The sequence below is a fragment of the Niveibacterium sp. genome, assembly GCF_041909475.1.
Classification (GTDB): Bacteria; Pseudomonadota; Gammaproteobacteria; order Burkholderiales; family Rhodocyclaceae; genus Niveibacterium.
Window position 1 is genome coordinate 1 of sequence record NZ_JAYRDJ010000008.1, and the last position, 56,982, is coordinate 56,982.

Below are 56,982 nucleotides of genomic sequence, written 5' to 3' on the forward strand. Positions count from 1 at the left end.
CCCTTTGCTGCTCGAAGCATCGGGTGGCTGCGCAACTCGCCCTCGCTGCGTTCGGTGCTCGGACAGTCCTCGGCCCCGCCGTGCTGCTCGGCGTTTCAGAGGGGGAGATAAAAGCGTCGCCGTTTCTCCGCTGTCGGAATTCCGTGGTCTGGATGCAGGCCGAAGGCCGGAATCCGGGAGATGCGGTTGAAGATTGGGATGCGCCCGTCCTGGATTTCGCTTCGCTCCATCCAGGCTACGAACATCACCCAAGCGCCGAGATCGAGATGGTTTGGACTTTCGGGTCCCGTCGAGAGCGCCGAGTAGCGGAGCGCGACCGGGAAGAAGGCCGAGGACTGTCTGAGCACCGAGCGCAGCGAGGGCGAGTTCCGCAGGCCCCCGGTCGCGCGAGCAACGCAGGGAAGTCAGGCACGCAGTGCCTGACCGCGAACGCCGGGTCGCCTTTTCTTGGTTACTTCTTTTGGCGAAGCAAAAGAAGTAACACGCCCGCCGGGGGCGGGACCCCGGCCAACGTTCCGTTGTGTCGTGACTCCGAGCATCGCAAGCCGCACTCGGTGGCCCAATTCGTTGGGCCTCGCAACGCTCAGCGTTGCGTGGCACGCATCGCGCGTCGTACAGAACTACGTCGCCCGGCAGATCGGGAGATCTGCCGCCGCCTCGCAATCCACACCAGAACGCCGCCCCAGCGGCGCCACCCAAACTTCATCGGGGGAGATGAATGTTCGACAAGATCCTGATCGCCAATCGCGGCGAAATCGCCTGCCGCGTGGTTCGCACCGCGCGGCGGCTCGGCGTTCGCAGCGTTGCGGTGTACTCGGACGCCGATGCAGGCGCGCGGCATGTGCGCCTGGCCGACGAGGCGCTGCGCATCGGGCCTGCGGCAGCGCGTGAGTCCTATCTGTCGATCGCAGCGATTCTGGATGCCGCGAAGCGCAGTGGCGCGCAGGCGATCCACCCGGGCTACGGTTTCCTGTCGGAGAACGACGACTTCGCTGAGGCGTGCGAGGCGGCGGGGCTGGTGTTTATCGGGCCGCCTGCGTCGGCGATCCGCGCGATGGGCTCGAAATCCGCAGCGAAGGCGCTGATGGAGAAAGCGGGTGTGCCGCTGGTGCCGGGCTATCACGGCGACGATCAGGATACGAACCTGCTTGCGGCGAAGGCGGCGGCGATCGGCTTCCCGGTGCTGATCAAGGCGAGCGCGGGTGGCGGTGGCAAGGGCATACGCATCGTGAATCAGGCGGACGATTTCATGGCCGCGCTGGCCTCGTGCAAACGCGAGTCGCTTGCCGCGTTCGGCGACGACAAGGTGCTGATCGAGCGCTATCTGCAGCGCCCGCGCCATATCGAGATCCAGGTATTCGCAGACCGCAACGGCAACGCCGTGCATCTGTTCGAGCGCGACTGTTCAGTGCAGCGTCGCCACCAGAAGGTGCTCGAAGAAGCACCCGCGCCGGGCATGACGGCTGAGCGCCGCGCGGCAATGGGCGCAGCGGCCTGCGAAGCGGCGCGCGCGATCGGCTATGTGGGCGCCGGCACGGTGGAATTCATCTGCGAGCCGGACGGGCGCTTCTACTTCATGGAGATGAACACCCGGCTGCAGGTGGAACACCCGGTGACCGAAATGATCACCGGGCTCGATCTGGTCGAGTGGCAGCTGCGCGTGGCGGCCGGCGAGGCACTGCCGCTGGCGCAGGAGCAGATCACGCTGCGTGGCCACGCGATCGAGGCCCGCATCTATGCCGAAGACCCCGCGCGCGGTTTCTTGCCCGCCATCGGCACGCTGAGTCATCTCGATACGCCGGCCGAAGGGGTGCATGTGCGAATCGATTCCGGCATCGAGGAGGGCGACGCGATCACGCCGCACTACGACCCTATGATCGCCAAGCTGATCGTGTGGGACGACAGCCGCGAGCGTGCGATCGCGCGCATGCTGCAGGCGCTGGGGGGATACCGCATCGTGGGGGTTGGCAACAACGTCGAGTTCCTGTCGCGGCTGGTTGCGTGCCCGGCCTTCACGTCTGCCGATCTCGACACCGGTTTGATCGAACGTGAGCACGACTACCTGTTTCCGGCGGCGGCTGATGCGCCGCTTGAGGTGTTCCTGCTGGCGGCGCTGTCGCGCCTGCTGCGCGAACGTCAGGAGGCGGTCTTCGACGCTTCGCCGTGGGCCGCGCGCGATGGTTGGCGCATCACCGGCGCGGCACACCGTGTGCTCGTCTACCGCCACGACGACCACGAGTTCAAGGTGACGGTGGGATATGAGGCGGGTGGCTATCGGCTCGAATGCGGCGGGCGCAGCGTGCATGCCAGCGGCGAACTCGGTGCCCGCGATGAACTGCATGCCGTGTTCGACGGGAGCCGCCTGAACGCCACCGTCGTGGTGGCACATGAGCGCCGGCATGTGTTCCTGCACGGGCGTTGCTGGGTGGTGGCAGCAGTCGATCCACTCGCGCGCAGTGCGCAGGGGCGCGAGGCTGGGGGTGGCCTTGCAGCGCCGATGCCGGGGAAGGTGGTTGCGTTGCTGGCGGAAGCGGGGGCGCGTGTCGAGCGCGGTGCGCCGCTGCTGGTGCTTGAGGCGATGAAGATGGAGCATACGATCACCGCGCCGGGCGCCGGCGTCGTGAAGGCCTATCGCTTTGCGGTCGGCGATCAGGTCAGCGATGGCGCTGCCCTGCTGGATTTCGAGGAAGCTGCCGCATGATCCGGCATCTGGTGTTGTTCCGGTTCCGGCCTGAGTTGTCAGCGGTTCAGGTGGATGAAGCGGTGGCCGCGTTTCGCGCGCTGCAGTGGGCGATCGATGCGGTGAAGGCCTTCGAAGATGGCACCAACGTCAGCCCGGAAGGGCTCACGCAGGGCTACACGCACGCCTTCCTGCTTGGCTTCGACACCGCAGATGCGCGCGACGCCTACCTCGATCATCCGGCGCACAAGGCCTTCGTGGCATACATCCAACCGTTGCTGCAAGAGGCACTGGTGTTCGACTGGAAACGCGCATGACGATCGACCTGATCGTCGCGGGGGGCTATACCGCCGCGGAATGGCAGGCAGGGTTCGATGCCTGCGCTGCAGCGGTCAAGGTGCATGAGGTGGCTGATGCACCCAAGTGCCGCTACGCGCTGGTGTGGGGTGCACAACCGGCCCTGTATGCGACGCAGCCGGACTTGCGGGCGGTGTTCTCGATGGGCGCGGGTGTCGAGCACTTGCTGCGTGATCCGTCTCTGCCCGCCGCTTTGCCGCTGATCCGGCTCGAAGATGCCGGCATGGCGGTGCAGATGGCGGGTTACGCCGTGTGGGGCGTGCTGCGCCACCTGCGGCGTTTCGACGACAGCGCGGCCGCAGCGCGGCGCGGCGAAGATTGGGGTGGCTGGCGCAGCCCGCCGGCCACCGGCGCGCGCGTTGGCGTGATGGGGTTGGGTGTAATGGGGCAGGCAACGCTGGCCGCACTGGCCCCGCTGGGCTTCGTGTTGCGCGGCTGGAGCCGCAGCCCGCGCGAGATCACGGGCGTCGAATGCCATGCTGGCACCGCGGCGCTGGATCGATTCCTCGACGGGTTGGATGCGCTGGTCTGCGTGCTGCCGCATACGCCTGACACCGAGAATCTGCTCGATGCCGCACGCTTTGCGCGGCTCGCGAAGGGGGCGTTGGTGCTCAACGCCGGGCGCGGCAGCCTCATCGTCGATGCCGACCTGCTTGCCGCGCTCGACCGCGGTCACCTCGGCGCAGCGGTGCTCGACGTGTTCCGCGAAGAGCCGCTACCGGCAGGGCACCCCTATCTGACGCATCCGCGCGTAACCGCCACGCCGCATATCGCTGCCCGCACGCAAATTCCGCTGACCTCGCGTCAGGTGGCCGACAAGATCGCGCAGCTTGAAGCGGGTCTGCCGGTCAGTGGCCTTGTCGGGCGCGAGCGCGGGTATTGAGCGCGTCGGCTTGAGACACCGATTCTTCGCTGTTTGCGGCGAGAATCGCACGATGCCATCTCCGGATATCGCAACATGAGTGAAGAGATCGAATGCCTCGCCTCCAGGGTGGTCTACCAGAACCGCTGGCTACGGGTGCGCGAGGACCAGGTGCGGCGCCCGAGCGGGCACACCGGCATCTACGGCGTGGTCGAGAAGCCGGACTTCGTCGTGATCGCGCCGATCCAGGACGGCATGGTTCATCTGGTCCAGCAGTACCGCTACCCGGTGGGTGGGCGCTACTGGGAGCTGCCGCAAGGGTCTTGGGAAGACGCGCCGGGTGTCGACCCGCGGGCGCTCGCGGCTGCCGAACTGCGCGAGGAGACCGGTCTCCTCGCCAGCGAAATCCAGCCGCTGGGTCATCTGTTTCTTGCCTACGGCTTCTGCGACCAGGGCTACCACCTCTTTCATGCAACCGGCCTGAGCTTTGCCGGCGCGCAGCGCGAAGCCGAAGAGGAAGGCCTCGTGGCGCGAGCCTTCCCGGTCGCGGACGTCGAGGCCATGATTTGCAGCGGCGAGATCAAGGATGCAACGACCGTCGCGGCTTGGGGCTTGCTGCGGATGAAGGGTCTGGTTTGATCTGCGCCGCGGTGACAGACGCGGCGCTGAGTGGTCGCTTGATTGGCAGCGGAGCCTTACTTGCAGCGGCCGGCGGCGCTGTAGCCCTGCACCGAGCTGTCGCAGCTACCGATATTCACGTCGATCAGGAACTCGGTGTCGGCGGGCTTTCTACCGCGGGTGCCGGGGTCGAATTTCACCTTCATGAAGGTGAGTGCGAGCGAATTGCGGATCTCGGCGCCTTCGGGCGCTTTGTAGAAGACGACATTCGAGACTTCGCCGGATGCACTGACGTTCAGCACGGCAAGCAGCGGGCCGGAGAAGGGCACCGCGGCGACCACGCTGTTGAGCTTGTCCAGCGTGCGCAGCAGCGGCGAATAGAGGCTGCCGAGCCCATTCGACGGGAACGGTGGTTCGTCGCCCGGCGCGAGTTCATAGTCGCTGCGAACGATCTCTTTCTGGCGTGCCGACAGAGCGCTGTAAGGCTTGTCGTAAGGGATGGGGCCGTGCAGCGTGCGTACGGTCGGGAAAGACGTGCCCATTGGCGTGTCGGTGCGGTAGCGGAATTCGAACACTTCGTCTTCATCGGCGAAGGCGGGCAGCATGTGGGCGACGGCGGCGGCAAGCAGGAGCGAGCGAAGTAGGCGCATGAGCAGGGTGTTGGTGAGCAGGATTGGCGACGGATTCTATCGGCACGATTGTTGGCTGGGCAGGAAAGAGTCGACGGTCAGTTGCGACAAAGCGGGTGGATGGCGATGACGAAATACGAAGGCAGGTCCGTACGTCTGGTCGAAGTTGGCCCGCGCGACGGGCTGCAGAACGAAAAGCACGCGGTGCCAACGGCGACCAAGCTGGCGCTGATCGCGAAGCTCGCGGATGCGGGGCTATCGGTGATCGAGGCAACGGCCTTCGTGTCGCCCAAGTGGGTGCCGCAGATGGCGGATGCGGCGGAGGTGATGGCCGGTCTGCCGCAGCGCGCGGGCATCCGCTACCCGGTGCTGGCGCCGAACCTCAAGGGCTTCGAAGCGGCGCTTGCTGCCGGCGCAAAAGAGGTGGCGATCTTCACCGCGGCGTCCGAAACCTTCTGCCGCAAGAACACGAACTGCTCGGTGGACGAAAGCTTCGAACGCTTCGCACCGATCATGGCTGCCGCGCGCGAAGCCGGGGTGGCCGTGCGGGGCTATGTGTCCTGCGTGCTGGGCTGCCCGTTCGAGGGCGAGATCGCGCCGGCGGCGGTGCTGTCGGTGACTGAGCGCCTGCTTGCAATCGGCTGTTACGAGGTGAGCCTGGGTGACACGATCGGGCGCGGCACGCCGGGTTCGACCGCACGTCTGTTCGAATTGCTGTGCGCGCATTTGCCTGCTGCGCGCCTGGCTGGGCATTTTCACGACACTTGGGGCCAGGCTCTGCCGAACGTGTTGACGGCGCTGGAGTTCGGCGTCGCCACCTTCGACAGTTCGGTGGCAGGCCTGGGTGGCTGCCCGTATTCACCGGGCGCAACCGGCAACGCCGCGACCGAGGATCTGGTCTACATGCTCGACGGTCTGGGCATTCAGACCGGCGTGTCGCTGGATGCGCTGGTGGACGCTGCGGCCTACATTTCCGAAGCGCTGGGCCGTGCGCCCGCAAGCCGGGTGGCGCGCGCGGCGTTGGCGCGGCGACAAGGTCTTGCAAACGCGGCGCAGGTGCAGTGCTAGGCTGATCGCATGAACACCGAAGACTTTACGCCCGAAGCCGCTGCGCGTTTCCGAGAGGCGGCGATCGCGCGCTACCAGGAAGGCGACATCGGCGGCGCCCGCAGCCTGTGCGCCGAGGGGGCGCTGCGCAGCCGTGAGGCTTATCTCACTCTGGCTGAAGCGCGTCTGCTGGTGCTGGAAGCGCGCTACGCCGCGATCCTGAACGAAGGCGAGCCGGCGCTCGAGTGCGCGGCGCGCGCCTGCAGCCTGGCGGATCAGGTGGGTGACGCTGCCCTGCGTGCCGCGGCGCGTCAGTCCATCGGCTTGGTGCTCGCCTTGCTCGGCGCGTCGAGCCCGGCGGAACGTGCCCTGCGCGGCGCCCAGGCTTTCTATGAGGCCAACGGCAGCGAGAATGAGGTGCTGGCTGTGCGCGCGGACCTGCAGTTTCTGTTCGCGATCTCCGGCAAGCACGAAGCTGCGGTGCTCACTGGCCGCCAGGTGGTCGAGGGCTGGCGCGCATGCGGTGAGCTGCAGCGTGAAGTCGGGGCGGCCAACAACCTCGGCTGCAGTCTGATCGAGCTGGGCCGTATCGACGAGGCCTACGACGTGTTGCGCCCTTACCTTGGCGATGCACGCCTGCCGCGCTACATCAAGGCCCGCGTGTCCGATACCCTGATCGATGTGCTGTTGGCTCGCGGCGATGCGGACGAGGCGGAATTCATGATTCGCCGTGCGACCGATCCGTTCGAGAGCCATCGCAGCGAATACTCCGAAGTCGCGGAGCTCTTCCATCGCGCCCGTGTGGCGCGCCTGCGTGGGCAGAACGCCACCGCGCTCGAACTGCTGACGCGGGTCGTTGCGACGCCCGATGCGATGCGCGAAGACTGGTTGCGCAAGGCGCACGAGTTGCTGATCGAAATGGCGATCGAGGCCGGCGACCTTGCACTGCAAGCACGTGCGTACCAACGGTTGCTGGAGATGGCGAGCACGCGTTCGGAGCGCGATCGCAGGCTGGTCGATATCGTGTTGAGCCATGCAATGCCGTGGGTCTTCGCCTGACATGCAGACGTCACCACCGGTTTCGCCCTGCGTCGGCGTGTGCCGCATCGACCCGCGCAGCGGATGCTGTGAAGGCTGCCAGCGCACGCTGGACGAAATCGCAGGCTGGTCGCAGGCAAGCGATGTGGACAAGCACCTGATCCTGCGTCGGGTGGCCGAGCGCCGTGCGTGCACCGACTGGTTCGACACTGACCTGCGGTCGGACTGCGATCGCTGAGACCGGTGATGACCGCGCCGCTTCCGCCATCGATCCGTGTGCTGGAGCGTGGCTGGCTTTCCGCCAACACGGTGTTGCTGATGGATGGTGCCGAGGCTGCCGCCGTCGATTCCGGTTACGTCACCGATGCTGCTGAAACGGTGCGCATGGTGCATGACGCGTTGGGCGCGCGGCGGCTGACGCGACTCATCAACACCCATTCACATGCGGACCACATCGGCGGCAACGCCGCGCTGGTGCGGGCGTTTGGCTGCACGGTTACGGTGCCGGCGGACATGGCCGGCACTATTGCCGCCTGGGACGAAGCTGCGCTCTTGCTGTCGACGGCCGACCAGCGGGGCGAGCGTTTCGCCGCGCATACGACACTTCAACCGGGCGATCACTTTGTTGCCGGTGGTCTGGCGTGGCAGGCGCTGGCCGCGCCGGGGCACGACATGGATGCGCTGGTCTTCTATGCCGCCGATCGGCGGCTGCTGATATCTGGCGATGCGTTGTGGCGGCACGGCTTCGGCATTCTGTTCGCCGATGTGATCGGCGCCGGAGGCGGGCTTGAAGCAGCGCGCGACACATTGGAGGCGCTGGCGCGCTTGCCGATCGACTGTGTCATTCCCGGCCACGGTGCGCCCTTTATCGAGATCGACCAGGCGTTTGAGTCTGCTTTTGCGCGTCTGCAGGCCTTCGAGCAGGACGGTAGCCGCATCGCCCGCAACGCGCTGCGGGCGTGCATCACCTTTACCTTGCTCGAACGCGGCCAACTCCCGCTCGAATCTTTGCCCGCTTACCTGGCGAGCGTGCCGCTCTACCGCGAAGCGAACGCGCGCTATCTGCAGCAGGCTCCGGATGCGCTGGCGGCATGGTTGATCGATGCACTGCTTCAGGCGGGTGTTGCCAGGCGCGATGGCGCATTCCTGCGGCCGCTTTCAGTGGCATGAGCACTTTGCCCAAATTGGCGCTGCGCGGCATCTGGGGCCGCTGCTAGACTGCGGGAAAATTCAAAATGACTGGGCGGGCCACGAGCCGGCCCGAGGATTGCCCCGATGCATGAGCTGCGCACCACGGTGGATATTCAGGCTCCGCCGAATCAGGTCTGGACGATCCTGACGGACTTTGCCGCCTATCCGGAGTGGAACCCCTTCATTCGAGAAGTGCGCGGTGAGCCGATTGCAGGGCGCTCGCTCAACATCAGTGTGTTCTGTGGCCCAGAGGCGCAGCGGCGGAACTTCTGGCCGCGCGTGCTGCTGTCCGAGGCGCCGCGCGAACTGCGCTGGCAAGGCCGCCTGCTGATGAGCGGCCTGCTCAATGGCGAACACCGGTTCAAACTTGTGCCGCGCTCTGACGGCACGACCCGCCTCGTCCACAGCGAATGCTTCACCGGCATGCTGGTGCCCTTCTTCCGCGCTCGTCTCGAACGGGAAGCCCGCCCGGGTTTCGAAGCGATGAACGCCGCCCTCAAGTCGCGCGCTGAACGCCGCCGCTGACGTTTTTCCCCTCCCTTGGCCCGTGCTCGCGGGCTGCCTGCTTGATGTCGATTGCTCGACCTGGGGTTAAATCAAAAAATATTTTGATGACCCCATTGGCAAGGCTCACATTCTGGATTAGGGTTCACCCCAATCAGGGATAACCCTAGTTTGGTTGTCCCGGCTGCATCCAGAGCCTTCACCCCCGCCCGCGTCGCGGACGGGCCAGAAGAGATGGCGGGCAGAAGCCCGCAAGCGCCACTACAAAGGAGACTTCAATGAAAACCAGCCCGATGCGTCGTGCCCTGTTGACCGCTTTTGCTGTTGGTACCGCCCTGATGGCCGCTCCGGCCTTTGCTGACAAGGCAAACCCGAAGATCGGTTTCTCCATCGACGACCTGCGCGTCGAACGTTGGGCGCGTGACCGCGACTACTTCGTCGAAGCGGCCAAGACCTTGGGTGCGACCGTCAGCGTTCAGTCGGCTGATGCCAACGAGCAGCGCCAGATCTCGCAGATCGAAAACCTGATCGCGCAGAAAGTCGACGTGATCGTGATCGTTCCCTTCAACTCGAAGGTGCTGACGAACGTCATCAAGGAAGCGAAGAAGGCCGGCATCAAGGTCGTGTCGTATGACCGCCTGATCCTGAACGCCGATGTCGATGCTTACATCTCGTTCGACAACGAGCGCGTTGGCCAGCTGCAAGCCGAAATGATCGTGAAGGCCCAGCCGAAGGGTTCGTTCTTCATGCTCGGCGGCTCGCCGACCGACAACAACGCCAAGCTGCTGCGCGAAGGCCAGATGAAGGTCCTCAAGCCTTATGTCGACAAGGGTGACATCAAGATCGTCGGCCAGCAGTGGGTGAAGGAGTGGAACCCGTCTGAAGCGCTGTCGATCATCGAGAACGCGCTGACCGCGAACAAGAACAAGATCGACGCAATCGTCGCCTCGAACGACGGTACTGCCGGCGGCGCAATCCAGGCCCTGGCTGCGCAAAACCTGGCTGGCAAGGTTGCCGTGTCGGGTCAGGATGCCGACCTCGCCGCTTGCAAGCGCGTGATCGCTGGCACCCAGACCGGTACGGTCTACAAGCCGCTGAAGCTGATCGCTTCGGAAGCCGCCAAGCTGTCGGTGCAACTCGCCAAGGGTGAGAAGCCGGCCTACAACAACGCGCTCGACAATGGTTCGGCCAAGAAGATCGATTCGCTGCTCCTGACGCCGACGATCATCACCAAGGCCAATATCGACACGCTGGTGAAGGACAACTTCTACACCGCCAAGCAGCTCGGCCTGTAAGTCAGCAGCACCGGCCCGCTTCCGCTCCGGTGCGGAAGCGACGCCGGCCCCGGTGGGCGCGCCACCTCCCCTTCCCGGCGCGCCTGCCTTCTTTACTCATTAGAAGGAAAAGCCATGTCCGAATACCTCCTGGACATGCGAGGCATCGTCAAGGAATTCAGCGGCGTCAAGGCGCTCGACGGGATCGACCTGAAGGTGCGCGCTGGCGAATGCGTTGGCCTGTGCGGCGAGAACGGTGCAGGCAAGTCTACGCTGATGAAGGTGCTCTCCGCGGTCTACCCGCACGGCACTTGGGAAGGCCAGATCTTCTGGGAAGGCCAGGAGCTCAAGGCCCGCACCATTCGTGAAACCGAAGAAGCCGGTATCGTCATCATCCACCAGGAATTGATGCTCGTGCCGCAGCTGTCGGTTGCCGAGAACATCTTCATGGGCAACGAGATCACGCTGCCGGGCGGCCGCATGAACTATGCGGCGATGTATCAGCGCGCTGAAGCGCTGATGCACGAACTGAAGATGCCTGACATCAACGTGGCGCTGCCGGTGATGCACTACGGCGGTGGTCACCAGCAACTGATCGAGATCGCCAAGGCCCTCAACAAGAAGGCCAAGCTGCTGATTCTCGACGAACCGACCTCGTCGCTGACAAAGTCAGAGACCCAGATCCTGCTCGACATCATCAAGGATCTGAAGAGGAAGGGCGTGGCTTGCGTGATGATCAGCCACAAGCTCGACGAAATTGCCGAAGTCTGCGACACGATTTCCGTGATCCGCGACGGCACCCACGTCGGTACCCGGCCGATGTCCGAAATGGACACCAACGAGATCATCACGATGATGGTCGGCCGTGAGATCAAGAACCTCTTCCCGCGCGAAGAGCACCCGATTGGCGAGGTGATCTTCGAAGCGAAAAACGTTACCTGCTACGACGTGAACAACCCGAAGCGCAAGCGGGTTGACAACGTCTCCTTCCAGCTGCGCAAGGGCGAGATCCTTGGTGTGGCGGGGCTGGTGGGGGCCGGGCGCACTGAACTGGCGATGGCGATCTTCGGCTACTACGCCGGCCACCATTCGCTCGAGATGACGCTCGAAGGCAAGCCTCTGCGCGTCAATTCACCGAAGGACGCTGTCGAGCAGGGCATCTGCATGGTGCCGGAAGACCGCAAGCGCCACGGCATCGTGCCGCTGATGGGCGTGGGCCACAACATCACGATCTCGACGCTGCCGAGCTACGCCCACATGGGCCGCATCGACGCCGAGGCCGAGATGCACACGATCCAGCAGTCGATTGCGCGGATGCGCATCAAGACGGCAACGCCGCTGCTGCAGATCCGCGGTCTCTCGGGCGGCAACCAGCAGAAAGCAGTGGTTTCGAAGATGCTGCTGCCGAACCCGAAGGTGCTGATCCTGGACGAGCCGACCCGCGGCGTGGATGTGGGCGCGAAATACGAGATCTACAAGCTGATGTTCGAACTGGTCAAACAGGGGCTGTCGATCATCATGATCAGCTCCGAGCTGCCTGAGGTTCTGGGTATCAGCGACCGCGTGCTGGTGATGGGCGAAGGCAAGCTGCGTGGCGACTTCGTCAATCAGGGCCTGACGCAGGAGCAGGTGCTGACCGCAGCGCTGGGCCAGTCCGAACAATCGCTTGCGGCCTGATTAGCAAGATCACATAAAAAAGATAGAGGCACACCAAATGAGTTCCGTTGCCAAGAGCATCAAAACACTTTTCGGGCAGTACAAGGTACTGGCGCTCGGGATCGCGATCGTCCTGATCTGGTCCTTCTTCGGCTACATGACGATGACCGAGGAGGGTTCCTCCTTCCTCACCTCGCGTAACTTCTCCAACCTGCTGCGACAGATGGCGATCACCGGCATGCTGGCTTCCGGCATGGTGTTTGTGATCATCGCGGGCGAAATCGACCTCTCGGTCGGCTCGCTGCTCGGCCTGCTAGGCGGCGTCGCTGCGGTGCTCGACGCGACCTACCACTTGCCGGTTGCCGGCACGATCGCGATCGTTTGCTTCGCAGGCGTGCTGATCGGCTTGCTCAACGGCTACTGGGTGTCCTACCTGCGCGTGCCGTCCTTCATCGTCGGTCTCGCCGGCATGCTGGCCTTCCGCGGTATTCTCGTCGGCCTCACGCAAGGTTCCACGGTGCCGGTCGAGTCCGAAGGTCTCATCGCGATCGGCCAGGCCTACCTGCCCGCCAACGTCGGCTACATCCTCGCGCTGGCACTGTTTGCGGTGCTGGCCTTCATCAGCCTGCGTACCCGTGCCAACCGCGCCAAGTACAACCTGACGATTGCGCCGATGTGGCAGGACGCGCTGAAACTGGGCCTCACCGGTGCGCTGATCTTCGGTTTCGTGCATACGCTTGAGTCCTACCAGGGCGTGCCGGTGCCGGTGCTGGTGCTGCTGGTGGTCGCCGGGGTGTTCAGCTTCATGGCCAACAGCACCGTGTTCGGTCGCCGCATCTACGCGATCGGTTCCAACCTCGAAGCAACGCGCCTCTCCGGTGTGAACGTGCAGTTCATCAAGATGGCGATCTTCGGCATCATGGGCCTGATGTGCGCCTTCGCTGGTCTCACGACTACGGCGCGTCTGGCCTCCGGTTCGCCGTCTGCCGGCAACATGGGCGAGCTTGACGCGATCGCATCCTGCTTCATCGGCGGTACGTCGATGCGTGGCGGTGCCGGTACCGTGTCCGGCGCGATGATCGGCGCGCTGATCATGACCAGCCTCGACAACGGCATGTCGATGCTCGGTGTGGAAACTTTCTGGCAGATGATCGTCAAGGGCAGCATCCTGCTGCTGGCGGTCTGGGTCGATGTGATGTCGGGCTCCAACGAACGCTGAACGGTTCGCTTGTAGTCGGCTCTCCGGGTCTCCTCCCGGATGCCTTGCGGGGGCGCTATGCGCCCCCTTTTTACGTTGACTCGGGTCACCTTGCCGCGCTGCGGCATCGCTTAAACTGCCGGACTTTGCATTGCAGGAGGCCGCCATGGCCGCATTTGAACTGACGCCCGAACTCGTGCTCGGCCATGCCGAGATGGATGCCACCCACGAAGACTTTGCTGCCGCGGTCAACGCGATGTGCATGGCGGCCGACACTGAACTGGCGACCACGCTCGACGCGCTGATCGATCACTGCGTCGCACATTTCGAGCAGGAGAACGCCTGGGCGGAATCGATCGGCTTTCCGGGCTGTCACCGCAACGAGCACGAACGTGTGCTGGGTGTGATGCGCGCGGTGCGCAGCGAGCTGGACAACGGTGACTTCGGACTTGGCCGCCGCTTGGCCGAAGAGCTGCCGGTGTGGTTCCGCCATCATGCTGCGAGTATGGATGCCGCGCTGGCTGCGATGCTGAAGAACGGCCTCACCATGGCCGACATCGACCAGGCACCGATCGCCTCGCCTTGCGGCGGCTCGCACGCTTGCAAGAACCACGATCATGAGGACGGGGAACATTGCCACAGCCATGATGGTGACGGTGGACATGCTTGCGACGGTAGTGGCGGCTGCCACGGCCACTGAGCGGTTCCATCTAAAGCGGGGGCTGCGCCCCCCGCGGCAGAATGCGACAATCGCGGCGCTCCCACCGGAGCGCCGTCTTCTTTTCGGCCTACCCGGCCCCAACCACAATAGAAAAGAACCCATGTCCGCCATCGTGCATCCGGCAGTCCCCGCCGCTGACGAGTTCGAGCGCCACCCGCCCGGCCTCAAGGTCATCTTCTTCACCGAGATGTGGGAGCGCTTCTCCTACTACGGCATGCGAGCACTGCTGGTGCTCTATCTGGTCAATGCGCTTGGCTATGAGCGCAAGGATGCGCTCGAGCTTTACGGCATTTACACCGGCCTTGTGTACCTGACGCCGTTGCTGGGTGGCTACCTTGCGGACAAGTACCTCGGCCTGCGCCAAGGTGCCGTGATCGGCGGCCTGATCATGATGGTGGGCCACTTTGCGATGGCCTTCGAGCCCTTGCTTCATCTCGCGCTGGGTCTGCTGATTCTCGGTAATGGCTTCTTCAAGCCGAATACCTCGACGATGGTGGGTCAGCTCTACCGCGAGCACGATCCGCGCCGCGATGGCGGTTACACGATCTTCTACATGGGCATCAATCTGGGTGCCTTCTTCTCACCGCTCGTCGCCGGCACACTGGGCGAAAAGCTCGGCTGGCACTGGGGCTTCGCTTCAGCCGGTGTGGGCATGGCGATCGGCGTATTCACGCTGCTGCGCTGGCAACACCTGCTTGGCGACGCTGGCCTGAGGGCGGGGCAACGGGCGATGGATCGCCGCGACTGGACGCGCATCCTTGCAATCAGCGCCGCAAGTGTGCCCTTCGTCTATGCGGCGATTGCGCTGTGGGGCCTGGTTTCGGCGGCCGTCGCGCCGCTGCCGCTGGTGGCGAAGCTCGCACTCGGGTTTGCGGTGATCGGACTTGCGCTGTGGCTGCCCAACCGTTTCGGCGGCAAGGACCCGAACGCCAAGCCGCTGAGCCGGCAGGACTGGGATGCAATCGTCGCGATCTGCATTACCTGTTTCTTCGTGATCTTCTTCTGGATGGGCTTCGAGCAGGCTGGCGGCACCATGAACCTGTTTGCCGATCAGCAGACCGATCGCCACGCATTCGGGTTCGAGATCCCGGCTTCGTGGTTCCAGTCGATCAACCCACTGGTGATCGTGCTGCTCGCACCGGTGTTCTCCGCGTTCTGGACCAAGCTCGATCGCTCCCGCTTCGCGCTACCGGTTACCGCCAAACAGGCGCTCGGCATGATCGTGTTGGGGCTCGGTTTCATCGTGCTGGCGATCGCGCAGGCCCAGGCGCAGCAAACCGCCAAAGTCGGCCCGCAGTGGCTGTTCATCGTCTACTTCCTGCACACCGTGGGTGAGTTGATGCTGTCGCCGGTCGGCCTGTCGATGGTTTCCAAGCTGGCACCGGCGCGTTTCGCCGGATTGTTGATGGGGGTCTGGCTGCTCAGCTCGGCGGTCGCGAATTACCTTTCCGGCACGCTGGAGCACATGCTGCAACGCTTCGACATTCCGCTCTACTGGTTCCTGGTTGGTTCGTCGATCGGTGCCGGCCTGGTGCTGCTGGCGCTGACGCCGATGCTCAAGAAGCTGATGCACGGCCGCGGCTGAGTCGCTGCGAACGGCGCTTCAAGCGGGCGGGTCGCGCAAGTGGCCTGCCCGTTTTGTTTCCGGGCGGCGCTCGCGGCCCGGCGTGTCATCACCTATAGTCCGCAAGGCAGGGTGCAAAACGGGGAAACCGGATGTCGATGTCGCTGCAACTCCTGATCGTGCTTGGCTTGATGACGCTGAGTGCCTTCTTCTCGATTGCCGAGATCTCGCTCGCCAGTGCGCGCAAGATCAAACTCCACGCGATTCTCGATGGTGGGGAGGCGCGCGCGGCCGAGGTGATCGCCCTGCAGGACAGGCCCGGGTACTTCTTCACCGTGGTGCAAGTCGGGCTCAACACCGTAGCGATTCTTGGCGGCATCGTGGGCGAGGGCGCGTTGTCTCCCAGCTTTGCGCGCTTGATCGAACTCAGTGGCGGCAGTGCTGAACTGGGGGCGTCGCTCGGCTTCCTGATGTCCTTCGTCACCATTACGGCGCTCTTCATCCAGTTCGCCGATCTGATCCCCAAGCGCATCGCGATGGCCGACCCTGAGCGCTGGGCGATCCGCATCGTGCGGCCGATGCGCGTGCTCACCGTTGTGCTGGCGCCGCTGGTGCTGCTCTTCAACGGCGTTGCCAACCTGTTCTTCCATGTCACCGGCTTGCCTGCCGCGCGCGAGGACCGCGTCACGACCGACGACATCGTCGCGATGGTCGATGCGGGGGCGGATTCGGGCGCCCTGCAGGGAAACGAGCATCAGCTGATCGGCAACGTGCTCGGCTTTGGCGAGCGTCCGGTCGCTGCTGCGATGACGCCGCGCGACAGCGTGGTCTTCCTCGATGTCACCGAGGATGCCGCGACGCTGCGCGACAAGCTGATGACGGGACACGCCGAGGATTTCTTGGTCTGCCGCGAGCGCATCGACGACGTGATCGGCTTCCTCGAACTACGCGATCTGATGCCGGTGCTTGCCGCCGGCGACATCGACAACCTGCCGGCGGTGCTCAGTCATCTGGAGCTGCGCAAGCCGCTGGTGGTGCCCGATGCGCTGAACCTTGCCGACATGCTCGAACGCTTCAAGGACGCGCGCAACGACTTCGCTGTGGTGGTCAACGAATACGCGCTGGTGGTCGGCACCGTGACGCTGGATGACCTGGTTCACTGCCTGATGGACCACATCGTCGTGCCGCAATACGACCAGCAGATCGTGCAGCGTGGGCCCGGTTCATGGCTGGTCGACGGCATGACACCGATCGGCGACGTGAAGGGCCTGATCGATGTGGAGTACGCGCCGGGCGAGGAGGGCTACGACACCGCGGCCGGGTTCATGATGTACATGATGAAGCGCATACCGAAGCGCGCTGAGGGGTTTGAATTTGCCGGCCACCGATTCGAGGCGGTCGATATCGACAATTTCAAGATCGATCAGGTCATGGTGACCCGCATCGAGTGAGGAGCGTGCTATGGCCGACACCGCACTGTTGATTGCAACCCGTAAGGGGCTCTGGATACTGCGTGGCGATCCGTCGCGCACCGACTGGCGACTCGAAGGCCCGCACTTCCTCGGCAATGTGATCCACCACGTGCGGCTTGACCCGCGCGACGGCCGCACGCTGCTGGTCGCGGCCCGCACCGGCCATCTCGGCCCCACGGTGTTTCGCTCCAGCGATGGCGGTGCTACCTGGCAGGAAGCGGTAACGCCGCCTGCCTTCCCGAAAGCCGAGGGCGGTCGTGTCGTGGAGCATGTGTTCTGGCTTACGCCCGGCCACGCCAGCGAGCCGGGTATCTGGTACGCCGGCACCAGCCCGCAAGGACTTTTCGTGTCGCGCGATGGCGGGAATAACTGGGCGAGTGTGCAGGGCTTCAACGAGCACCCGGAACGGCGTGCCTGGTGCGGCGACGACAAGGATCAGACGCCCGACGGCGGCAAGCTGCACTCGGTGTTGGTCGACCCGCGCGATCCCGCGCATCTGTTCGTCTCGATGTCGAGCGGCGGCACCTTCGAGTCCCGCGCCGCCGGCGCGGACTGGGCGCCGATCAACCAGGGCGTGCGCGCCGAGTTCTACCCCGACCCCTACCCGGTATTCGGGCAAGACCCGCACTGCGTGCGCATGCACCCGGCGCGGCCGGGCCGCCTCTACCAGCAGAACCATTGCGGCCTGTTCCGCCGTGACGAGGCGGACGGCCGCTGGGTCGATATCGGCGCCAATCTGCCGCAGGATGGCGTGCGCCGCGACATCGGTTTCGGCATCGTCATCCATGCGCAGCAGCCCGACACGATCTGGACGATCCCGATGGATGCCGGCAGCGTGTGGCCGCGCGTTTCGCCCGAAGGTAAGCCCTGCGTGATGCGCTCGCGCGACGGAGGCGACAGCTGGCAGATGTGCCGCACCGGCCTGCCCACCGAGCAAGCCTGGTTCACCGTTTTGCGCCAGGCACTGACGGTGGATGCCCACGATCAGGCTGGCGTCTACTTCGGCACCACCGGCGGCGAAGTGTGGGCGAGCACCGACGAGGGTGACAACTGGCGTTGCATCGCCCGCCACCTGCCCGAGATCTACGCGCTTGAAGCGGAGCCGCTTGCATGATGGTGCACGTGCGTCTGCCGACGCATCTGCATCAGTACAGTGGCGGCTTGGCCGAGGTTGAGGTCGATTGCGCGGCGCCCGCAACGCTGGCTGAGGTGCTGGCCGCGCTGGATGCGCGCTGGCCCGGCGTGCGGCATCGGCTGATCGATGAACAGGACGGCATCCGCCGCCATATCCGCATCTTCGTCGGCAGCGCCGCCGTGCCCGACATTGCAGCGCCGGTGGGCGAGGGTGAGGACGTGATGATTGTTGCCGCGCTGTCCGGGGGCTAACGGCGCGACAGCGCTGTCAGGATTAGCGCGTACGGCAACTCACGATCAGCGGCTTTCCCGCAGGTGGCGTGCGCAGCGCCGAGCACTCGTTGGCGGGCGGATAGATCATCCGGTAGATGCGCCGTTCGGTGCCCTCATAACGGCAAGCGATGATCTTCGGCCCCGGTAGATACCAGGTGATGCGCTGGCTGCCCTTGCTGCCCTGTTCTTCCTGAAGCTGCGGGGTCTTGGTCGGGTCGCCGACGTATACCTCTGCCCCGGCCAGTGCCGCAGGGGTGGTCGGCACTTCTGCGCTGCCGGCGGCCGCGGCAGCTGGTGCGAAGGTGGAATAGGCGCCGGCGAGCTTTAACGACGTGTCGAAAGCGGGCGGGCATTTCACATCGACGTAGCGTTGCGCGAACGCGGCGGGGCTGGCGCAAATGGTGAGCAGAAGGATCAGACGGCGCATGGTGGTTCCTCGGTCGCTGTAGCTGACTTCAGCGTAGCGTATGCAGCGACGTCTGCCACCCGGCGCCCTGCAAGCGTCAGGTGCGCCCCAACATCGCCCGCAGATTCGCGAGTTTGGCCTTTGCGTCTTCCTTCGACACCACTGCGTTCTTGTCCGGCCGTTTCACGCTGTCGGCGCCCAGTTCTTCAATGAAGCGCGAGGGCTCCACCGTGTGCCATTCGCCCGCTGCCTTGCGACGGTCGCAGTAGGTGATCGTCAGGCTGCGCTGCGCGCGGGTCACGCCGACGTACATCAGGCGGCGCTCTTCCTCGACCTTGTCCTCGTCAATGCTGCTCTGGTGTGGCAGCAGGCCTTCCTCGACGCCGATCAGGAATACATGCGGCCACTCAAGGCCCTTGCTCGCATGCAGCGTCGCGAGCTGGACGCCGTCGAAATCCTCGTCTTCTTTGTCGAGCATCGAGATCAGCGCGATCGTCTGCGTCAGTTCGAGCAGGTTCTTGTTGTCTTCCTCGCCTTTGCGACCAAGCCAGCCGACAAAGTCGGAGACGTTGCTCCACTTGGTTTCCGCCTCGCGCTGCTCGCAGTGTTCGTAAAGCCAGGCTTCGTAGCCGATCGCGCGGATCAAGTCGTCAAGCACCTGCTTGGCAGGTTCGCGCTGGGCGCGGTATTCGATCTTGTTGATGAAGTTGCCGAACTCGCGCACTGCTTCGAGCTGGCGGTGCGGCACATGCTGCTCCGCGCCCTCCTCGAACGCGGCGGAGAAGAGGCCAATATGCCGCTTGCCGGCGTAGTTGCCGAGCGCTTCAAGCGTCGCGGGCCCGATGCCGCGGCGCGGTGTGGTCATCGAGCGGATGAAGGCGAGATCGTCGTCCGGGTTCAGCAGCAGGCGCAGGTAGCTGGTGATGTCCTTGATCTCGGCGCGGTCAAAGAAGCTCTGCCCGCCGGAGATCACATACGGCACCTTGAAGTTGCGCAGGGTCTGTTCGATCAGGCGCGCCTGGTGATTGCCGCGGTACAGGATCGCGTAGTCGCGCCAGTGCGTGCGGCATTCGAACTTGTGGGCCTGCATGCGTTTGATCACCACCTCGGCCTCGTTCTCCGCATCGCGCGTCGCGACGATGTGGATCGGGTCGCCGATGCCGTGCTCGGACCACAGGCGCTTGTCGAACATCTTCTCGTTATTGGCGATCAGCGTGTTCGCGGCGGTCAGGATGCGGTTGGTCGAGCGGTAATTCTGTTCGAGCTTGATCACTCGCAGATTCGGATAGTCCCGAGCGAGTTGGTTGAGGTTCTCCACGTCCGCACCGCGCCAGGCGTAGATCGCCTGGTCGTCGTCGCCCACGGCTGTGAAAGCGCCGCGCACGCCCGCGATTTGCCGCAGCAGCTTGTACTGCGCACGGTTGGTGTCCTGGTATTCGTCGACCAGTAAATAGCGCAGCTTGTTCTGCCAGCGCTCGCGCGCTTCCGGGTGTTCATCGAACAGGCGCACCGGCAGTGCGATCAGGTCGTCAAAATCCACCGCCTGGTAGGCGCGCAGGGTCTTTTCGTAGGCCGGGTAGAGCTTCGCCGCCGCGGCCTCGATCTCGTCGCTGGCAAGCTTCTCGGCCTCCTGCGGCGTAATCAGCGCATTCTTCCAGCCCGAGATCGTCCAGTGAATCGCCTTAAGCATCGCCTTGTCGGCGTTGGTCGCGAGGTCGGCAACGATCTGGTGTGTGTCCGAGGCATCGAGGATCGAGAACTGCGGCTTCAGGCCCGCCAGCTTTGCTTCCTGCCGCACGATGCGAACGCCCAGCGCATGGAAGGTGCAGACCGTCAGGCCCTTCGATTCACCGCCGCTGAGCAGGTGGCCGACGCGCTCCTGCATCTCCTTCGCGGCCTTGTTCGTGAAGGTGATCGCCGCGATGTTCTGCGCGCTCATGCCGCAGGTTTTCACCAGGTGCGCGATCTTTGCGGTGATCACGCGCGTCTTGCCCGAGCCGGCGCCGGCCAGCACAAGACAGGGACCATCAAGATATTTCGCCGCCTCGCGTTGCGGGGCGTTGAGAGTGGACAGCATCGGGATCAGGAACCGCAGGCGTGGAGGCGTGATTCTACCGGACGGTGTGCTGCGCGCCGGGCGACGATGGCGCCTGCAGCAACTCGCGGATCAGGAAGGCACGAACTGCGTTGGCGACCCGGACAACATCTTCGTTTCGACTGAGGCCATGCCCTTCGCTAGGGAGCTCCAGCAGTTCGCAGCGAGCGCCTGTTTCGCGGTAGCGCGCACAGGCGCGCTGTGCCTGGGAAGGGGGCACAAGCGGATCGTCGAGGCCGTGAATCAGCAGAACCGGGGCGCTTTCGCGACTGATATGGAAGTAGGGCGAGGCTTCGCGTGCGCCGGGTCTGCCCGGCCCGAGCAAGGTCTCAAGCATGCCGATGGCGTCGGGCTGCAGTTCCGCGTCCGGCAGCGTCAAATCCCAAGGCCCCCAGAGGCTCACCACGGCTTTCACGCGAACGCCTGTGGCATTGTCCACCGCAAGCCATGCCGCCAAATGCCCGCCTGCTGATCCCCCTAGCGCAGCGATACGTGTCCGGTCGATGCCGAGCTCGAACGCGTGGCTGTCTATCCAGGCCAATGCGCGTTGCACATCGATTCGTTGTGCCGGCCAGCGATGCCCTGCGGTGGAAAGGCGGTAATCGATCGCAATCGCGACGGCGCCTTGCGCTGCGAACCAGCGCGCGAGCTCCGCAAACTCGGCACGTCCTCCTGCACCCCAGCCGCCCCCATGAATGAGCAGTATCGCGGGCCGACCGGCGCCGGCCTGTTCGGGTGCGTAGATGTCTGCAAGCAAATCGGGCGCGTAGGATTCCGTACGAAGCATGACGCCGGCGTTCGCGACGGTGCTTGCGAGGAATCCCGCCACGATGAACCGGAGCATGAGTGCGGTAAAGATGGCGCGCATGATGGCCAAGGCTGCCTCTTGTCGCGCACTTCGGCAAGTTAGCCACTGGTTAACGAAAAAGGGGCCGAGCATCGCCCGACCCCTTGATTGACTGGCCAACTCGCGGCCCGCGCGGTACTCAGTCTTCGAACTGCACCACCGTAGCGGTTAGCAGGCCTGCATTCAGCGTGCCGCGTACTTCGACGATACGGCCGTTCGCCAGCGCGCCGACAAGGCCATCCTTGAACACGGTAGTGTCGGTCGTTGTGACCTTCTGGCCGGCGACCTTGAAGTCGGTCGCCGAGACAAAGTCGGTGATCGCGCCGCGCACCTCGGCAATCGTCGGCAGGTCGCTGCGCTTGATCTCGATCTTCGTCGCGAGCACTTTGCCGCTGCTAACCGTACCGGTCACTTCGACCTTGACGCCGTTTTTCAGATCGCTCGGACTAGCGGGATTACCGTTTTCGAATTCAAAGGCCGTGCTGTCACCCCAGGACACCATTACGCCATTGAGTTCAAAGGTCTTCGCGGTGGCGTCGAGTGCATACAGCAGGCCCTCCAGCCTCACGCTCATGCCAGCATCCGGCACGAACTTCACTTCGCTCACCACCAGCACGCCGGCGCTGAAGCTGCCGCGCACGAGAATGCGCTTGCCGTTGGCGAGGTCGTCGACGCTGGCGGCGCTACCGTTGGCGTTGGTGTAGACCGTGGTGTCGGTGACATGGAAGATCATGTCGAAGCCCGACAGCCGGAAGTTGCCGGTCGTCGCGTTATAGCTGTTCACCTTGCCCGGGAAGGTGCGATTGCCGCCGTCCGGCGTGGTGGAGAAGCTCAGCGATGTCGCCTTGACGACGCCGGCCTCGTAGGCGCCCTCGATCTTCACGAGCACGCCGTTGGCGAGGTTGTCCGCCGTGCCGCCGCTGAACGTTGCGCTGGAGGCGTCAACCGGCACGCCGCGCAGCTTGAAGCTGGAGATGGACACGAAGTCCGTGATCGCGCCAGTCAGGCTGACCTCGGCGTCGCCTTCGTCGCGTACGAACTTGACCTTGCTTGCGACCACCTTGCCGGCGCTCCATGTGCCTTCAACCCGCACGGCACGGCCGTTGGCGAGATCCGCCACGGTGCCTTTTTCAAACGCGGCACTCTTGGCATCCACGCTCACGCCGGCCAGCTTGAAGGTCACATTCGTGGTGTCGAGCTCAGCCACCAGGCCGCCGAGGCGAACCTTGGCGCCATCCGCAATGCTCGGGTTCTTGATCCGCACCGCCTTGGCTTTCAGCACGCCAGCGCCGCTCACTGCGACATTGCTCCACACGGCAACGCGCTGGCCTTCGGTCAGCGTTGCCGTCGCGGGCAGCACGACTGCGCCGCTGTAGTCGACGGTCAGCGTGCCGATCGTGAAGGTCTTTGCAGTGCTATCCAGCGCCGAAACGATGCCGACAACGCGTACGAGCGTGATGGTCGGGTCCTTGCGCTCGACGCGCGTTGCGACGATCGCGCCAGAGGCATCCCGGGCGCCATGGACTTCGACGATGTCGCCAACAGCCAGATCCGAAAGGCCGCTCGCGCCCTCGAATACCGTCGGGGTCGCCGGGTCAGTCGATATCACCACTGTCTGGCCCGCAGCGACGAAGCCGGTGCCGCTGAGGCTGGTGATGCGGCCGATCAGCTCGGGCGCCACCGTGAGGTGCTTGATCGTGTCATTCGGGTTCAGCTCGGTCTCGACCTTCATGCCGAGTTTGACGTCGCTGCTGGTGCCGGCCGTCGGGCTGGACGGATCGCGTTCGATGTCGATACTGGCACTGCTGTCGTCAAAGCGCACGCCGTCGATGATCACACTGCCGAAGCCGGTGACCGTGCCGCTGCTGAAGCCATTGGGCGCAACGCCGGTGCCGCCTGAGCCGACACCCGAGTCGCCACCGCCACCCCCGCCACAGGCCGCGAGCACGATGCCCGTCGCCAGCGTGGCGATCCATCCCTTGATACCGAGTTTCACGATTCGTCCTCCTGGGGTGTTGTCGGTTCGGCGTAGTAATAGATGCCGAAACGCATCCGGCGGTCGGCGACCGCCGTGTTGTCCTGTTCGCAATGGCGGGCGGCTTCGCCGACCATGCTGTCGAAGGCGGTTCGCCAGAGCGTGCGTGCGACTTCGCCGAGTGCGGCCACCGAGGCCTCGCTCAGCCCGTCCGCGAAGACACTCTGTTCGAGGAATACCGGCTTCTCGCCGCGATCCGCTGCGCTCAGGTTGGTGGCTGCAGCCGCCATGTGGTCGCGCAGGTTCTCGCCGAAGTAGTAGGCCAGTTCGCGGAAGCCCTCGCGTGGCACGAAGCCGTCACGGCTCGGGATCACCGATTCGCCGTCGATCTTCACCACGCCCAGCCGAAGCAACTCGTCGAGCATGCTGCGGGCGTGAAAATCGGTCGACACCGACGCGACCAGTGTTTCAAAGGAAGGCGTCGGTCCGCTGCGCGGCAGGGCCTTGGGTGAGCCGTCCGGCGCGCGCAGCGCCGGGTCGTGCATCCAGCGGGTGAAGACTTCGGCGGCACGTGACAGCGGCGCACCGGTCGCGGGTTCGCCGTTTTCCGCGGCCATCTTGGCAGCCCGGATATCCTTGCGATGCACTCCTGACAGAAGACTGAGCGCCGAATCCGTCTGGCGCCCACCGTCCGCCGCGAGTTCGAACCGGGCGGCTTCGAGAAACACGTGTTTGAGCCGCGCTGCGAGCTGTGGGTAGCCGATGCCGTTCGCGATCAGCAGCCGCGCGAGCGGCAGCAGCATGCGTTCGGTTTCATCCAGCAGGATGTCGGCGCGGGTTGGGTGTCCGGTAGGAGCGTCCATGGTCTCGTCAGCGGGGATTCCGTGTTGTGCGGCCCATAAATGGAATTATTTCCCATATAGCGGGAACTTCAAGTGCGATCTGTCGCTAAACTTGTAACAGGAGTTGAAAGCCTGCGAACGCAAGGGCTGTGTGATAAACGGGCATGAAGAGTGACTTCGATCACGGCGTCGGCAGCCATGACAACTCATGAAAGCTCGGCGTCAGTCGTAATTTGTAGGGTACCCTCATTTGCAGCGCGGGCATTTGCTGCCTATCCTATGCGGCCGTGCGAGGGTTTCAGGTGGGGCACCCTCGTCATCTCAGAGCAGACAATCTTGGCGATTCCGTTCTTCCGCAAAGGGCCACAACCGCAGGAGCAGGCGTCCGGCAACAAGTCCGGCGCGCGCAGCGGCAAAGGCGATCCAAGCACATCGACCCTCGATTTCACGCAGGGCGACGCGCGCGCGCTTGCGCTCGCCGCGGGGAAGATCCACGTCGACGAGTTGTCCGACGCCGACCATCCGGCCGTTGAAGAAGCCGCCATCCTGTTTGCCAACGCTAACGACGATGCTGCGGCCATGGTGCTCGAGGCCGCGCTCGACGAGGGCGGTAGCGCCAACGAAACACTCTGGAACATGTTGTTCGATCTCTACCGCCTGACTGGTAAGCGCGAGGCCTTCGAACAGCGTGGTGTAGCGTACGCGGAACAGTTCGGCCGCTCACCGCCGATCTGGAGCGACGCGGACGATGCAGCCAAGGCGCCCAAGCCGACTTCGCGCGACGCCACGCCCTCGGTCAGCCTGACCGGCACGCTGGGCGCGGCCGTCGGGCCCCAGTTCGAACAGATTTCCAAGATCGCCACCAAGGCGGGCAAGCTGCGTATCGATCTGGGCAAGCTGCGCGGGGTGGACGAAGCCGGCTGCGAAGTCCTGATTCATGGCTTGCAGAACCTGCGCCGCGCCCGTGTCAACGTGACGCTGCTGAATGCGCGCAACATGCTGCCGATGATTGAAGGCCACGCGGTGCAAGGGCGCCGCGAAGGACAGGCGATCTGGCTGATGGTGCTGGAACTGTTGCAGGCGCTGGCCGAAGCCGATCGCTTCGAGGAAGTGGCGCTCGACTACGCAATCACGTTTGAAGAGTCGCCACCCTCTTACGAAGCGCCGCCGGCAGAAGCCGTGGCCAAGGCCAAGGATTCGCCGACCGCCAGCATCCCCAGTCTTGAGCTGGTGCCGATCGAGGAAGAGGCCACCAATTTCGTCATGGAAGGCGAGCTCACCTCGGCGCAGGCCGACGCGATCCGCAAGCTTGCGCGCTACGGCGCCGACCGCACCACGGTCGAGGTCGACGCGAGCCGCCTCAAGCGCATGGACTTCGTTACCGCCGGCAACCTGTTCAACGTGCTGGTGCAGTTCCAGGCGCAAGGCAAGCTCTGCGTGTTCCGCGGGCTCAATGCCATGGTCGCCGCGCTGCTGCGCGTGATGGGTGTGCATCAGGTTGCGACGATGGAGTTGCGCCGCATCTGATCGGCGGGAGCCGCTTGCGGTCCTTGCGTTTCGCACCATCGCCCCCACACTGGTAGAACGGGCCGGGGTCTCCGGCTGCTACCGGAAGAGCCATGGAGCAATATCACGGCACCACGATCCTGTCGGTACGTCGCGCGAACCAGGTTGCACTGGGCGGCGACGGGCAGGTCACCCTCGGCAACATCGTCATCAAGGGCACCGCACGCAAGGTGCGTCGCCTCTTCCACGGCAAGGTGCTCGCGGGTTTCGCGGGCGGCACGGCCGACGCCTTCACCCTTTTTGAACGCTTCGAAGCCAAGCTCGAAAAGCATCAGGGGCACCTGATGCGCAGCGCTGTCGAACTCGCCAAGGACTGGCGTACCGACCGCATGTTGCGCCGTCTCGAAGCCATGCTGCTGGTGGCGGACAAGGATCACACGCTGGTGATCACCGGCAACGGCGACGTGCTGGAGCCCGAACAAGGCTTGGGCGCGATCGGTTCTGGCGGCGCCTATGCGGAATCTGCCGCGCGTGCGCTGTTCGAGAACACCGAAATGCCCGCCAGCGAGGTGGTCGCCAAGTCGCTCAAGATCGCCGGCGATCTCTGCATCTACACCAACCAGCATCACACGATCGAAACCCTGGAGTGGTGAGCCGGCGCCCCTGTGCGCTCTCTCGTCGCCGTCTGCTGAAGGGCAACGCATGACCCAGATGACCCCGCCGGAGATCGTCTCCGAACTCGATAAGCACATCGTCGGCCAGCAGCGCGCCAAGCGCTCGGTCGCGATTGCCTTGCGCAACCGTTGGCGCCGCGCGCAGGTGGATGAATCCCTGCGCCAGGAAATCACGCCGAAGAACATCCTGATGATCGGCCCGACAGGCGTCGGCAAGACCGAGATCGCGCGCCGCCTTGCGCGGCTGTCGAACGCGCCGTTCGTGAAGGTCGAGGCAACCAAGTTTACCGAGGTCGGCTACGTCGGCCGCGATGTCGACACCATCATCCGCGACCTCGTGGAGATCGCTGTCAAGGATGCGCGCGAAGTGGCGATGCGGCGCGTGCGCGCGCGCGCCGAAGACGCCGCGGAAGACCGCGTGCTGGACGTGCTGTTGCCACCCGCGCGCCCGGTCGGTTTCGCGACCGAGGTGGCGACGCCGGAGGACAGCGCGACCCGCCAGAAATTCCGCAAGAAGCTGCGCGAAGGCGAACTGGACGACAAGGAAATCGAGATCGAGGCGAGTGTGCAGGGTGCCACCGCCGAGATCTTCGCGCCGCCCGGCATGGAAGAGCTGACGCAGCAGTTGCAGGGCATGTTCCAGAACCTCGGCAACCAGCAAAAGAAGCTGCGCAAACTGAAGATCCGCGAAGCGCTGAAGCTGCTCGCCGACGAAGAAGCGGCGCGCATGGTGAATGACGAGGAAGTGAAGCTCGACGCGGTGAAGAATGTCGAGCAGAACGGCATCGTGTTCCTCGACGAGATCGATAAGATCGCCTCGCGCTCGGAAGTCGGCGGGGCCGACGTTTCGCGCCAGGGCGTGCAGCGCGATCTGTTGCCGCTGGTCGAAGGCACGACGGTCACGACCAAGTACGGCATGATCAAGACCGATCACATCCTCTTCATCGCAAGCGGTGCGTTCCATCTAGCCAAACCGTCGGACCTGATCCCCGAACTTCAGGGGCGTTTCCCGATTCGTGTCGAGCTCGATTCGCTGTCGGTCGATGACTTCGTGTGCATCCTCACCGCCACCGATGCCTGCCTGACGCGCCAGTACCAGGCGCTGCTGGCAACCGAGGGGGTGGCCTTGGACTTTGCCAGCGACGGTATCCGCCGGCTCGCCGAAATCGCCTTCCAGGTGAACGAGAAGACCGAGAACATCGGCGCACGCCGGCTGTATACCGTGATGGAGAAGCTGCTCGAAGAGATCAGTTTCGACGCTGGCAAACCGGGTACCGAAAGCTTGCGGATCGACGCCGCCTATGTCGACGGCCGCCTCGAAACCCTGGCCGGCAACGAGGATCTGTCGCGCTACGTGCTGTAAGCAACACAGGGGCGCCGTGCGCCCCTGCATTTACGTCGCACTTCCAAGCCCGAACGCAGCCGGGCGAACGACCGCCCGGCGTGTGTTCAGAGTGCGCCGAATATCTTCTTCGCCAGTGCGCCGGCGGCGCTGGCGGGGTTCTGGCGGATCGCCCTCTCCTCTTCAGCGATCGCGGTGTAAAGCCCATCGAGCGCCTTGCGTGTGACGTAGCGGTCGATATCGGCGTCCTCGGCCTTGACGAGGCCGAAGCCGGCGGCGGTGCCGGCCAGCGCGTTGTACTGCTGCGCAAGGCCGATCTTCGCGGTCGCTTGCTTCACGGTGGACGCGAAGCGCGCGGTCAGCGGTTCGGCCGTCTTGCTGCGGAAGTAGCGGGTCACCGAGTCGTCCCCGCCGGCGATGATCGCCTTCGCGTCGGAGACCGTCATCTGCTTGACCTCCGTGCTCAGCAGCGGCAGCGCCTGCGATACCGCGTCCTCCGCTGCGTGGTTGATCGCGGCGTGCAGCGCGTCCACCTCGCCCCCCTTGCCAGCCAGGCGCATCACGCTCTCGGCGCGGCGCAGGCCTTCGGGCAGCGGGATTTGCAGCTTCGGGTTGCCGAAGAAGCCATCCCTGCGGCCAAGCTGGCTCACAGCCGCCGCGGCGCCCTGCGTGAGCGCCTGACGCAGGCCTGCGCTGGCATCCTTGTCGCTGAACATGTCGAGCCCGCCGGCGAGGGCTGAACCTGCGGTGACAAGGGCGGTCAATGCAGTGACAATCGTGCGTCTGGCCAGCATCGCGAACTCCAAACAATGAATCGAATCTCCAAGCAGCTTAGCATCGTCGCCTTGTTTGCCCTGCTCGCGCTCGGCGGCTGGTTTGCGTTCGGTCGCGAGCGCCCGGCGCCCGACGTGGCGGTGACACGCCTCGATGGCCAGCCGCTGCGCATGGCTGACTTGAAGGGCAAAGTGGTGCTGGTGAACTTCTGGGCAACCACCTGCACCACCTGCGTGAAGGAAATGCCGCGGATGGTCGATACCTGGCGCAAGTACGCGCCGCGTGGCTATGAGATGGTGGCGGTGGCGATGCAGTACGACAACCCGGACTGGGTCAAGGACTACACCCGGCGCACTGGCCTGCCGGTCACCGTGGCGATCGACCGCAGCGGCGAAGCCGCGAAGGCCTTCGGCGAGGTCCGCCTGACGCCGACCAGCTACCTGATCGATCGCCAAGGCCGCATCGTGGTGCAGTACCTCGGCGAACCCGGCTGGGACGCGTTGCACGCGCGCATCGAACGTCTGCTTGCCGACCCAGCCTGACGCATCTTCGAATTGTTGCGCGGGCGTGCTGCGGTATCCTCGACCGCCATGCCAAGAGAATTAACGATCACCCGTATAGCGGCTTGCCTTGGTCTTTCGCTGTGCTGCGTCTGCAGCCCGGCGCGAGGCACCGAGCCGGCACCTGCGATTGCCCAGCAGCAGACGGATCCCGCCGCGGCGCTTCGCGCCCTGGTCGAGGTTCACTTCGAGCAGACGCTTGAGCTGATGCCGCTGTTCGCAACCGCGATCGGCGACTCACGCTACGACGACCGCCTCGGCAACCCGGCCAGTCTCGCCGAACGCGCCCGCTTTGCCGCTTTGCAGCAGCGTTCGCTGGCGGCTGCGCGGGCGCTGCCGCGCGATCGCCTCTCCGCCGCCGATCAGCTGACCCTGGACGTCTTCATCGACGAGCGCGAGAAGACGATCGCTGAGCGTCAGTTTCCCGAGTACCTGATGCCGATCACGCAGCTCAACAGCATTGCGGTCGATCTCGCGGTGCTCGGCTCAGGCGCCGGGCAGCAGCCTCTGGCGACGGTGGCCCAGCACGAGGCATGGCTGGCGCGCGCCGCGCAGTTTCCCGCCTGGGTCGATAGCGCGATCGCGAACATGCGCGAGGGCATTGCGCGAGGCGTGACGCTGCCACGGCGGGCTGCGCTGAAGGTGCAGCCGCAACTCGATGCACTGGCCGTGTCGGACCCGCAACAAAGCGTCTTCCGCGGCGCGATAACACGCTTGCCGGCTGATCTGCCCGCGCCTGAGCGCGAGCGCCTGGTGGCTGCCTACGACGCGCTGATCGCGGAGCAGTTGCTGCCCGCCTACCGCAAGCTGGCAAGCTTCTTCGCAAGCGAATATGTGCCTGCCTGCCGCGCGTCGGACGGTTGGTCCGCGCTGCCCGATGGACAGGCCTGGTATCGCGAACGGATCTTCGCCAACACTGGCCTCAACTTGCCGGCAGAGAAGATCCATGCGATCGGCCTGAGCGAGGTTGCGCGCATTCGCGGCGAAATGGAGCGCGTACGCATCAAGGTCGGCTTCAAGGGCGATCTGCCGGCCTTCTTCCGCCACCTCGCGAATGATCCGCGCAGCTATCACAGCACCCCCGAGGCGCTGCTGGACGGCTTTCGTGACATCAAGCGGCGCGTCGATCCGCATCTGCCGGAACTGTTTTCGCAGCGCCCGCACGCCGACTACGAAGTGCGTGCAGTGGAAGCCTTCCGTGCCAACGCATCACCGGGCGCGTTCTACCAAATGCCGTCCGAGGACGGCAGCCGCGCCGGCATTTTCTATGTGAACACGCACGATCTGCGCGCGATTCCGGTGTGGGGCATGGAGACCTTGTCGCTGCACGAGGCGGCACCCGGGCATCACTTCCAGATGTCGATCGCGCAGGAACTCGGTGGCTTGCCGCGCTTTCGCCGCTTCGCCAGCGACAACGCCTATGTCGAGGGCTGGGCCGTCTACGCGGAGACCCTGGGACATTCGCTGGGCCTGTTTTCCGATCCCTACCAGTGGTTCGGCAAGCTCAACGACGAAATGCTGCGCGCCTCGCGGCTGGTGGTTGATACCGGCTTGCATGCGATGGGTTGGTCGCGCGAGCGCGCGATTGCCTACATGCAGCAGAACCAGTTGATGTCCGACGGTGATGCAGTGATCGAGGTCGAGCGCTATATGGCCGATCCGGGGCAGGCCTTGGGCTACAAGCTTGGGCAGCTGCGCATCCTCGCGCTGCGCCATGAGGCTGAACAGCGCCTTGGTGCGCGTTTCGACCTGCGCGCCTTCCACCGCGAAGTGCTGGTCGATGGCGCGTTGCCGCTGCCTGTGCTCGAAGCCAAGATCCGCCGCTGGATCGATCGCCAGGCTGCGGGCTGATTGCCAATCGAAGGGCGGTAGTGCGCCTCAGCGCGTGCGCCGGATACTGCCGTCTTCTGCGATGTCGATACCGCCGGCGGCCGGTTGCGGTGCGTGGGTGCCAGCGGGGGCTGCGGGTTTCTGTGCCGGCAGCGTCACGATCTTGCTGCGCTCCGGGTCCAGCGCGCGTTGGTCATGGTCAGCGGGGCAGGGCTGATCGGTGTAGCTGATCTTGCCGCGCTTGACGCATTTGTGGATCCCTGCGCCTTCCGGCTGCGCCGGTTCGACCGGGATGATGTCGCGCGGGTCGGGCAGGCGCGAAACATCGGGCTTGGCGCGCCAGTAAGTCGCCTCGAGCTGCGGGCGCGGATCGCCATGAACCAGCGAGAAAAGCCCGACGATCGCGATCGCGGACAGCGTGAACAGAATCAGGAAGATGCGCACGATATGGACCAACAGGGGCCGACAGCCAGTGTGGCCGGCAGGCAAAGACGCGATGCTAGCGAGCTTGTGTGACGGCTGTCGGTGGCAAGCTGCACGGACAGCAATCATTCCGCCGCGTTGTTGACCTCAGGCAGGAAACGTTCAAGCAAGCTGTTCAGGAAGCGCTGGCCCTTGGCGCTCGGGCGCAGGCGTTCGCCGTCCGGTTCCAGCAGGCCGTCGCGGCGCGCCTGCACCAGCGTGGCCTCGATGGCCGCCAGCGGCAGGCCGGTTCGCTCCGCAAACAGCGCTGCTGGTACGCCATCGGTCAGGCGCAGTGCATTCATCATGAATTCGAACGACAGGTCTTCGGTGCCGACTTCTCGCCGCTCCTGCACTGCCGAGCCCTTCGCGACACCGTCGAGATAGGCGTTTGGATGCTTGTGCCGCATCTCGCGCACGATGCCCGTGTGTGACGACAGCTTTCCGTGCGCGCCAGCGCCGATGCCCAGATAGTCGCCAAAACCCCAGTAATTCAGATTGTGGCGGCAGCGGTGACCCGCTTGCGCGAAGGCGGACGTTTCGTAGTGCTGGTAGCCGGCCTGTGCAAGCCGGGCCTCGATCGCCTCTTGCATGTCGGCGCCGGTATCGTCGTCTGGCAGGTCGGCCGGCGGGTTGGCGCCGAAGGCAGTGTTCGGTTCCATCGTCAGGTGATAGCAGGAGAGGTGCGGCGGCTTGAAACCCAGGGCGGTGTCGACGTCGGCGAGCGACTGCGCGAGCGACTGCCCGGGCAGCGCATACATCAGATCGAGATTGAAGGTGTCGAAATGCTTGGCGGCCAGCTCAGCCGCCCGGCGCGCTTCGGTGCCGCCATGGATGCGGCCGATGCGCGTGAGGAAGGCGTCATCGAAGCTCTGGATGCCGAGCGAGAGCCGGGTTACGCCGGCACTGCGGAAGTCCGCGAAATGGCCGGCCTCGACGGTGCCCGGGTTGGCTTCAAGCGTGATTTCGCAATCGCCTGCAAGCGGCAGGCGCATGCGAATGTCGCCCAGCAGGCGTTCGAGCCCTGCGGCGGAAATCAGGCTCGGCGTGCCGCCGCCGATGAAGATGGACTGCACGCGGCGACCCCATACCTGCGGCAGCGAGGCCTCAAGGTCGGCGATCAGCGCGTCGAGGTAAGCCTGTTCGGGTATGCCGTCGCGCACCGCATGCGAGTTGAAGTCACAGTAGGGGCACTTCTGCACGCACCAAGGGAAATGCACATACAGCGACAGCGGTGGCGGTGCGGCCAGCAGCGCGCGGGTGATCGCTGGCGGACGGACGACGAGCGGGATAATCCGGCGTTGCGACATGCCGCTCACGGAAGGACTAAATCAATGACTGCGACGGCGCATCGCGGCGTTGCGGCGGGCTTGCTCCCGCGCCTATCCACTTGATATGTCTTGGTCGCTGCGCGCGCCGCGCCTTGCCTTGCATCCGTCTCGCTCACCTATTCAGTCCTTCCTTAGCCGGCGCTGCGCTTGAGGCGATCGAGCAGGTGACGACAGGCCGCGCCGCGGTGCGAGAGCGTGTTCTTCAGCGCCGGATCCAGTTCCGCGGCGGTCTGCCCGAGATCCGGCAGCAGGAACAGTGGGTCATAGCCGAAGCCCCGCTCGCCGCGAGGTGTGTCGATGATCTCGCCACGCCATTCGCCGTCTGCGATCAGCGGTTGCGGGTCATCTGCGCTGTGCACCAGTACCAGCACGCACACATAGTGCGCACGGCGATCGGCAACGCCGGCAAGTTTCTCGAGCAGCAGCGCGTTGTTGCGTGCGTCCGACTTGGGCTCGCCGGCAAAGCGCGCAGACTGCACGCCGGGCGCGCCGCCGAGTGCCGACACACACAACCCGGAATCGTCCGCCAGCGCGGGCAGGCCGGTGTGGCGCGCTGCGTGGCGGGCCTTCTCGAGCGCATTCTCGACGAAGGTGCAATGCGGCTCCTCGGCCTCCGGCACGTTGAAGTGCGATTGCGGCAGCACTTCGATACCGAGCGGCGCGAGCAGCGCGGAAAACTCCCGCAGCTTGCCGGCGTTGTTCGAGGCGAGGACAAGTTGTTTCATCGTGGAAGGCTCACGAAAAGCGTTGATGCGGATGCTGGCGCGGTTGCCCGTTCGGGCACCGTGCCCGCGGCGCGGCGCCGAGCCAAGTGCGCTGCCCTGGCACGGACCGGGACAGCGGGATCAGGCGGCCAGCGCGCGCCCTTGTGCTTCGACCAGCTCGCCGATGCCGCGTTCCGCGAGCGCCAGCAGCGCGTCGAGTTCGGCGCGCGAGAAAGGGGCGCCCTCGGCGGTACCCTGCACTTCGACAATGCCACCCGATGCGGTCATCACGACATTCATGTCGGTGTCGCAGTTCGAGTCTTCCGCGTAGTCGAGATCCAGCACAGGCTGGCCATCGACGATGCCGACCGACACCGCCGCGACGCGCTCGCGCATCGGGTTGGCGGGCAATTTGCCAGCGGCGACGAGCTTGTCCAGCGCCTCATGCAGCGCCACGCAGGCGCCGGTGATGGCGGCAGTGCGGGTGCCGCCATCGGCTTGCAGCACATCGCAATCCAGCGTGATCTGGCGTTCGCCGAGTGCCTTGAGGTCGACCACCGCGCGCAGGCTGCGACCGATCAGGCGCTGGATCTCCTGCGTGCGGCCACTTTGCTTGCCCTTGGCCGCTTCGCGGGCGCTGCGGGTATGCGTGGAGCGCGGCAGCATGCCGTATTCCGCGGTAACCCAGCCTTCACCCTTGCCGCGCAGGAAGGGCGGTACGGATTCCTCGACGCTGGCAGTGCACAGCACCCGCGTGTCGCCGAATTCGACCAGCACCGAGCCTTCGGCGTGGCGCGTGAAGCCGCGGGTGATGCGCACTTCGCGCAGGGCGTTGGCCGAACGGCCGCTCGGACGGGTACTGGTCATTTGGTGTACTTCCTGATCGCGGAGTTGATTTCTGCGATCGCGCGCTCGATGTCGTCGTCGCTCAGTTCGCTGTTGGCCGGGGCGGCCTGGCCGGCGGCAAAGCCTTCCATCTTGGTGGTGAAGCTGTCCATCGGCATCGTCATTGTCGAGATCGTCGTCGGCGGCGATTCGGCGAAATCGTCGTGCCAGGTCATGCCGACGATCGACAGATTGTCGGCCGTCGGGCCGGCCAGCACTTCGGCGCGGTTCATCAGCTTCGGCAATGATTCGAGGATGTTGCGGGTATCGACCTCGGCAATCGCCTCTTCCGCGCCGACCGGGCCCCACACGCCGTCGGAGCACAGCAGCAGCGTGTCGCCAGCGTACAGCGGCGTGCGGCGCGAGAACTCGATCTGTGGCGAGTGCGTGCCACCCAGGCAACTGAAGATGCGGTTGCGGAACGGGTGCGTGGCCTGCTCGCCTTCCTTGATCAGGCCTTGCTCGACCATCACCTGCACGCGCGAGTGGTCGCGCGTGTGGAAGGCGACGCGGCCGTCGCGCAGCAGGTAGAGCCGCGAGTCACCCGCGTGCGCCCAGTGCGCGAGGCTGTTCTGCACCACGCAGGCGACGATGGTCGTGCGCGGCGGATCGGGTAGGTTCTTGTCGAAGGCGTAGTCGAGGATCGCGTGATGGGCGTTGGTCAGTGCGCGCGAGAGGAAGAGCATCTCGTCCTGCAACTGCCCGCGCGCCTCGCGCTGGAAGCTCTCGGTGATGTACTGCACGGCGATCTGCGCGGCGATCTCGCCATGCAGATGGCCGCCCATGCCGTCGGCGACGACCATCAGCAGCGCATCGCGCGAGTAGCAGTAGGCAATGCGGTCCTGGTTGGAGCGGCGCTTGCCGGGCCGGCTTTCCTGATAGATGGTGAATTTCATGAGCGCGAGATAAAAGACCGAAGTCGGGTGCCGAGAGTGCCGATCCAGGTTGCGGCAACCACATCACCAGGATGCGGCTGACGAACCCGTCGTGCGAGCGCCTTTTGCAGCGCATACACGCTTTGCGGGCGCTCCAGCGGATCGAGTTTGAGACACCAGTCGATCGTGTCCAGGAGTTGGGCGGAGTACTGCTGCGACCAACGCTTGCGCGCCGGTTCAAGCTGGTCTTTCTTGATGCGTTCGTCCGAGCGCTGCGGCGGCGCGCCGGACAGGCAGGCGTACATGCTGGCGCCGACCGAATAAATGTCGCTCCACGGCCCGAGGTGTTCGCGGTCGCGGAACTGCTCCGGCGCGCAGTAGCCGGGTGTGTACATCGGCTTGAGCATCGGCGCGTCGTTGAACAGCGTCTGCCGGGCTGCACCGAAATCGAGCAACACCGGCGTGCCGTCGTTGCGCAGGTAGATGTTGGAGGGCTTGATGTCGAGGTGCAGCAGCTTGTTTGCATGCACTTCGCGCAGGCCGTTGAGCAGCCGCGTGAACACCCCTCGGATGAACTTTTCGCGGATGTCGCCCTTGTTCTTGTTGATGAAGTCCTGCAGCGTACGGCCGCGTTCGAAGGCCATCACCATGTACACCGTGCTGTTTGCGCGGAAGAAGTTCAGCACGCGCACCAGGTTCGGGTGGTTCAGGCTTGCCAGCGCGCGGCCTTCCTCGAAAAAGCACTTCATGCCGTAGCGGAAGGCGGCCTGGTGCTCGTCCGGCACGCGCGGCTCGATCTCGCCGTCCTTGCGCAGCGCCAGCGAGTTCGGCAGGTATTCCTTGATGACCACCGGCATGTCGTCCGGGTCGGTCGCCAGATAAACGATCGAAAAACCACCGAGGCTGAGCTGCTGCTCGATGCGGTACTGCTCCAGCTGAAAGCCGGATGGCAACGGGCAGTTTGCTTGAGCGGGCATCGGGGCGCACGTATCATTCGGCGAAAGGGCCTTGATTTTCAGCTTTTTGTCCCACCCCTGCAATTCGGCCGCGTGAATTTGTCATTTCACGGCCGCCACAGCGGAAGCTTCCGATGATCCATTCCATGACCGGTTATGCGGTCTGCGCCCGTGAAAGCGGTCGCGCACGCCTCAATCTTGAGCTCAAGAGCGTCAATTCGCGCTTCCTCGATCTGGGCTTTCGCATGGCCGAAGAACTGCGCCTGGCCGAACCTGCCCTGCGCGAGGCGATAACCGCGCGGCTGTCGCGCGGTAAGGTCGAGTGCCGGCTTTACTGGCAGGCGAACGCCGCACTGCCGGCCGAGCTGTCGCTCAACCAGACCCTGGTCGATCAGCTGAGTACCGCGCAGGCGCAACTGCGCGATCACTTTGCCGATGCCGCGCCGCTGTCGGTCGGCGAGCTGCTGCGCTGGCCCGGCATGCTGGGCGAGACGGGGCCGGATTTCGATAGCCTGCTGGCGACCGCCGGCGAACTGGTGAAGCTGGCGCTGGACGATCTGGTCGCCTCCCGCGCACGCGAAGGCGAAAAGCTTGCCGCGATGATCCTCGAACGCGTGCAGGCGATCCGCGCGCTGGTTGCCAAGGCGGAGCCGATCCTGCCGGCCGCGGTGGCGGAGTATCAGGAAAAGCTGACCTCCCGGCTGCGTGACGCCGTCGCGACGCTGGACGAAGACCGCATCCGCCAGGAAGTCAGTTTGTTTGCGCAACGCGCCGACGTGGTGGAGGAGTTCTCCCGTCTGCGCACGCATTGCGATGAGGTCGAACGCGTGCTCAAGGTCGGCGGCCAGGCCGGCAAGCGGCTTGATTTCCTGATGCAGGAACTCAACCGCGAGGCCAACACGATGGCCTCGAAGGCGGTGTCCGGTGCGCTCTCCAGCATCGCGCTGGAAATGAAGCTGCTGATCGAGCAGATGCGCGAACAGGTTCAGAATCTGGAGTGACGTTTCACGGCGTTTCACCTTGTTTCACAAAACCACTAAAAGCCACTAACCATGTGGCTTTTTTGTTTTTTACCGTTGCATCGCGTCTCAGAAAAGCGCAAGATTTTCGTGTACCCATCTGTGTACCTTGACCATAGCAACAGGGGTAATTTTGGGTACACATGCTAATTTGCGTTCTGGGGTGATGTTATGGGTAAGCTGACAGACATTCAAATTCGGGCGTGGATCAAGAGCGGCGAGCGTTTTGAAGGCCGTTCCGATGGCGACGGCCTCTATCTACGCTTCCGTGAAGGAGACAATGGTCCTACTTGGCGCTATCGATATCGGTTTGACGGAAAACCGAGGGTTATGAACATCGGTAGCTACACAACGGTTTCTTTGGCCAAGGCCAGAGAAATGGCCAGAGAGCTTTCAGCCAAGGTAGCCCTTGGCCATGACGTGGCTGGTGAGAAACAGGAGCGCAAGCGTGAGGCCATTGCCAAGATCGAGGCCGAGAAAAACGCTTGGACGGTGGCTAGGCTCGCCGATGAGTATTTTGAAAGAATCATTCTTGGTCGCTGGAAACATCCGAACATCGTTCGGTCCCGGATCGAGAATGACATTAAACCCAACTTGGGAAAGATTAAGGCCGAAGACGTTAAGCCACGGGATATCGACGCCATGTTGCAGACCATCGTGAAACGCGGTGCTCCTACGGTCGCAAATGATGTCCTCCGCTGGTCGAAGCGAATTTTCGATTTCGGCATTAAGCGGCACGTCCTCGAATACAACCCAGCCGCTGCCTTTGATCTCTCGGATGCGGGGGGCAAAGAGGAATCGCGTGATCGCTGGCTTGACCGTGAAGAACTCAGCAAGCTTTTTCAAGCTATGCGCGAGAAAGCAGGATCTTTCACGATAGAGAATCACTACGCAGTACGCTTACTTCTTTTGCTGGCAGTGCGGAAAGAAGAGCTCATCGCTGCTCCGTGGTCCGAATTCGATCTCGAGAGAGCGGTGTGGCATTTGCCCGAAGAGAGAACCAAGACCAGTATGGCCATAGACATCCCTCTGCCAACTCTTGCGGTTAGCACTCTGCAAGAGCTCAAACGACTGTCGAGCGGCAGCGCCTATGTTTTCCCCGCTCGAAAAATGCAACAGAGAATGATTCCCCACATTGACCTGAATACCCTCAATGCAGCGCTATCCAAACACATCAAGCCAAAGCTGCAGGACATGGATAACTTCACTATTCATGACTTCCGCCGCACCGCACGTACCCATCTTGCCGCGTTAGGAGTTGATGCCTTTGTCGCTGAACGGTGCCTCAACCACAAGGTGAAAGGAGTGGAAGGAATATACAACCGGCACGATTATTTTGATGAGCGCAAGAATGCGCTCGACCAGTGGGCAAAATTACTGTCTTTATTGGAAGAGGGGGGAGCGGATTACAACATAGTACCCTTCAAAAAAGCTGCGTCTAATTGAGTGGGAGTGGCTGTCTATGCATCCGTCGGTGACGGAAGGTATTGAGCCTGTCGCGAGACTCGGCAGGTAATACGTCCGCACACCAGCTAATTATTGATTTTACCTGCATCAGAATCCATGTTGGTTACATATATTTAATCTGAAGACTGGGCAACCCTAGCCTTCAATCCCCTATTTCCACCCATTCAAGAGCCCGTTACCCGCAGAGGTAACGGGCTCTTTTCATTTCTAGGAGAAAAACCCATGCGCAACAAATGTCCCGTCTGCCATTCAACCAACATCCATCGCCTGCATACCGCCAGAAGAATCGGCAGCACGGTCGGTGCCGTCGGCGGTGCCGCTACTGGTGCTGGTGGCGCTCTGTCCGGTGCACAAACTGGCGCAGCGGTAGGTGCTGTCGGTGGTCCTGCCGGCATGCTGCTCGGTGGTCTGGCCGGCGCCATCCTCGGCGGTCTGCTCGGGGGGGCCGCCGGTTCGATCGCCGGCGGCAAAGTCGGCGATGTCGTCGACGAGAAGGTTCTCAGCAATTTTCAGTGCTGTGATTGCGGCCATGAGTTCAGCGACCGCTGATCTGCCGTCATCCCTATTCATTTTCAGGAGCCTCAAATGGCACACCAAGTCCAACAGATGGCCTATGTCAGTGAGACACCCTGGCATGGCCTCGGCAACGAACTCACGCCGCAGCAGCCCATTGAAGTCTGGGCAGATCAGTCCGGCATGTCCTTCCGGATTCTCGAAACCCCTGTCCGTTTCATGGCCGAATCGGCTGGTCCGCTTGGTTCCATCAAAACTTTCGCCGATCAAAAAGTGCTCTACCGGTCCGATACGCAGGATGCCCTGTCCGTCGTCTCCAACCGTTACCAAGTTGTTCAACCCAGTGAGGTGCTGGAGTTCTACCGTGATCTGACGGAAGTCGCTGGCTATGAGCTGGAAACCGCCGGGGTGCTGAAGAACGGAAAAAAGTTCTGGGCACTGGCAAAAACCGGTCAATCATCTGCCTTGAAGGGAAATGATGTCGTCCATGGCTACTTGCTGCTCGCCACGTCCTGTGACGGTACGCTGGCGACCACGGCGACGCCGACCACGGTACGGGTCGTCTGCAACAACACGCTGACCATCGCGGTAAATGGAGCAGTCTCGGCCATCAAGGTGCCGCACAACACCCGATTCGATGCGCAGGCAGTCAAGCAGCAACTCGGTATTGCCGTCTCGCAATGGGACGGCTTTCTGTATCGGATGCGGACACTGGCTCAACGCAAGGTAAAAAGCCATGAAGCGATGGCTTATTTCCTCCGGGTGCTGTGTGAAGTTGATCCCAACAGTTCTGACCTGTCGAACCTGTCCAACGAACGCGCGCTTTTGAAGGTGCAATCTCTCTACGACGGCCAGGGTCGTGGTGCCGAACTGGAAGCAGCCAAAGGCACGGCCTGGGGACTCCTCAACGCCGTGACCGAGTATGTCGATCACGAACGACGTGCTCGCAGTCCTGAGTACCGCCTTGACTCCGCCTGGTTCGGTCAAGGTGCTGTCATCAAGCAGCGTGCGCTGGATACGGCACTGAAACTGGTCGCATAGTTTCTTGTAGCTTCTTCAACCCGCCTCAATCGTCCTCAACCTTCCCCCTCGACTGCCCGGTTCGGTGTTTGCCGACCGGGCTTTTTGTCGACTGGCGGTCGTGAGCGGATTCCAGTTCAGGCATTTCCTTCCCAAATTCTGGAGATCATCATGGCATTACCTTCAGTACCCGTTTCACAGACTCAATCAACGCGGCCAGCATTGCGTCTGGTCAGCACCAAGGCCTTGCCTCGGGAAGATTGGCTGAACGTTCGTCGGCAAGGCATTGGCAGTTCCGATGCCGCTGCTGCCGTTGGCCTCAATCCCTACAAATCCCAGCTTGAACTCTGGCTGGAAAAAACTGGCCGTGATGGCCTATTGCCCAAGACTGATCCCCTCGACGAGGAGAGCCCCGCTTACTGGGGGAGCATCCTCGAACCCATCGTGGCAGCGCATTACACCCGGCGCTCTGGCAATCGTGTGCGACGCATCAATGCGGTCCTTCAGCATCCCGATCCGAAGCTGCACTGGATGCTGGCCAATATCGACCGTGAGGTTATTGGAGCACAGGACGTTCAGATCCTCGAGTGCAAAACCGCCGGGATCAACGGCAGCCGACTCTGGAAAGAGGGCGTGCCGGAATACGTTCAATTGCAGGTCCTGCATCAACTCGTCGTGACCGGCAAGGCCGCTGCCGATGTGGCTGTTCTGCTCGGTGGTCAGCACTTGGAGATCCATCGCATTCATCGGGATGAAGCGCTGATTGCGCGGCTGATTCAGTTGGAAGCAGCCTTCTGGCGTTACGTCGAGACGGATACACCGCCGCCGGCAGATGGTTCGGAATCAGCAGAGCTGGCATTGCGTTGCCTGTATCCCCAGGACAAGGGGATCGCAGTTGATTTCAGTACCGACCGTAACCTGTCAGCGACCTTTGCCGACTGGATCAGTGTGCGGCAGACCTTGGCTGAAACCGAGAAGCTGGAAGCGAAGTTGAAGCAAGCCCTGCAACAGGCCATGGGCGAAGCATCACGCGCCATCTTCGAGACCGGCGAAGTTACCTGGAAGAAAGCCAAAGACAGCGTGGTGCTCGATACGGCGCGACTGCTGGCCGATCAACCGGATTTGCTCAAAACCTACGGAATGCAGCGCCAAGGATCGCGGCGATTTGTGCTCGCTTGATTCATTCCCGAAAAACCTACGTAACAGTACCCAACCCACTAACTCCTCATCGGCAACCGGATAGTAATCCAGTGCTGGTGGGGAGTTTTTTATTTGAGAGGAAACATCATGTTGAAAGGTTTGGTCATCACACCTCCCGTTCTTGGACGAATTTCGATCGGTAAGGTCGTCGAGAAAGCTGGCAAACGTCTCCCGGAAAAGGACGACCAGTTCACCATCACTAGCCAGGTTCAGGGCGCCGATGGATGGCTGCCGCATCCCTTTGATGAAGGATTCCGGAAAGCACAGGGCGGGAAAATTCGTTCGATTCCGATTCGGCTGCTGTTCAATGATCCCGATCTGAATTTCCGGGCTGAATATGCCCTGTTCGACCGGAGGACCGGTCGGCCGGTCTGTGTCGGCAACGGTGAGAGCTGCAAGCGGCGGACGGAGTCGGGGGTTCAGTCATTGCCGTGTCCGTCGCCGGAGGGTTGTACGCTGGCGCAGAACGGAGCCTGCAAACCCTATGGCCGGTTGAATGTGCTGATTGGCGATGATGATCCGCTGGGGAGTTTCGTCTTCCGGACGACGGGGTTCAACAGCATTCGTACCTTGTCGGCACGACTGGCCTACTTTCAGGCAGTTTCGGGAAATCGACTGGCGTATCTGCCGCTGGAACTTCGGTTGCGAGGAAAGTCGACGCGGCAAAGTTTGGGGACCCCGATTTATTACGTCGATCTGACGGTGCGCAGCGGGGTTTCTGTTGAGGAGGCTCTGACGGAGGCGAAAACGCTGGAGGCGGATCGCCAGTCGGCGGGGTTTGATCAGGTTGCGTTGGAAACGGCTGCTCGGCTTGGTTTTTCAAACGGTGCGTTTGAAGAGAACGAGGACGAGGGAGATTCGGTGGTAGAGGAGTTTTATCCGGAGGGTGATGGTGCCTCGGATCATGCTGAAGCAGCTTCGCCTGCTCCTACCGAAAAGGCTGCGCAATCGAGTCTGGTCAATAAGCTAGAAGATCGAGCAGCAAAACTTGCGAGCGATGTGAAATAGCTTGCTACCGAGGCTGGTGCTGAATATTCAGGAAAGCAAAGGAGCGACGCCCGAGGCGCAGTTGCGCTTCGGGTTGTCGGCTGTTTTCTTTTTTTTAGTCATCACGAAAAAGCTCCGTACCGATAGCGTCACCGGCTGTCGTGTCGTTCAAACATCATGTATCCACCGACACGTAGCGTCGGCCAATCTGATACGGAGAACAATTGTGAACACTCAACTGCACAGCCTGATTGAACGGCAACGCCAGCGCATGCGCGAACTGCGCGACGACGCACCTGATCTTGCCAATGCCGTTGCCGAAGAAGTTTGGGATCGGTTTGAAATGGATATCGAGGAGGTTACGGCTGACGGCTACATGTTCGACATGGCCACGAGCACGCAAATGGCGCTATCCAGCACGCTGGCACTGAATTACGACGAAGCTTTCGAGCGCCGAGTGTTTGGCTTCTTCGCGCGCCAAGGTAATGAGCTATGTGAATCGAGCACGAGTATGGCCAGCTTTGACGGAGCCCAGATCGATCTTGCCGGCTTGCGCAAAGGCCTCAAATTGCGCCGCCGTGCTGAAGAATTGATCGGCCAAGCCATCGAACGCGCAAAGCCTGGGCTGATCGGAATGCTGTTCCTCTCTAGCGACCCCTGCTCCGATGCTTGGGAGCGTGAGCACAGCGAAAATGCCAAGCGATTAAGCAGCAAACTGCTTGAACTGCGCGGACCGATTGTCGATATGATCCGTGAGGAGTTGAGCGCGGTTATTCAGGCAGGGCGACTGGCCTACATCGAGATGCTTGAAGGTTTGCCTAGCCATCTCGCTTCGACGCAAAACCGTCCGGAGACAGCCAGTCAGGACGCTCCACGGGCATGACATCGGGTTCCGCAGGCATTGTAGATCGGCTAACATCCAAGAGATCCTTTAATGCAAGCCGGAAACCATAAGTCTCTCTCATGAACCACCATACCCTTAAACAACGCCACCGCACCTTGCGTGAAGGCTACCCGGCAAATCTCAACTTGCGCGTGCACCGGGCGTTAAGCTGGCTAAAGCGAGCCGAAATGGCGGCAGCGGAAGGAGATGACGATGGCCGTTTTATTTTTCTGTGGATTGCCTTTAATGCTGCCTATGCCAGTGAGATCGACGAGCGCTGCAGACTTTCTGAGCAAGCGACTTTCATGGGCTTTCTCGAAAGGCTGTGTGCGCTCGATACCGGCAAGCGTATCGACAATCTGGTGTGGCAGGAGTTTGCCGGCGGAATTCGTGTTTTACTTGACACCCCCTTCGTCTTTCAGAGCTTCTGGGATTTTCAAGCAGGCAAACTGGGCGAGGATGAATGGCTTGCACGCTTTGCCAAAGGAAAGAAGATCGCCCAACAGGCCTTGGCTGGCGGTCGAACGCCCGCTTTGCTGGGAGTGGTATTCAATAGGCTCTATACCCTGCGCAACCAGTTGATTCACGGTGGTGCCACTTGGAATAGCAAGATCAATCGCAAACAACTGCGAGACTGCGGACAACTTCTCAGCAAACTGGTACCGGTGATCCTCGATCTGATGCTCGATTACCCTGAAGTGGACTGGGGGCCAGCCTGTTATCCCGTCCTGGATGCCGCCTGACATGGCAGTCAAACCACCTCCGCTAGAAATTCGTTGCCCGCAGTGTGGTTGGCAGACTGTGTGGCAACCTCGGTCGGATGCCCTGACCGCCCTGCCGCCTGCCGAATGTCCGCGCTGTGAGCATTCCGATCTGGAAGCCCGTCCGGCATCCTCCGCGTCGGCGTTTTTGGGGCGAGTCAGAAATTGGTTGATGCCCTCATGAGCGCAGCCATGTCTGGACAGCATTCCTACGCGCTCGACAATGCCCTGCTGATTCTCGAAATTCTCCGCCGCATTCCGCGTCGGAATTTCACAACCAGTACCCATCTTCGAGAACAGGTTGCCGCTGCTGGTTACGAGGTGAGTCTGCGCACGGTACAGCGCCATCTGGATGCCATTTGTGCCCGTTTCGCTATCGAATGCGATACGCGGAGTAAGCCTTTTGGCTACCGTTGGATGGAGGGAACCGAGGGTCTCAAACTGCCACTGCTCACGGCCAGCGAGTCGCTGTTGCTGCAACTGGCTAAGAGTGAGGTGTCGCAATTGTTGCCGGCACGCGCCCTAACTAGCATGGCACCGTTGTTCGCAACAGCACGCCGTGAACTTGAAGCTTCCCCGGAGCCTCAGATCGAACGACGTTGGCTGAAGAAGGTGCAGCGCATCCCCGATAGTCAGCCCTTGTTGGCACCAAAGATCACGCCCGGCGTCTTCGAGGCTGTGAGCGATGCACTTTACCGCGAGTGCAAATTGAATATCCATTACCGCAATGCCCAAGGGCAGCGGAAAAATGCCACGGTCTGTCCGCTTGGCTTGGTGCAGCAAGGGATACGGCTCTATTTGGTCTGTCGTTTTGATGGATATGATAACGAGCGCATTCTGGCGCTACCGCGCATTATTCAGGCGGAAGCCAGTGAAGAGTCTTTTTCTTGGCCGACGGATTTTGACCTGGCAGTGTATTGCAGTGGCGGTGACTTCGGCATAAGTCATGGCCGTAGGGTTTCCCTTCGCTTTCGTATCGATAAGATCTGCGGACAGCATTTACGGGAGTCACCATTGGCGGTCGATCAAACGGTTCGCGATCTGGATGAGATGTTGGAAATCACAGCCACAGTTGAGGAGACTGAACTCCTGCATCGATGGTTGCGTGGCTGGGGAGAAAATGTCAGCAGGATCGATATGAAGCCGGTTGTAGGCGGCGATACATAAAGCCTCAATAAACTGCTCTTTTGTGGCAAGAGTCGTTTCTGGTCTATTCCAACGTGCTGTTATTGCAAGCTAATATGGGATATCTGGAGATACTGATTAAGTGATTGATATGACTGATCGACATCACAAGCAAACTACTTATGAAGTGCGCGACCCAACAACAACCTTGGAGAAGGGGGTTGTTCTCTCGCTCGAAACAAGGCGAATGTTTGAGGAAGCCATTGGCGCGATGCGTCATCACAAAACAATCTATTCCGATTGGGGTTTTGGTGACGTTGACCCTACAGGCCGTAATATGATTCTCAATCTGTATGGTCCACCTGGAACTGGGAAAACGCTTGCTGCAGAAGCACTCGCTGGCACGCTAGCGCGCAAGTACATCCATATTGGAATTTCCGAACTGGAAAGCAAATTCGTGGGGGAAACAGCCAAAAACATTTCAGCAGCATTCCAGTTTGCTGCATCGGAAGGTGCCCTGCTGTTTTTCGATGAGGCAGATACGCTGCTTGGTGCGCGTCTTTCCACAGTAACTCAAGGCATTGATAACGAAATTAACGCAATGCGCTCGACATTGTTAATCGAGCTTGAGCGTTTTGAAGGTGTGGTAGTTTTTGCTACAAATTTTGCAAAAAACTACGACAGTGCTTTTGTCAGCCGCATCCGATACCACATCGAATTCAAGTTGCCCGATTTGCCTAGCCGAAAACTGCTATGGCAGCGGATGTTGGTTCCTGGCGTGCCACTTGCCGAGGAGCGGGATAGCCTGATTGATCGATGTGCTGCTGAGTCTGAGGGCTTGTCTGGTCGGGAAATCCGTACAGTATTGCGAACGGCCTTTCCGCGCGCACTCGTGGAGTCGTCTGAGCAACCGATGGTGCGCTGGGAACATATCTCTACTGCCATTAGCGATGTGCGAATGGCGAACAACAACGTAGGTTCTCGAAGGCAAGAGCAGACTACAAATGCTGGTAGCGTAGAGCATGCTCGGCAGATGCTTGGGCTTGCCAAATAAGTAATTGATCTGTTTAGCTGGATTCTAGGGGGAAATATGGGACTTTTTAGTTTTATTGGTGGTGTTTGCAGCTCTGTTGCAAGTCGGGTTGGTAGTGCGATTAGCTCGGCATGGTCGGCTGCAAAAGATGTCGCTGGCAAGGCAATTGGCTGGATGGCCGAAAAGGCAGAGGGATTTGTCAATGGTGTTAAGAAGGTGTGGCAAGCGGTAAAGCCTTATGTATCGCTGATTCGAAAGGGTCTCTTGAAGGCGGCGAATGCCATTCCAATTCCATGGGTTCAGGCAGCCTTGATCGGGCTGGAAAAAGGCCTGGGCGCATTGACTGCTTTTGAGAACTCCCCCATCGCGAAGAAAATCGATGAAGCGATCAAGTGGTCAATCGAGTTGGCTAAACGTTGGCAGAAGAGTAAGAAGACTGAGACCGAGGTTGACGAGCACTTGTCCGAGGAAGAATTGATGGCGGCAAAGCGCCATCAGGAAAACCTGCGTTTTGCTGAACGTGAGGTCGTATCACCAGAACAGCGTCACCACTTGGAACTGGCGTCCGCGATCAACGATTACGAAATCGCGAGATCCGATCTCGCGAATGCAATCGATTCCTCGCCGGAGAATTTCGAGCATTACCTGCGACTGCGAGCAACTCAGAAGCTATTGAACATGGCAGACAAGAAATTCCGCTCAGCTCAGTCTGTAGATGAATTAAGTGCCGACGATCTATTTCTTGTACGGATTGCGTCTGACCTGATTAAGGCTAACCCTGAATTAAGTACAGAAGCTGCCGCTAGACTTGATCGGGTGCTAACCGAGAAATACGGCAAAAAACTGACGCCGTTTGTTTTTGAAGAAATGATCGCCTCCTGGGGAGTTCGTGCCAGAGAGTTGGGGATGCAATGGGAAGAGGCCAATCGTAACCATGCGAAAGACAGCATGCTACTGAAGCGCCTGATGCTCGCACGCGATATCCAAAATGAGTTGTCTGCAGAAGAAGCATCCCAATTGGAGAAATTGCAGAAGGATGTGCCTGTTGGGCAGCAGCAGCTTGACGCTCTAGCCACCAAGCAGCGTGATATTGAGCGCTATGTAGGTGCTGCCGAGGGGTTTCTTCAATTGCTTGAGAAAACTGAGGAAGAAATTGAGCGCGAAGATCGAAGCTATCTGCTTGAGGATGGTGCGGCAGTGGGCAAGTTGCTGATCGATTGTGCTCAGCATGAGCGCTCTTTCGACATGCTAAATCAGGATCAGCAGTCGCTGATTACGGATTATGCCAATGTGTTCGGCAGGGAGGCCCAGTCCCGCATGGAGATGGTTCTGGAGATGGCGGCATGACCGGCGGCGAGGTGATGTCTTTCATCCTTCCACAAATGGATGATCCGATTCAGATTACATTTTTGTTAATAATTTTGGTGTTGATGATAGGCACCATGGTTAGCGCTCACCTGACAGCGCGTACAGCGTCATGGGAGAAGAAATGGAATCGTGGCACACCTGACGATTCAAGCGATGATCTGGATATCGAGCACGGCAGCGTTACTGATCTCTGGCATGCAGTAGCGACCGCGCCGGAAAAGATCGCGGAAATTATGCCTGGTATGTTGTTGGTTATTGGCTTGCTGGGCACCTTTTTAGGATTGGGCTTGGCTCTCAATAAGGCATCGGCCATCCTTGGGCAAGCAGAAGCCATGAGTGCAGGTGCTGCTGCGGATAGCATGAATCACTTGATGGGCTTACTGCAGGGTCTAGGAACCAAATTCAAGACCTCAACGTGGGGGATTACCGGGTTCGTACTCTTGAAAATCTGGAGTGAGGGGACGAGATTTGAAGAAAAGCGACTGACTTGGGTCATCAGCAAAGTTAAGATTGAATTGGAAGGGCGCAAGCGGCAAGAAATTACTGAAGAAGCGAAAAAACAAGAAGCTTTGCATGCCGAAATTTCTGCGGTTGCGACTGATGTCGTTGCCGGGTTGGCAGAACAGGTCGGCAAAATGTTGGTGTTGGAAAAAGGACAACATCAGCAACTGATTCAGCGCTTCGACAACCTCAATAAAGGGCAAGGCGAGTTGCTTGTGGAGTTGCGCGCGAATAGAGAGGCCATGGCTCAATTTAGCGCCGGAATGTTGAATGTAGTTGAAAACATGGCGACAGGTGCTCAGCGAATGGTCGAAGGCGCCGATAGAATCGGCGCTGCGGCTGATCGTATGGCTCAGGGCGCTGACAAGGTTGGTGAGGCTGCAAACGGGCTAGTCGGCGCGGTCGATGAATTCCAGACACAGTTTACCGATGTTCTGAATGACGTTCGCAACGATCTAGGCGCTGCTATCAAAGATATGAGTGCTCAAGCTGCCGTAACGCTGGAAAAGGGCAGCACGCAATTAAGCGATGCGACACGAGAAATCTCTGCAGCGCTTGGCGTTTTGTCCGCCGACGTTAAAAACACCATGAATGAGGTCAAGGATTCAATTGGTGACGCGCTAAAAATTCAGCGAAGGGCATCAGAAGAGTTCACCTTGTCTAGTCGTGCCTTGAACGAAAATATTGAAGCAACGACAGGGATTGTAGGAAAGCTAGCTCGACCCATTGAAGATGGTTTACGGGCGGTGTCGGACTCTGGGCAGCACATGCGCAGTGTCGGCCGAAGTCTGGACGGATCATTGGGCGCAATGCAGCGTGTTGTAGAAAGTCTGGTGCCCTTGTCTGAAGCATTAAAACCTCTTGCTTCTAGCCATGAATACCAGCAGGAGCTGATTTCTGCGCTTAGTCCGCTTCATCAGTTGCCGGATAAGCAGCAGGAGCTCATTAAGGAATTGAGGGGATTGCGAAGCGATCTGATAACACCGCCAGTACCAAAAACTGAAAACCTTGTTGAGGCGTAAGCTTCGTTAATCCAATGAAAGATAAGCCAAGCGAATGGATAGCTATCTCGGATTTGATGGCTGGTGTGATGGCGGTAGTCATGTTGCTACTGGTGGTGTCCGTCTTACAAAAAGGAATAAGCGAACTGCGCTATAAGGAAGAGTTGGTCCGGTTAAACAGCACCAAGAATGACTCGATTAGCAAGGTGACGTCTGCGCTGCAGGCGATGCTAGGCAAAAAGAGCGGTAACGATCTAATTGTTCTAGATCTGCCCGCTAGGCGTTTAACTTTGCGTGATGGGGTGTTTGAGCGTGGTAGCGCCTGTTTGACTTCAGAAGCGCGTGCTGCAGTGGCAAACGTACAAGGGCACTTGGCCAATTTCCTGCTGGAGAATCCGAGCGCGCGGATTTTGGTCGAAGGCTATACCGATAATGCACCGGTAAAGAGTCCGGTGACCGACTACCAGCGTTTCTGTACGGTCTATGATGACAATTTCACGTTGTCAGCGGCACGCGCTCGTGAAGCTCGGCGGGCACTGATCGGGACTTTAGACACAGCGACCGCTCAGCGCATAGTCGTCGCTGGATACGGGGATTCGCGACCGTTGCCAGGCGTTAATCCCGCTGATGCAAGAAATCGCCGTGTAGAGGTGCAACTAGCCATTGACTAAAGCCGAGGTAGGCCAAGATATGTGTAACGACTGGATGCTGATATGCATATTGGGTATTTTTGTGGGTGGATGGGTGGTTGTTGGTGGTTTGATTGCGGGGGTAGTTGCCTTAATTGGTGGTGCTCTCTCAAAAAACAAATTAATTAAGTACGCGTCAATATTTGTTTTGGTGCCAGTTGGCCTTTTTGGGGCGGCTCTTCTGCTTATCCGATTTGCCGGTCGAATGTAAATTCTAAGATTCTCTGAGAAACCTGTCGAAGTAACGCGGGGTTGATGCATCGCTCAGATCTATAGGCAATGAAGACTGTGGAGAATGTTTCCACTATGCAGAAATTCTATTTATTTGATTGCCGGGGTAATGGAATGTGTGTTTAAAAGACGAATCAACAGATATTTAACGTCGTAAATTTGAATGTAGGGGGTGAAGTGGCACTAACGTTGATTGGGGCGTTAATCGCTCTCATGTGGGCAATTTATCAATTCGTAAACGCTGTCTTTGCGGTTGCTGGTGGGTTGATGGCGTTCGCGCTTATCAGTGTCTGCACTGAGTTTGTAAATAAATCTGAACTATTTTCTCCGGCGTATCGAGACTTTGTGTCGCCCTCTTTGGGTCTGATTTATAGCGTCGGAATGCTTGTATGGTTTTATGGCTTTGAAAAGTGGTTGCTAATATCCTTTGCAGTCGTAGCATGCATACTGAGCATAATTGGATTGGTTTTTGGTTTGGACGCGGGTAGCACACTCATAGGACTCCTGGTTATCCTGATTACGCCTTCCTTCTTGAAAAAACTGACTATTCCAATAATTTCTTGGAAAGACGACGGCGAGGGGCGGGTTGAGTGTCTTTTTAATACAATTTTACTAGCTATTATTTCTTTGCCGGCGCTGATTATTATTGGCGAGGAAGTCGTAAAATTACTTGGCGGTCGAAAGCAGGCTATTGATTATACAATTTATTTTGTTATCCCAGTTCTATATGCTGCTATCTATGCATCCAATCTTAAGAGAAATAGAACTCCGACAGATGGTATTTTTATTTCGCTTTTCAGTGTTGCTGCAATCGCTGCGATTAGCGCTTATTTTTGGGGATGGCGTGACGGTATAGTGACTCCCCCTGTTACCCAGACACCACCCGTAGCCGTGGCAGTTCCAGCGCCAACTGCACTGCCTGAGGCGTCACTAGCCAAAGATGTCAACGGTCCTGTCGATCAATCTGAACCTGTAACGCATCCGCAAGGACAAGAGCAATACGCACAGCAGCAGGCCGAACAAGTACCGTTTGCTCCAACTCCAGCGGTAGCCTCCCTCAATCTTCTTGATCATGCAGTTAAATGTGGGGAGGTAGCGGAATGCATTGCCGTGATGCTTCTGTCCGTTGATCATCGTTCACCTGAGGCATTGCATGTTGCTGCAGCGCGTATCTCCGAGCGTAACAAGGCTCAACGTGGTGATCGCAGGGAGGCCCGCAAATTAAACGAAATGGGATTGGCTGAATTCAAAAAGAAAGACTTGGGGGGAGCCATGAGTCTTCTTAAACAAGCGAATATTGCTGACCCCGCCGACGTAGAAATTCTGTCAAATCTTGGTTACGTTGCCTTGCAAGCCAATCAGATTAATGATGCTGTTACTGCACTTGAGGAAGCATTACTTCTCGATCCTCGTCGAACCAGTACGTGGGTGCCGATCGCAGAGGTATATGCCATCCGGAATGAACACGAAAGTGCAGTAAGGGCGCTGTTACTTGGATACGAATTTTCAGGCAATAAGGAAAAAACGCTGTCTGTATATGAGGATCAATCTAGTATGGCTGAACGTGAGTTAATGAGATCGGTATATGCTGAAGCATTGAGAAAGGCCACGGTTCTTCGTGGTAATTGAGCTGTATGAGATTTGTTGTGAATATTGATCGATCAGCTGACTTGACCTCCTGGCAAGGTCAAGCGCTTTCCTATTCATTCTTGGGGCTGATTTGATCACCAGAGCTGCCTTGAGCTAACCCGTCGCTTTGATTTCCCTGCACTGACTCATCCGTCGAATCGCACAGACGAGGCCTCCCGGCATTGCTCTTCTTGCGTGGTGAAATGCCCCGGGCAAATGAACGCTCATTGCCCGACTTCCTGATCGGATCGATGCTCTGCTCCTCCTTGCACAGGTAGGCGATAGCCTTCTCTTTCAGCACTGTCCGCTTGGTATCATCAGTGTGATCAATCATCCCAAGAGCACATTCCGCGTATTTGGTTTTTTCCCGATTGCAGTTGTGGTAAATCCCTTTTCCATCAGTGATTTCGTTTTTCCAATACTCTCCAATCTGATCGCCTTTAAATGCATCCTTGCTGACCTTTTGTCCGTCAAATATAAAAAGGCTATGAATGTGCGGACCTTTGTCCTCCGTGAATTCCTTTTTTGCAACATAACCCACCATGTTCCCAAACAGAGATGGTTTGGTTCGCCTGTTGTTGAGCAAGTGCGTCAGATCCTGATTAATATCTTCTAGCGATGCATCTTTGGCATATTCTTTTGTGTAGGCAAGATCCAGTCGTATGAATTGCATTTTCGAATAGATATCGAAAAGGTCGTCGATATACGTTGTGGTGCTCTCAGCCATACGTTGGCTGTTTCTTGACTCGTTCATTTCAATGCTCCCGTTTGTTGTTTGGCGAAATAACCAAACTATGTATACGGATTCATTTAAAAATTAATCTGCTTTGAAAATGTGATGGCCAGTACGGTAATACATGAATATCCATCACTGGCCATCATGGTTATGGTGAGTTGAATGGATATGGGTTGTTGATATACATATTAATAATATTATTAATTAACCTTATTCGACCCCTATTTTTTTGCGCTGCAAATGGTTTGTATACGGATTTGCATGCGCTGTGTTTTCATGGCGTTTTGAATTCCTGGGTATATACGAAGTTGTGGCATGCCATTGGCGAGCGTGAAAGAGGCGAAACGTCTTCGTAATGAGTTGCAGTCGTCTCGCACATGTGGGGTTGAGCGATGCTCAAAAAGTACAAGCCCACCGGAATCCAGTGGGCTTGCAAAAATGGGTTGCGTAATTTCCGAAGTTAGTGATTGGTCCCGGGGGCGTTATTCAGCGCATCCTCGAAGATTGCCCGGTAGTACCCGACGAGCGCGTTGTAGTTCTGCATGTCAGGATAGAACAGATCGTCAATCACCCGATCAACAACAGCGCGCGCAACATCGAACACATCTTCCTGGTCGTCGTTTTCCGCACTAGCGTTCTGATGCAGTGCCATCCTGAATCGCTGGCGGCAGATGTCGATGCCCTCCAGGTACCACGATTGATGCGCTTCAGGAGTCAAGATTCCCGTCAGATGGTGTGGTATTGCGGGAAATTCCATGTTCATTGCCTTTGTCACCTGTTTCGGGGGAGTTGGCCCAAGTGGACCAACTTGATCAAGGTGTTCAACACGCCCAACAGGGTCATTAGGTACGGTGCGACCAAATGCCGCAAATGGGAGAGCCATCCCTTGGGCCATAGCAGCGATGTTGAACTGCTGGTTAGGGAACGGATGCGCGTTCCCTGAGCGATCGTATCGAGCCGGAACCAAAGCGGGGATTGTGCTTGGTAATGTTGAGGGCAGTTCCCACAAGGTGTACGTCGCTGTTTTGCGGCTTGAAACACCAGCGGCCTTCTTTGCGCGTTTGAGGGATGCCGCGGAGATTCCGACCGATGCTGCAGCGTTTTCGACCTCTTTGGCTGGAAGCGGCCCGTTCGCAAGTTGGTTAACCAGGAAAGTGTAGGCCTGGCCTACAGCTCCTGAGGCTGGTTCGGAGTCACCACCTTCAGCCCAATCCAGAATCTCGCGGGCCGTACCATCGAGTGATTCCTTCCACAATACCGCCGCCGTTTCAATTGGGTGATGTTCAGCCATAACGGTTGCACTGTGAGTTTCGTACAAAAAACCGCCATGATCCGAACCCAGGTTTGATTTTGCCCTGACAAGGACAGAACAGTGAGATCCGTCTTCCAATTGTCCGGATGAGACTTTCGCGGTCAACAACACGACCCGTGCAACAGCACTGAAGGCAAAACTGCCGGCTACGCGATCAAGAGGGGCTTTCCCCTTTGATTGTTTGGTCAGGTGGGTGATGCCGAGGATCGCGCAGCCGTGGTTTTCGGCAAATTGAATGAGCGGTTCGAGCGCACGCCGAACATCCGAATTTTTGTGCGAATCTCCACCAACGACCCGGGCGATCGAATCAATAATCACCAACTTTACTTTTCCAATTTGCCGAGATTTTTCTTCCAAATGCGGAAGGTCTTTCTCAAAACTAAATGAGCGACGCCTACCATTCTCGAGGGTGGCACCGATGACGTGGACGCGCGAAAGGTTAGCGTTGGCGGCAATCAGGCGGGGAATGATGCTGTCTTCAACACCATCTTCACAGCTCCAGATCAGGACATTTCCGGCGGGCGAATATGTGCCATCTGGCCAGATAAGGCCGCCCAAACCACCGTTAGATACAATCGCCGCACATGCTAATGCGATGAGGGTTTTCCCCGTGCCGGGGGCGCCTGCCATTACTGTCAACTTTCCCGCTGCTAAATTGCCGTTCCAAATCCAGTCGACGGCAATGGGGGGGATGAATGCAGCACAGGTGACTTCAACTTCTTTCATTTTGCTTCTCCAATTCGGTTTCCTGCATAACAAGTGTTTTCTGAGTGCTTTGCAGGGCCCGTGCATTGCGATCAGCTGTATGTCTGAGTGTTTTTGGGTTGTGCTTCCTCCTTCTGGGTTATCGTGCGTTCAGCGCAGCACGCAATTGGCCTACATTCCATCGGGTAGTTCTTAGACCAAATTTGACTGGTTGAACGAAGGTCCCCTGCTTCACTCGCCGCCAAACCGTCGCGGTGGAACAGCAAAAAAGTGCGCAGACAATCTGAATCGAAACGTTTGCGGAGTCTGGGAGGTCGTCAAAATTCTTCAGGGTGTGATGCCATGGGCTGGTCCTACCGTTGTTCATTCGTATCTCCTTCTGTTGATCGCGAAGCACGGTGCGCCGCGATTTCATGGCAGAGAATAGACATTGGGGTTTTTCCCGCAGTTTTTGCGGTCTAGGTATGCCCGATACCGTTTGGATTGAGCGATTTTTTGCGGAAGATGACTTACGGTAGTTATGCGGAAGTTTTGTATGCAGAAACTGCCGACATCCGGATAATCTTCTAGTGTGATCAACCCCGGTTTGATTGATGTCGTGCGTAGATATCTCGATCGCTTTTGGAGGGAAGCTAGCTAGTGGCTGGTTGGCAGACGCAAGTCCTGCACGATTGCGACTATCGGAACCTATATTCGCCATATCCTGCCCGCCGTTATCTTGGATATGGTTACGCTAAATTCACTCGAACAAGTGACGGAGCGCTCAAGCTGGAAACTGGATTGAGCGCGCTAGTGGTGGTTAAAGCGGATTAAATCAATCGGATGTTCCGAAGTAGGTATCGAAATCTCGAAGCAGATTAGGAAAATAGTGCTCTATCTGGTTTCTAAGATACCGTCGGTAATCGAGCGGCCTATAAAAGTCGCTGTGTTTTCTTTCTTTTTGCTTTTTGCATCCGAGCAATATCGCAACTATGGATAAAACATCAAATAGCGCCGCTGCGCCAGGCTGGCGTCGACCTGCTACTGTCCTAGCGGCCAAGAACTCTTTGTATCGATTGGGGTTGCTACAGCGCTCTCTGAACCATTGGCGATTTTTTTCGTCGTCATTCTTGATTTTGAAAGCATTGGCAAGCTCTATGTAGGTCGCTAGACGTGACTTGTCGTTATTGCTGTCCTCCTCAGTGCGGGCTTCATCGGGGCTTCGGTTTTTGTTGATATGCACGGCGTCACCTGTATCTGCCGACATTAGGCTGGAGTTAGATGACGCGCTTTCGGTATCCTGAGAGAGATACTTATTGAAGTGTTTGAATTGAATGAAATCTTTTCCGTCGCAATTTACAGAAAAAACCATTTCATTAATTGGCTTAAAAATTGTTTTAATCCTGAGTAGGCGAGTAAATATATGTATCTGCGACTTGTAAATTACTGCGTCTTTTAATTCAGCAACTGTTGCAGGAGGCTTGATGATTATCTCAACGTGGTTTTTGACAACGATTTCTTCACGATTGATAGCTTCAACCAGCGTCGATCTCAAATGAGATAAATATACCTTGCGGTTTTCACCGTTGACGTCATGCATGCTGTTGCTAAAGGGGATCTCATTGCCTCGGTGATCAACTTCAGGAAAAATGAAATAGGCTAGCTGCTTGAGCAGGAAGGTGAGCGGTAGGTAAGGAGCATCAGCTAGCACTAGTTGATGGTCGTAGATTTTAGCGTCGTCACTTTCATTCATTGCATTTGCATCCGGCGTGCCTCGATCTCGCCGCGTTTTGAAAAAAAATATCCGCAGCCCCATGTTGATATTGTCGCCCAAGGTTGAATTGTCAGGTGTTCTTCGCTGAGCAGAGCGATTGCACACAGCTGGGATTTGGCAGCATGTACTTCAGGTTGGCTGACGATCGGTTGTCCCTGTGCGAATACCTTTACCTAGTTGTCCTCAGAGCCTAGAGTCCAGAATCGGAGTGTCGGCTACGTCGCTACTACAGGATCTGGCAGAAATTGCGTTAATACTTGATTGTGCCAAGTACTCGGCGCGGGTGAAAATACGCTCTTCCGATTGTGTTGGGCGCTTACCATCACTCGTCTCAAATTGGATCAGATAAGGGCATCAAAAACATGTACCCAAGGGTGTACCCAATGAAAAAATGTATTAGACATGAATCAGTAGTGGCGGGCCTTTGTGCTCGCCACTACTGATTCAGGTTCAATCGAGTAAGCCATGCCCGGACAGCTCTATATCGTTTCCGCCCCCTCCGGCGCGGGCAAGACCACCCTGGTGCGTGGCCTGCTGGAACGGGATCGCGGCATCCGTCTGTCGGTCTCACACACGACTCGCGCACCGCGGCCCGGCGAGGTCGATGGCCAGCATTACCACTTCACCGACCGGGCGAGCTTCGAATCGCTGCGCGCAACCGGTGGCTTCCTCGAATCCGCCGAGGTGCATGGCAACCTCTACGGTACTTCGCGTGCGTGGATCGAGCAGCAGATGGCGACCGGCATGGACATCCTGCTTGAAATCGA

General features: G+C 60.2%; 53 protein-coding genes (1 of these 53 only partly in view). 36 read left to right on the plus strand and 17 right to left on the minus strand.

Translation table 11 applies throughout. The features are described from left to right. Positions 1-718 precede the first annotated feature (718 nt). The 4 genes from ACE3P0_RS07520 to ACE3P0_RS07535 all read left to right on the plus strand — a co-directional run bounded on the left by ACE3P0_RS07520 (position 719) and on the right by ACE3P0_RS07535 (position 4,538). Positions 719-2,701 carry an acetyl-CoA carboxylase biotin carboxylase subunit gene (locus ACE3P0_RS07520; RefSeq protein WP_374401445.1) on the plus strand — a complete coding sequence of 661 codons (1,983 nt, stop codon included), beginning with the start codon at positions 719-721 and terminating at the stop codon, positions 2,699-2,701. Continuing rightward, the gene (locus ACE3P0_RS07525) at positions 2,698-2,997 is read left to right on the plus strand and encodes a Dabb family protein (protein WP_374401447.1); all 300 of its coding nucleotides are present in this window, start codon (positions 2,698-2,700) and stop codon (positions 2,995-2,997) included. The genes ACE3P0_RS07520 and ACE3P0_RS07525 overlap by 4 nt, the downstream gene beginning before the upstream one ends. After that, entirely contained in the window at positions 2,994-3,920 is a 927-nt protein-coding gene (locus ACE3P0_RS07530) for a 2-hydroxyacid dehydrogenase (RefSeq protein ID WP_374401449.1), read from the plus strand. Before ACE3P0_RS07525 ends, ACE3P0_RS07530 begins: the two co-directional genes overlap by 4 nt. A gap of 75 nt (positions 3,921-3,995) precedes the next feature. Beyond that, entirely contained in the window at positions 3,996-4,538 is a 543-nt protein-coding gene (locus tag ACE3P0_RS07535) for an NUDIX domain-containing protein (RefSeq protein WP_374401450.1), read from the plus strand. Positions 4,539-4,594: 56 nt separating this feature from the next. Here the strand turns inward: ACE3P0_RS07535 and ACE3P0_RS07540 are convergent, their stop codons facing one another. Continuing rightward, positions 4,595-5,167, minus strand: coding sequence for a hypothetical protein (locus ACE3P0_RS07540; RefSeq protein ID WP_374401452.1), 573 nt, complete (start codon positions 5,165-5,167; stop codon positions 4,595-4,597). A gap of 105 nt (positions 5,168-5,272) precedes the next feature. Here ACE3P0_RS07540 and ACE3P0_RS07545 point away from each other — a divergent pair, with 105 nt between their 5' ends. The 13 genes from ACE3P0_RS07545 to ACE3P0_RS07605 all read left to right on the plus strand — a co-directional run bounded on the left by ACE3P0_RS07545 (position 5,273) and on the right by ACE3P0_RS07605 (position 18,197). Further along, entirely contained in the window at positions 5,273-6,214 is a 942-nt protein-coding gene (locus ACE3P0_RS07545; protein ID WP_374401454.1) for a hydroxymethylglutaryl-CoA lyase, read from the plus strand. Positions 6,215-6,223: 9 nt separating this feature from the next. Beyond that, complete coding sequence (locus ACE3P0_RS07550) at positions 6,224-7,252, plus strand: hypothetical protein (RefSeq protein ID WP_374401456.1); 1,029 nt, start codon at positions 6,224-6,226, stop codon at positions 7,250-7,252. A gap of 1 nt (position 7,253) precedes the next feature. Then, the gene (locus ACE3P0_RS07555) at positions 7,254-7,469 is read left to right on the plus strand and encodes a DUF1289 domain-containing protein (protein ID WP_374401458.1); all 216 of its coding nucleotides are present in this window, start codon (positions 7,254-7,256) and stop codon (positions 7,467-7,469) included. Between the two features lie 8 nt (positions 7,470-7,477). Next, positions 7,478-8,401, plus strand: coding sequence for an MBL fold metallo-hydrolase (locus ACE3P0_RS07560; protein ID WP_374401460.1), 924 nt, complete (start codon positions 7,478-7,480; stop codon positions 8,399-8,401). A gap of 105 nt (positions 8,402-8,506) precedes the next feature. Continuing rightward, complete coding sequence (locus ACE3P0_RS07565) at positions 8,507-8,947, plus strand: SRPBCC family protein (protein WP_374401462.1); 441 nt, start codon at positions 8,507-8,509, stop codon at positions 8,945-8,947. A gap of 257 nt (positions 8,948-9,204) precedes the next feature. Further along, entirely contained in the window at positions 9,205-10,221 is a 1,017-nt protein-coding gene (gene xylF / locus ACE3P0_RS07570; RefSeq protein WP_374401464.1) for a D-xylose ABC transporter substrate-binding protein, read from the plus strand. 114 nt (positions 10,222-10,335) lie between these two features. Next, a complete protein-coding gene (gene xylG, locus ACE3P0_RS07575; RefSeq protein WP_374401466.1) occupies positions 10,336-11,877 on the plus strand; it encodes a D-xylose ABC transporter ATP-binding protein in 1,542 nt (513 codons plus the stop codon). Positions 11,878-11,914: 37 nt separating this feature from the next. Continuing rightward, positions 11,915-13,075: a sugar ABC transporter permease gene (locus tag ACE3P0_RS07580; protein ID WP_374401468.1), complete on the plus strand. Its 1,161-nt coding sequence runs from the start codon at positions 11,915-11,917 to the stop codon at positions 13,073-13,075. Between the two features lie 145 nt (positions 13,076-13,220). Continuing rightward, positions 13,221-13,754, plus strand: a complete 534-nt coding sequence (locus ACE3P0_RS07585) for a hemerythrin domain-containing protein (protein WP_374401469.1) — start codon at positions 13,221-13,223, stop codon at positions 13,752-13,754. Between the two features lie 121 nt (positions 13,755-13,875). Next, entirely contained in the window at positions 13,876-15,360 is a 1,485-nt protein-coding gene (locus tag ACE3P0_RS07590) for a peptide MFS transporter (protein WP_374401471.1), read from the plus strand. A gap of 137 nt (positions 15,361-15,497) precedes the next feature. Continuing rightward, positions 15,498-16,790: a hemolysin family protein gene (locus ACE3P0_RS07595; protein ID WP_374401473.1), complete on the plus strand. Its 1,293-nt coding sequence runs from the start codon at positions 15,498-15,500 to the stop codon at positions 16,788-16,790. A gap of 10 nt (positions 16,791-16,800) precedes the next feature. After that, complete coding sequence (locus ACE3P0_RS07600; RefSeq protein ID WP_374401475.1) at positions 16,801-17,925, plus strand: glycosyl hydrolase; 1,125 nt, start codon at positions 16,801-16,803, stop codon at positions 17,923-17,925. Next, positions 17,922-18,197 (plus strand): MoaD/ThiS family protein, encoded by a 276-nt coding sequence (locus tag ACE3P0_RS07605; protein WP_374401477.1) that lies wholly within the window; start codon positions 17,922-17,924, stop codon positions 18,195-18,197. Before ACE3P0_RS07600 ends, ACE3P0_RS07605 begins: the two co-directional genes overlap by 4 nt. A gap of 22 nt (positions 18,198-18,219) precedes the next feature. Here ACE3P0_RS07605 and ACE3P0_RS07610 read toward each other — a convergent pair whose 3' ends face one another. The 5 genes from ACE3P0_RS07610 to ACE3P0_RS07630 all read right to left on the minus strand — a co-directional run bounded on the left by ACE3P0_RS07610 (position 18,220) and on the right by ACE3P0_RS07630 (position 24,404). Beyond that, positions 18,220-18,645, minus strand: coding sequence for an STY0301 family protein (locus tag ACE3P0_RS07610; RefSeq protein WP_374401479.1), 426 nt, complete (start codon positions 18,643-18,645; stop codon positions 18,220-18,222). Between the two features lie 76 nt (positions 18,646-18,721). Further along, entirely contained in the window at positions 18,722-20,701 is a 1,980-nt protein-coding gene (locus tag ACE3P0_RS07615) for a UvrD-helicase domain-containing protein (RefSeq protein WP_172201568.1), read from the minus strand. Between the two features lie 34 nt (positions 20,702-20,735). Then, positions 20,736-21,506, minus strand: a complete 771-nt coding sequence (locus ACE3P0_RS07620; RefSeq protein WP_374401482.1) for an alpha/beta fold hydrolase — start codon at positions 21,504-21,506, stop codon at positions 20,736-20,738. 199 nt (positions 21,507-21,705) lie between these two features. Continuing rightward, positions 21,706-23,562: a DUF5666 domain-containing protein gene (locus ACE3P0_RS07625; protein ID WP_374401484.1), complete on the minus strand. Its 1,857-nt coding sequence runs from the start codon at positions 23,560-23,562 to the stop codon at positions 21,706-21,708. After that, a complete protein-coding gene (locus ACE3P0_RS07630; protein ID WP_374401486.1) occupies positions 23,559-24,404 on the minus strand; it encodes a DUF6502 family protein in 846 nt (281 codons plus the stop codon). Before ACE3P0_RS07630 ends, ACE3P0_RS07625 begins: the two co-directional genes overlap by 4 nt. Before the next feature lie 315 nt (positions 24,405-24,719). Between ACE3P0_RS07630 and ACE3P0_RS07635 the strand changes: the two genes are divergently transcribed. From ACE3P0_RS07635 to hslU, 3 genes are all read left to right on the plus strand, one after another. After that, on the plus strand, positions 24,720-25,910 hold the full coding sequence (locus ACE3P0_RS07635; protein ID WP_374401488.1) for an STAS domain-containing protein: 1,191 nt from the start codon (positions 24,720-24,722) through the stop codon (positions 25,908-25,910). A gap of 92 nt (positions 25,911-26,002) precedes the next feature. Continuing rightward, the gene (hslV, locus tag ACE3P0_RS07640) at positions 26,003-26,542 is read left to right on the plus strand and encodes an ATP-dependent protease subunit HslV (RefSeq protein WP_374401490.1); all 540 of its coding nucleotides are present in this window, start codon (positions 26,003-26,005) and stop codon (positions 26,540-26,542) included. 49 nt (positions 26,543-26,591) lie between these two features. Next, positions 26,592-27,926 carry an ATP-dependent protease ATPase subunit HslU gene (gene hslU / locus ACE3P0_RS07645; RefSeq protein WP_374401492.1) on the plus strand — a complete coding sequence of 445 codons (1,335 nt, stop codon included), beginning with the start codon at positions 26,592-26,594 and terminating at the stop codon, positions 27,924-27,926. 86 nt (positions 27,927-28,012) lie between these two features. Here the strand turns inward: hslU and ACE3P0_RS07650 are convergent, their stop codons facing one another. Next, positions 28,013-28,699, minus strand: coding sequence for a DUF4197 domain-containing protein (locus ACE3P0_RS07650; RefSeq protein WP_374401494.1), 687 nt, complete (start codon positions 28,697-28,699; stop codon positions 28,013-28,015). Positions 28,700-28,714: 15 nt separating this feature from the next. Here ACE3P0_RS07650 and ACE3P0_RS07655 point away from each other — a divergent pair, with 15 nt between their 5' ends. After that, positions 28,715-29,221, plus strand: a complete 507-nt coding sequence (locus ACE3P0_RS07655) for a TlpA family protein disulfide reductase (protein ID WP_374401496.1) — start codon at positions 28,715-28,717, stop codon at positions 29,219-29,221. A 48-nt stretch (positions 29,222-29,269) separates the two neighbouring features. Then, complete coding sequence (locus tag ACE3P0_RS07660) at positions 29,270-31,090, plus strand: DUF885 family protein (RefSeq protein ID WP_374401498.1); 1,821 nt, start codon at positions 29,270-29,272, stop codon at positions 31,088-31,090. Positions 31,091-31,117: 27 nt separating this feature from the next. Here ACE3P0_RS07660 and ACE3P0_RS07665 read toward each other — a convergent pair whose 3' ends face one another. The 6 genes from ACE3P0_RS07665 to ACE3P0_RS07690 all read right to left on the minus strand — a co-directional run bounded on the left by ACE3P0_RS07665 (position 31,118) and on the right by ACE3P0_RS07690 (position 36,303). Then, entirely contained in the window at positions 31,118-31,513 is a 396-nt protein-coding gene (locus tag ACE3P0_RS07665; RefSeq protein ID WP_374401500.1) for a hypothetical protein, read from the minus strand. 104 nt (positions 31,514-31,617) lie between these two features. Continuing rightward, a complete protein-coding gene (gene hemW, locus ACE3P0_RS07670; RefSeq protein WP_374401502.1) occupies positions 31,618-32,841 on the minus strand; it encodes a radical SAM family heme chaperone HemW in 1,224 nt (407 codons plus the stop codon). A 152-nt stretch (positions 32,842-32,993) separates the two neighbouring features. Beyond that, the gene (rdgB, locus tag ACE3P0_RS07675) at positions 32,994-33,587 is read right to left on the minus strand and encodes an RdgB/HAM1 family non-canonical purine NTP pyrophosphatase (protein ID WP_374401504.1); all 594 of its coding nucleotides are present in this window, start codon (positions 33,585-33,587) and stop codon (positions 32,994-32,996) included. A gap of 120 nt (positions 33,588-33,707) precedes the next feature. Then, positions 33,708-34,433, minus strand: coding sequence for a ribonuclease PH (gene rph / locus ACE3P0_RS07680; protein WP_374401506.1), 726 nt, complete (start codon positions 34,431-34,433; stop codon positions 33,708-33,710). Continuing rightward, complete coding sequence (locus ACE3P0_RS07685) at positions 34,430-35,347, minus strand: PP2C family serine/threonine-protein phosphatase (RefSeq protein ID WP_172201542.1); 918 nt, start codon at positions 35,345-35,347, stop codon at positions 34,430-34,432. Before ACE3P0_RS07685 ends, rph begins: the two co-directional genes overlap by 4 nt. Further along, positions 35,344-36,303 carry a serine/threonine-protein kinase gene (locus ACE3P0_RS07690; protein WP_172201540.1) on the minus strand — a complete coding sequence of 320 codons (960 nt, stop codon included), beginning with the start codon at positions 36,301-36,303 and terminating at the stop codon, positions 35,344-35,346. Before ACE3P0_RS07690 ends, ACE3P0_RS07685 begins: the two co-directional genes overlap by 4 nt. A 113-nt stretch (positions 36,304-36,416) precedes the next feature. On the opposite strand from ACE3P0_RS07690, the gene ACE3P0_RS07695 reads away from it, so the two are divergent. Then, positions 36,417-37,283 (plus strand): YicC/YloC family endoribonuclease, encoded by an 867-nt coding sequence (locus tag ACE3P0_RS07695; RefSeq protein ID WP_374401509.1) that lies wholly within the window; start codon positions 36,417-36,419, stop codon positions 37,281-37,283. 189 nt (positions 37,284-37,472) lie between these two features. Further along, positions 37,473-38,747 (plus strand): tyrosine-type recombinase/integrase, encoded by a 1,275-nt coding sequence (locus ACE3P0_RS07700; protein ID WP_374401511.1) that lies wholly within the window; start codon positions 37,473-37,475, stop codon positions 38,745-38,747. Between the two features lie 270 nt (positions 38,748-39,017). Here ACE3P0_RS07700 and ACE3P0_RS07705 read toward each other — a convergent pair whose 3' ends face one another. Beyond that, positions 39,018-39,299, minus strand: a complete 282-nt coding sequence (locus tag ACE3P0_RS07705) for a hypothetical protein (protein ID WP_374401513.1) — start codon at positions 39,297-39,299, stop codon at positions 39,018-39,020. Positions 39,300-39,353: 54 nt separating this feature from the next. Between ACE3P0_RS07705 and ACE3P0_RS07710 the strand changes: the two genes are divergently transcribed. From ACE3P0_RS07710 to ACE3P0_RS07760, 11 genes are all read left to right on the plus strand, one after another. Next, complete coding sequence (locus ACE3P0_RS07710) at positions 39,354-40,322, plus strand: DUF932 domain-containing protein (protein ID WP_374401515.1); 969 nt, start codon at positions 39,354-39,356, stop codon at positions 40,320-40,322. Between the two features lie 150 nt (positions 40,323-40,472). Beyond that, complete coding sequence (locus ACE3P0_RS07715; protein ID WP_374401517.1) at positions 40,473-41,480, plus strand: YqaJ viral recombinase family protein; 1,008 nt, start codon at positions 40,473-40,475, stop codon at positions 41,478-41,480. A gap of 108 nt (positions 41,481-41,588) precedes the next feature. Beyond that, the gene (locus tag ACE3P0_RS07720; RefSeq protein WP_374401518.1) at positions 41,589-42,509 is read left to right on the plus strand and encodes a hydrolase or metal-binding protein; all 921 of its coding nucleotides are present in this window, start codon (positions 41,589-41,591) and stop codon (positions 42,507-42,509) included. 16 nt (positions 42,510-42,525) lie between these two features. Continuing rightward, on the plus strand, positions 42,526-43,371 hold the full coding sequence (locus ACE3P0_RS07725; protein ID WP_374401520.1) for a hypothetical protein: 846 nt from the start codon (positions 42,526-42,528) through the stop codon (positions 43,369-43,371). An 80-nt stretch (positions 43,372-43,451) separates the two neighbouring features. Beyond that, positions 43,452-44,114 (plus strand): hypothetical protein, encoded by a 663-nt coding sequence (locus ACE3P0_RS07730; RefSeq protein WP_374401522.1) that lies wholly within the window; start codon positions 43,452-43,454, stop codon positions 44,112-44,114. A 198-nt stretch (positions 44,115-44,312) separates the two neighbouring features. Next, positions 44,313-45,299 (plus strand): helix-turn-helix transcriptional regulator, encoded by a 987-nt coding sequence (locus tag ACE3P0_RS07735; RefSeq protein WP_374401524.1) that lies wholly within the window; start codon positions 44,313-44,315, stop codon positions 45,297-45,299. 109 nt (positions 45,300-45,408) lie between these two features. Further along, positions 45,409-46,311: an ATP-binding protein gene (locus ACE3P0_RS07740; protein ID WP_374401677.1), complete on the plus strand. Its 903-nt coding sequence runs from the start codon at positions 45,409-45,411 to the stop codon at positions 46,309-46,311. A gap of 36 nt (positions 46,312-46,347) precedes the next feature. Beyond that, the gene (locus tag ACE3P0_RS07745; protein ID WP_374401526.1) at positions 46,348-47,637 is read left to right on the plus strand and encodes a hypothetical protein; all 1,290 of its coding nucleotides are present in this window, start codon (positions 46,348-46,350) and stop codon (positions 47,635-47,637) included. After that, entirely contained in the window at positions 47,634-49,181 is a 1,548-nt protein-coding gene (locus tag ACE3P0_RS07750; protein ID WP_374401528.1) for a hypothetical protein, read from the plus strand. Before ACE3P0_RS07745 ends, ACE3P0_RS07750 begins: the two co-directional genes overlap by 4 nt. Before the next feature lie 14 nt (positions 49,182-49,195). Continuing rightward, positions 49,196-49,831: a flagellar motor protein MotB gene (locus tag ACE3P0_RS07755; protein ID WP_374401530.1), complete on the plus strand. Its 636-nt coding sequence runs from the start codon at positions 49,196-49,198 to the stop codon at positions 49,829-49,831. Positions 49,832-50,257: 426 nt separating this feature from the next. Beyond that, complete coding sequence (locus ACE3P0_RS07760) at positions 50,258-51,709, plus strand: tetratricopeptide repeat protein (RefSeq protein ID WP_374401532.1); 1,452 nt, start codon at positions 50,258-50,260, stop codon at positions 51,707-51,709. A 70-nt stretch (positions 51,710-51,779) separates the two neighbouring features. Here ACE3P0_RS07760 and ACE3P0_RS07765 read toward each other — a convergent pair whose 3' ends face one another. The 3 genes from ACE3P0_RS07765 to ACE3P0_RS07775 form a co-directional block, all read right to left on the minus strand. Continuing rightward, positions 51,780-52,463: an inovirus-type Gp2 protein gene (locus tag ACE3P0_RS07765; RefSeq protein WP_374401533.1), complete on the minus strand. Its 684-nt coding sequence runs from the start codon at positions 52,461-52,463 to the stop codon at positions 51,780-51,782. Between the two features lie 442 nt (positions 52,464-52,905). Further along, a complete protein-coding gene (locus ACE3P0_RS07770) occupies positions 52,906-54,483 on the minus strand; it encodes an AAA family ATPase (RefSeq protein WP_374401535.1) in 1,578 nt (525 codons plus the stop codon). Positions 54,484-55,276: 793 nt separating this feature from the next. Further along, positions 55,277-56,275 (minus strand): hypothetical protein, encoded by a 999-nt coding sequence (locus tag ACE3P0_RS07775; RefSeq protein WP_374401537.1) that lies wholly within the window; start codon positions 56,273-56,275, stop codon positions 55,277-55,279. Between the two features lie 405 nt (positions 56,276-56,680). Here ACE3P0_RS07775 and gmk point away from each other — a divergent pair, with 405 nt between their 5' ends. Next, a protein-coding gene (gmk, locus tag ACE3P0_RS07780; RefSeq protein ID WP_374401539.1) for a guanylate kinase crosses the window boundary here: on the plus strand, positions 56,681-56,982 show its beginning. The gene runs 316 nt beyond the window's last position; only the first 302 of its 618 coding nucleotides appear in the window; the start codon lies at positions 56,681-56,683; its stop codon lies off the right edge, out of view.

Coding starts and splice junctions, on each gene's coding strand:
- ACE3P0_RS07520 (WP_374401445.1), top strand. CDS start 719: ATGTTCGACAAGATCCTGATCGCCAATCGCGGCGAAATCGCCTGCCGC.
- ACE3P0_RS07525 (WP_374401447.1), top strand. CDS start 2,698: ATGATCCGGCATCTGGTGTTGTTCCGGTTCCGGCCTGAGTTGTCAGCG.
- ACE3P0_RS07530 (WP_374401449.1), top strand. CDS start 2,994: ATGACGATCGACCTGATCGTCGCGGGGGGCTATACCGCCGCGGAATGG.
- ACE3P0_RS07535 (WP_374401450.1), top strand. CDS start 3,996: ATGAGTGAAGAGATCGAATGCCTCGCCTCCAGGGTGGTCTACCAGAAC.
- ACE3P0_RS07540 (WP_374401452.1), bottom strand. CDS start 5,167: ATGCGCCTACTTCGCTCGCTCCTGCTTGCCGCCGCCGTCGCCCACATG.
- ACE3P0_RS07545 (WP_374401454.1), top strand. CDS start 5,273: ATGACGAAATACGAAGGCAGGTCCGTACGTCTGGTCGAAGTTGGCCCG.
- ACE3P0_RS07550 (WP_374401456.1), top strand. CDS start 6,224: ATGAACACCGAAGACTTTACGCCCGAAGCCGCTGCGCGTTTCCGAGAG.
- ACE3P0_RS07555 (WP_374401458.1), top strand. CDS start 7,254: ATGCAGACGTCACCACCGGTTTCGCCCTGCGTCGGCGTGTGCCGCATC.
- ACE3P0_RS07560 (WP_374401460.1), top strand. CDS start 7,478: ATGACCGCGCCGCTTCCGCCATCGATCCGTGTGCTGGAGCGTGGCTGG.
- ACE3P0_RS07565 (WP_374401462.1), top strand. CDS start 8,507: ATGCATGAGCTGCGCACCACGGTGGATATTCAGGCTCCGCCGAATCAG.
- xylF (WP_374401464.1), top strand. CDS start 9,205: ATGAAAACCAGCCCGATGCGTCGTGCCCTGTTGACCGCTTTTGCTGTT.
- xylG (WP_374401466.1), top strand. CDS start 10,336: ATGTCCGAATACCTCCTGGACATGCGAGGCATCGTCAAGGAATTCAGC.
- ACE3P0_RS07580 (WP_374401468.1), top strand. CDS start 11,915: ATGAGTTCCGTTGCCAAGAGCATCAAAACACTTTTCGGGCAGTACAAG.
- ACE3P0_RS07585 (WP_374401469.1), top strand. CDS start 13,221: ATGGCCGCATTTGAACTGACGCCCGAACTCGTGCTCGGCCATGCCGAG.
- ACE3P0_RS07590 (WP_374401471.1), top strand. CDS start 13,876: ATGTCCGCCATCGTGCATCCGGCAGTCCCCGCCGCTGACGAGTTCGAG.
- ACE3P0_RS07595 (WP_374401473.1), top strand. CDS start 15,498: ATGTCGCTGCAACTCCTGATCGTGCTTGGCTTGATGACGCTGAGTGCC.
- ACE3P0_RS07600 (WP_374401475.1), top strand. CDS start 16,801: ATGGCCGACACCGCACTGTTGATTGCAACCCGTAAGGGGCTCTGGATA.
- ACE3P0_RS07605 (WP_374401477.1), top strand. CDS start 17,922: ATGATGGTGCACGTGCGTCTGCCGACGCATCTGCATCAGTACAGTGGC.
- ACE3P0_RS07610 (WP_374401479.1), bottom strand. CDS start 18,645: ATGCGCCGTCTGATCCTTCTGCTCACCATTTGCGCCAGCCCCGCCGCG.
- ACE3P0_RS07615 (WP_172201568.1), bottom strand. CDS start 20,701: ATGCTGTCCACTCTCAACGCCCCGCAACGCGAGGCGGCGAAATATCTT.
- ACE3P0_RS07620 (WP_374401482.1), bottom strand. CDS start 21,506: ATGCTTCGTACGGAATCCTACGCGCCCGATTTGCTTGCAGACATCTAC.
- ACE3P0_RS07630 (WP_374401486.1), bottom strand. CDS start 24,404: ATGGACGCTCCTACCGGACACCCAACCCGCGCCGACATCCTGCTGGAT.
- hslV (WP_374401490.1), top strand. CDS start 26,003: ATGGAGCAATATCACGGCACCACGATCCTGTCGGTACGTCGCGCGAAC.
- hslU (WP_374401492.1), top strand. CDS start 26,592: ATGACCCAGATGACCCCGCCGGAGATCGTCTCCGAACTCGATAAGCAC.
- ACE3P0_RS07650 (WP_374401494.1), bottom strand. CDS start 28,699: ATGCTGGCCAGACGCACGATTGTCACTGCATTGACCGCCCTTGTCACC.
- ACE3P0_RS07655 (WP_374401496.1), top strand. CDS start 28,715: ATGAATCGAATCTCCAAGCAGCTTAGCATCGTCGCCTTGTTTGCCCTG.
- ACE3P0_RS07660 (WP_374401498.1), top strand. CDS start 29,270: ATGCCAAGAGAATTAACGATCACCCGTATAGCGGCTTGCCTTGGTCTT.
- hemW (WP_374401502.1), bottom strand. CDS start 32,841: ATGTCGCAACGCCGGATTATCCCGCTCGTCGTCCGTCCGCCAGCGATC.
- rdgB (WP_374401504.1), bottom strand. CDS start 33,587: ATGAAACAACTTGTCCTCGCCTCGAACAACGCCGGCAAGCTGCGGGAG.
- rph (WP_374401506.1), bottom strand. CDS start 34,433: ATGACCAGTACCCGTCCGAGCGGCCGTTCGGCCAACGCCCTGCGCGAA.
- ACE3P0_RS07685 (WP_172201542.1), bottom strand. CDS start 35,347: ATGAAATTCACCATCTATCAGGAAAGCCGGCCCGGCAAGCGCCGCTCC.
- ACE3P0_RS07690 (WP_172201540.1), bottom strand. CDS start 36,303: ATGCCCGCTCAAGCAAACTGCCCGTTGCCATCCGGCTTTCAGCTGGAG.
- ACE3P0_RS07695 (WP_374401509.1), top strand. CDS start 36,417: ATGATCCATTCCATGACCGGTTATGCGGTCTGCGCCCGTGAAAGCGGT.
- ACE3P0_RS07700 (WP_374401511.1), top strand. CDS start 37,473: ATGGGTAAGCTGACAGACATTCAAATTCGGGCGTGGATCAAGAGCGGC.
- ACE3P0_RS07705 (WP_374401513.1), bottom strand. CDS start 39,299: ATGGCCGCAATCACAGCACTGAAAATTGCTGAGAACCTTCTCGTCGAC.
- ACE3P0_RS07710 (WP_374401515.1), top strand. CDS start 39,354: ATGGCACACCAAGTCCAACAGATGGCCTATGTCAGTGAGACACCCTGG.
- ACE3P0_RS07715 (WP_374401517.1), top strand. CDS start 40,473: ATGGCATTACCTTCAGTACCCGTTTCACAGACTCAATCAACGCGGCCA.
- ACE3P0_RS07720 (WP_374401518.1), top strand. CDS start 41,589: ATGTTGAAAGGTTTGGTCATCACACCTCCCGTTCTTGGACGAATTTCG.
- ACE3P0_RS07730 (WP_374401522.1), top strand. CDS start 43,452: ATGAACCACCATACCCTTAAACAACGCCACCGCACCTTGCGTGAAGGC.
- ACE3P0_RS07735 (WP_374401524.1), top strand. CDS start 44,313: ATGAGCGCAGCCATGTCTGGACAGCATTCCTACGCGCTCGACAATGCC.
- ACE3P0_RS07740 (WP_374401677.1), top strand. CDS start 45,409: ATGACTGATCGACATCACAAGCAAACTACTTATGAAGTGCGCGACCCA.
- ACE3P0_RS07745 (WP_374401526.1), top strand. CDS start 46,348: ATGGGACTTTTTAGTTTTATTGGTGGTGTTTGCAGCTCTGTTGCAAGT.
- ACE3P0_RS07750 (WP_374401528.1), top strand. CDS start 47,634: ATGACCGGCGGCGAGGTGATGTCTTTCATCCTTCCACAAATGGATGAT.
- ACE3P0_RS07755 (WP_374401530.1), top strand. CDS start 49,196: ATGAAAGATAAGCCAAGCGAATGGATAGCTATCTCGGATTTGATGGCT.
- ACE3P0_RS07765 (WP_374401533.1), bottom strand. CDS start 52,463: ATGAACGAGTCAAGAAACAGCCAACGTATGGCTGAGAGCACCACAACG.
- ACE3P0_RS07770 (WP_374401535.1), bottom strand. CDS start 54,483: ATGAAAGAAGTTGAAGTCACCTGTGCTGCATTCATCCCCCCCATTGCC.